Genomic DNA, 55,678 nt, shown 5'->3' with positions numbered 1-55,678 from the left:
CCCGCCGCGCTTCACCGAGCTGAACAACGAGTTCCACCAGGTCCTCTACCGCAACTGCCCCAACCCGCACATCCTGGACCTGGTGCACCGCGGCTGGAACCGGCTGGCGCTCATGCGCTCCTCGTCCTTCACCCACATCCCGGGGCGCGCCAGGGAATCGGTCAGGGAGCACGCGCAGCTGCTCGACCTGATCGAGGCCCAGGCCCCGGCCGGCGAGATCGAACAGGCGGCCCGGGCGCACCGCACCAACACGCTCAACGCCTACCTGGCGGCGGCCAACCTGCCGGCCTCCCCGCTCTAACCTCGGGCAACCGACGCCCAGCACCGAACACCCAGCACTTTGCACGACTCCCTTCCTGAAATTTGTCACACCAAAGGAGACACCACATGAGCAAGCACTTCGTTCCGGAGAACCTGCCCACGCACCTGCAGCACTACATCGGCGGCCAGTTCGTCGACTCCATCGGCGGGGAAACCTTCGAGGTCCTGGACCCGGTGACCAACCAGACCTACGCCACCGCCGCCGCCGGCCAGAAGGCGGACATCGACGCCGCCGTCGCCGCGGCCACCGAGGCCTTCAAGAACGGCCCGTGGCCCACCATGAGCCCGCGCGCCCGCGCCAAGGTCCTGTACAAGATCGCCGACGCCGTCGTCGCCCAGGAAGACCGCCTCGCGGAGATGGAAACCTTCGACACCGGCCTGCCGATCACCCAGGCCCGCGGCCAGGCGCAGCGCGCCGCGGAGAACTTCCGCTTCTTCGCCGACCTGATCGTCGCCCAGCACGACACCGCGCTGAAGGTCCCGGGTTCCCAGCTGAACTACGTGAACCGCAAGCCGATCGGCGTTGCCGGCCTGATCACCCCGTGGAACACCCCGTTCATGCTCGAGTCCTGGAAGCTGGCCCCGTCCATCGCCTCCGGCTGCACCGTGGTGCTGAAGCCGGCCGAGTTCACCCCGCTGTCCGCCTCGCTGTGGGCCACCATCTTCGAGGAAGCCGGCCTGCCGGCGGGCGTCTTCAACCTGGTCAACGGCATCGGCGAGGAGGCCGGCGACGCGCTGGTCAAGCACCCGAAGGTCCCGCTGATCTCCTTCACCGGCGAGTCCTCCACCGGCCAGCTGATCTACCGCAACTGCGCGGAGAACCTCAAGGGCATGAGCATGGAGCTGGGCGGCAAGTCCCCGGCCATCGTGTTCGCCGACGCCGACTTCGACGCGGCGATCGACTCCACCCTCTTCGGCGTGTTCTCGCTGAACGGCGAGCGCTGCACCGCCGGCTCCCGCATCCTGGTCGAGCGCCCGATCTACGAGAAGTTCGTCGAGGCCTACGCGGCCCGCGCCAAGAACATCAAGGTCGGCGACCCGCACGACCCGACCACCCAGGTCGGCGCGCTGGTCCACCCGGAGCACTACAACAAGGTCATGAGCTACGTGGAGATCGGCAAGACCGAGGGCCGCGTCGTCGCCGGCGGCGGCCGCCCGGAAAACCTGCCCGAGGGCCAGGAGAACGGCTCCTACGTCGCACCGACCGTCTTCGCCGACGTCGCACCGGATGCCCGCATCTTCCAGGAGGAGATCTTCGGACCCGTCGTCGCGATCACCCCGTTCGACACCGACGCCGAGGCGCTCGAGCTGGCCAACAACACCAAGTACGGCCTGGCCGCCTACGTGTGGACCAACGACCTGAAGCGCGCGCACAACTTCGCCCAGGACGTCGAGGCCGGCATGGTCTGGCTCAACAGCCACAACGTGCGCGACCTGCGCTCCCCGTTCGGCGGCGTGAAGGCCTCGGGCCTGGGCCACGAGGGCGGCTACCGCTCGATCGACTTCTACACCGACCAGCAGGCCGTGCACATCACCCTCGGTGAGGTCCACACCCCCAAGTTCGGCGCCTAGCCCTTCCCCCTCCCCCACTTCAAGAGTTTTTCCGCAAAGGAGCGAACCATGAGCACCAACGAATCCAACACCATCCCCAAGCCGTCCGTCCCGGCCCCGGACATCCTGCGCTGCGCCTACGCCGAGCTGGTCGTCACCGATCTGGCGGCATCGCGCAAGTTCTACGTCGACGTGCTGGGACTGCACGTGTCCTACGAGGACGACGAACAGATCTACCTGCGCTCCTTCGAGGAGTTCATCCACCACAATCTCGTTCTCACCAAGGGCCCGGTCGCCGCGTTGAAGGCCATGGCCTTCCGCGTGCGCACCCCGGAGGACGTCGACGCCGCCGAGGCCTACTACAAGGAACTGGGCTGCCGCACCGAGCGCCGCACCGAGGGCTTCGTCAAGGGCATCGGCGACGCGGTCCGCGTGGAGGATCCGCTGGGCTTCCCGTACGAGTTCTTCTTCGAGACCACCCACGTCGAACGCCTGCACATGCGCTACGACATCTACTCGGCCGGCGAACTGGTCCGCCTCGACCACTTCAACCAGGTCACCCCGGACGTGCCGCGCGGCCGCAAGTACCTCGAGGACCTGGGCTTCCGCGTCACCGAGGACATCCAGGACGACCAGGGCGTGACCTACGCGGCCTGGATGCACCGCAAGGGCACCGTGCACGACACCGCGCTGACCGGCGGCGACGGCCCGCGCCTGCACCACGTGGCCTTCTCCACCCACGAGAAGCACAACATCATCCAGATCTGCGACAAGATGGGCGCGCTGCGCATGTCTGACCGCATCGAGCGCGGCCCGGGACGCCACGGCGTCTCCAACGCGTTCTACCTCTACATCCTGGATCCGGATGACCACCGCATCGAGATCTACACCCAGGACTACTACACCGGCGACCCGGACAACCCGGTCATCACCTGGGACGTGCACGACAACCAGCGCCGCGACTGGTGGGGCAACCCGGTGGTCCCGTCCTGGTACACCGAGGCCTCCCTGGTCCTGGACCTCGACGGCAACCCGCGCGAGGTCATCGCCCGCACCGACTCCTCGGAGATGGAGGTGACCGTCGGCGCCGACGGCTTCTCCTACACCCGCGCCCCGGGCGATGCCCTGACCGGCGACCCGGGCGAGGAAGTCGGCTTCAAGATGGGCCACCAGCTCTAGGTCCCCACGCCGGATGATCGACCCCCGTGGCCGGTTTCCGTTCCCGATCGCTGCGAGCCATGCGCGGCGGGGACGGAAACCGGCCACGGGCCGTTAAGTCCCTCCGCGCTGCCGACCGGGCGGCCGGGCATGGCGGCGGCGGGGCATGGCAACGGCGGCACAAAGCGAGGAAACTGGGTGGCATGAACGCAGCCCGACCACAAAGATTTGCCGACCGTTCGGCGGCCGGGTCCATGCTCGGCGAGCTGGTGGCCGCCCAGGGGCTGGGCTCCGACGTCGTGGTGCTTGGCCTGCTGCGCGGCGGAGTTCCCGTCGCGGAACCGGTCGCCGCGCGGCTCGGCGCGTCGTTGGGGGCCCTGGCCGTGCGAAAGCTCGGCATCCCGGACGAGCCGGAGGTTGCCTTCGGTGCCGTCGCCAGCTACCGGCGGCAACGCGTGGTGCACCATGTCCCGCATATCCACGAATATGCGCTTCGCCGCTTTTCCCCCGCGGCGCTGGAGACCGTGGAGCACCAGGCAAGCGCCAAGCTCCGGCACCTGGCATCCAAGTTCGAGGCATTCGCGCCGGACTGCGCCGGGCGGACCGTGGTGCTGTGCGATGACGGGCTGGCCACCGGTGCCACCATGGCCGCCGCGCTCCGGGTGGTCTCCCTGTCGGGGCCGGCCAGCCTGGCGGTGGCGGTTCCAGTCTCCCCCGCCAAGGTCCTGCGGGAACTGTCCGCCTACGCCGATGCGGTGATCTGCTTCCGTTCCCCGCCGGACTTTTCGTCGGTGGGCACCTACTACGAGGATTTTTCACAGGTCTCCGAGCCGGCGATCCTCCGGTTGCTCGCGGATTTCGGCACCAAGAAATAGCCGTCAGAACACGTCCGGGTCCCTGCACTCGACGGCGGCTGCACGCGTGCCGATGTCTTGTATAGGGCCTATCGACCCTTTGTTTCGGTACGGGAACGGGCGTAGGTTGATGGCGCTGGTAAGTATCGGCAAATCGGCCCCTCCGTCACCGTGATGGCCGGGCCCCTGTTCGAAGGAGCGGAGCATGGGCTTCATTAGCTGGATAATTCTTGGACTCATCGTTGGCGTCCTGGTCAAGCAGTTCATGCCGGGCAGGGTCAACGGCGGGTGGATCACCTCGCTCGTCCTTGGCGTCGTCGGCGCCGTCGTGGGCGGCTGGCTTGGATCCTTGATGTTCCACACGGGACTCGGCGGGTTCTTCAACATTCGAACCTGGGTGCTGGCCATCCTCGGCGGTGTCGTGGTTGCCGGGATCTACGGTTTGGTGAAGGGCCGGGGCGAAGGCCACCGCGCCGCACACTAGCAAGGAATCAAGTGTCGGTGTGCCCCTCACGACGGGCACGCCGGCACTTCTTTGTGCCGCCGGTCTGGTGGAATGGCGCACGCGTCATGCCGTTCCCGGCCGCGCGGCGTTTTCCCGGTTAACGGCAAGGTCAGTTCTTGGTGCCTTCCTGCGCCAACACACCGATTTCCTTGTCTTGCGCATCGAACACCATGAGATTCATGCCGTGCACCTTGACCGTTGACGCGCGTGAAAGCCAGGTGTCGACTCCCTCGCAGGCCATCAATGTCGTGGCCATGTTTTCCAGCGTGATGACGTCGTTGGCCTGCTTCCACGAACCGGTCAAGGTGTTGCACCCGTCGTTTCCGGTGACGGTGCCCTCTCCCGAGAACACGAGGACGGGCGCGCCGTCGGGCACACCACCCCACTGGCCAACGACAGAGGCCCCCTCCTGCCCCGGAGCCGTTGCGCATCCGGCAAGGCCCAGGGCGGCGACCAGAACAAGCACTAGAGCTGCAATTCGTTTCATGGTCACATGCTACAGCCGCAATTCGCGGCCGCATCCGCTCCTCCGGGCTTGGCTTCGATGGGGGTCCCATTCGGAGCCGGGCGGACTCGGCACGGCGGGCCGATGGGGCCCCCGCCGCGCCGCGGCGTTGCCACGATCGTCGTGGCCCTGTCCAGGGTGCAGACTTGACCCATGAAACCGGACCACGTTGCGCCCACCCGTTTTTCCGACCGAGCCGAGGCCGGCGAGTACCTGGCGGCCGAGCTGGAGCACCATGCCGCCGATGAAAACGTTGTGGTCCTCGGCCTGTTGAGCGGGGGCGTCCCTGTCGCGGCGGCGATCGCGAGTCATCTGGGAGCCGAGGTGGACGCCCTTGCAGTCAGCGGCCTCGTCCTTCCCGAACGGAGCACAGTCGCCTATGCCGCGTTGGCGGCCTACGGGGACGACGTGTCCCTGAAGTACGTTGCCCGGGTCTGGGCCCCCGCCCGGCAGCGCTTCACCGCGGCGGTCCTGGACGAGGTGGAGGCCGAGGCCCGCAAGGAACTCATGGACCTGCAGCGCAGGCTGGTCGGGGAAACCGTGCTGCCCGTGAAGGACCGGACCGTGGTTCTTTGCGAGGACGGAATGGCGACCGGTGCCACCATGCTTGCGGCGATCGAGGTCATGCGCCGCGCCGGCGCGTCCCGCATCGTCGTCGCGGTCCCGGTGGCCGCGCTGGCGGCCCGCCAGGAAGTCGAGGCGGCAGCCGATGAATTCGTTTGCGCCATCACGCCGAAGGTATTCAACACCGTGAGCGCCTTCTACTCCCGATTCGATGCCGTGACCGACGACGAGGTCGTTGCGCTGATCCCGCACCTCTGAGAACCGGCCGGACGTTTTTCGGGTGCACCGGCACGCCAAAAGGGCCGACCGACCCGCCAATCCCCCGCAGGATGCGGGAGCAAGCGAATCGGCCGGCCCGATTGGTTGTTTGCCGGAACCCGGCCCTTAGGCGTTTTGGCCGTGCTGTTCCTTGTCGTGCGCTGCCTGCAGCGCCGGGTCAATGTCCTCGACGTGGAGGTTGTTGCCCTTGGTTTCGCCGACCCAGAGGACGGCGGCCACGGAGATGACGGTCATGACCATGATGTAGATGGCGATGGAGATGGACTTGCCGGTTTCCTCCAGCAGCACCTGGGCGATGGTGGCTGCGAAGGCGCCGCCGAGGATCGCGCCCAGGGCGTAGCCGATCGAGATGCCCGAGTAGCGGATGTGCGCCGGGAACATTTCGGCGTACATGGCCGACTGCGGTCCGTAGGACAGGCCCAGGCCGATCGTCAGGATGAACACCGAGAGTCCGTAGAGGAAGATGTTGCCGGTGTCGATCAGCATGAACATCGGGATCATCCAGACAAAGACGATCGCGTAGCCCAGCACGAAGGTGTTGCGGCGGCCGATGATGTCCGAGAGCCAGCCGCCGACAAGGGTGAAGATCAACCAGCCCACCGAACCAACGGTCGTGGCCAGAAGCACCGGCGCCGCGGGCATTTGCAGCACCTTGGTGGTGTAGGAAATGAAGAACGCGATGACCAGGTAGCCGGCGGCGTTGTTGGAGATGAAGATCAGCGCGGCCTGGATGACTTCCTTGGTGTTCGACTTGAACAGCTGCTTCAGCGGGGTGTGTTCCGAGGCCTTGCGCAGCGCCAGCTGCTTGAAGATCGGGGATTCCTCGACGGCCTTGCGGATCATGTAGCCCACGACGATCAGCAGGACGGAGAGCAGGAACGGGATGCGCCAGCCCCAGGCGGTGAACTGCTCGGGGGTCATCGACACGCGCAGGATGTAGAGCATGCCGGTGGCCAGGATCATGCCGATCGGGACACCGATCTGCGGGTAGGCGCCGAAGTAGCCGCGCTTGTTTTTCGGCGCGTGCTCGACGGCCATCAGTGCCGCGCCGCCCCATTCGCCGCCGGCGGAGAAGCCCTGGATGATGCGCAGCAACACCAGCAGCAGCGGTGCCCAGAAACCGATCTGCGCGTAGACCGGCAGCAGGCCGATCAGCGCGGTGGCCGCACCCATCATGATCAGGGTCGCGACCAGGACGCGCTTGCGCCCGTACTTGTCACCCAGGTGGCCGGCGACGATGGCGCCGAGCGGGCGGAAGAGGAAGGAGATGCCGATCATGGCGAAGGCCAGGATTTGAGCCAGGCCCGGGTTGGATTCACCCAACGGCTTCAGGAAGAGCGGGGTCAGCAGCGTCGCGGTGAGCTGCGCGAAGATGAAGAAGTCGTACCACTCGATGGTGGTGCCTACCAGGGTGCCCGCGAGGACGCGACGTTCCTCGGAACGTTTGGCGTTTGCGGCCAGGGAAGCTGAAGCCATGGGAACTCCAAGTGTGGGGCGCTGAGCGCTGCGAATGATGAGGGGAAACCACTTGTTACCGACCGTTCGGACGGTAATGTGATCAGAATCATGATAGCGCACTTTAGTGACATCACTCACCCCGGTGGTCGAAATTTGAGACGAACGGTTCGGGCGGGCGCGTCATCCGAGACCCAAAATAATTCGCGCTCCCACGTGCGGCTATTCAAAAAGGGTGGGTCGGGCGCCGTCCCGCGGCCGCGCCCGACGCACCAGGGGCGCGGCCCGCCGCACCGTTCCGCCCTAGTCTTCGCGGGCGAGGAACTCGCGGATGCGCGCCCGGACGGGTTCGCGGTCGTAGCTGTTGACCAGCGCCCCGGCCATGCGGACCGGGTCGCCGAAGAAGAAGTACTCGTAGAGCGCCTGGCGGCCGGAGAATCCCGTGATCGAGGCATCGTAGGCAAGCTTGAACAGGCGGATGCGTTCCGGCCCGGTCAGGCTCTTGCCCTGCAGGTACATCTCGATGTCCTCCCGCGCCACCTCGAGGTCCGCCTGGCCCGGAAGCGCCATGAGACCCGAGGCGCAGAACTTCCGGATGATCTCCGGAAACCGCTGCGATGCCTTCGGGTACCAGTTGCGCGCGGCGTTCAGGGTCTCCCAATGCGGCAGGAAAACCCCGTCCCCACTCGGTGCGGCAAGCGCCTCGGAGGCGGTGACCAGCGCCTTGCCGAGTTCGACGTAGCGGATCAGCTCGGCCAGGTCCTCCTGGATGTGCTGGAAGCCGTCGATGCCGATGGTCTCCGCGATCTCCGAGGCCAGCCCCAGGAAGAACTCCGACTTGGCGATGGTGCGGGTGACAACCTGGTGGGTCATCAACGCCCCGGCGCCCGTCTCCTGGTACCAGGCGTTGCACAGGTCGGGGCGGCCCTGCATGAAGACGCGTTCGGCGGGAACGAAGACGTCGTCGAAGACGACCACTGCGTCGATCTCGTCGAAACGGCTCGCCAGCGGCTCGTCGTGCTTGTTGCCGCCGTTGTGCAGGCCCGTGCGGCACAGGTAGCGCAGGCCCGGTGCGTCGTTCTGGATGGCGAACGCAAACGAGAACGGCTCGTCCTCGGGGGTGCCGCGCAGCACCGTGGAGGGGAAGACCAGAAGTTCGTCGGCGATCGGGGCGATCGTGGCAAGCATGCGGGCCCCGCAGATGACGATGCCGTCATCGCGTTCCTCCACGATTCGCGCAGTGAGCTGCCCGCCAAGCTGCTCCGAGCCGGACACCGACCTGTTGACCTGTGGAGGGATCAGCGTGTGGGTCGCCAGCAGGTCGTTTTCTCGGGCGTATTCGTAGTAGGCCTCGATGCGTTGGCCGAACTTCGGATCAGCCTTCTCGAAGAACTTCTTGGCGGTGGACAGCGCGGTGAGCGAGGCGTTCATGTAGTCGCCCGTGCGCCCCAGGAATCCGTTTGAGTACTCCGCCCAGGTGGCAGTCGCCGCCCGCCGCTTCTTCAAGTCATCCGCCGAACGCGGGACCAGGAACGAGGCGTTGACCAAGTCGCCGGAGGTTGGCGAGGTGTAAGTCAGCGCGTCTTGGTGCTTGGGGTCGTGCTGCATGTCAAAGAGCTTGGCGTAGGTTAGTGCCAACTCCTTGAACGCGGGGTGCTCGGTAAGATTTTCGGAGACGACTTCTCCGTCGATGACCAGGTGCGGAGCCATCGAGTTTAGCTTGTCCAGAAACTGCCGACCTGTACGAATGCCCATTTTCCAACCTCTTCTGCGATTTCGATTCATTGGTGTTCGGGACTGGCTTGGTGCCGGTTGGCACCCGCGGGCAGGCAATTGGCCTCACAGAAGCTCTTCGACGCCCAGCTGGCTTTCGGGGATGGTGGTGAAGGAACTGTTCGCGAACGCGAGGGCATCGCCCTTGCGGTAGTTGAATTCGTGGACCAGGCCCAGATAGAGGGTGTGGTCGCCGCCGTCGTAGGCGGCCCAGGGGGTGCATGAGAAAAAGGCCAGGACTCCGGAAAGTCGCGGGGCGGTTTCGCCTTCGACCCAGATCGGGTCCCGGCCGGGGCGTCCGGCAAAGTGCATGGCCAGTGCCTGCTGCTCGGCGCCGAGGATGTTCACCGTGAAGGGGCGGTCCTTGAGCTCGTCGTGCGCCTTGGTGCTGCGTGCGATGGACACCAGCACCAAGGGTGGGTCCATCGAGACCGAGGTGAAGGAGTTCACGGTAATGCCGTGACGCCGGCTCACGCCGTCGAAAGTCACGATGGCAACGCCCGTGGCGAATCGGCCCAGGCTCCCGCGGAAGTGATGCAACGTCGCTCCGTCCAGCTTCCTGGGGATGCCTCCCTCGGCGACCACTTTCCTGCGTGTGACCATCATGTACTTCCCCAGGATTTCCCGCTGACCCAACCGGCTCGCACTCAGACACGTAGTGTTCTAATATCGAACCTAAGGTTCTAATAGCGAAATTGTGATTAAAACCATAGTTGAGTCTCAGTGGACAAACAAGAAGCCCGTGGCCGGGGAAACGTAATTGCGAAAGGGTCCTAACCACCATGACACCCGCCGAAACATCCGCACCAGCTTCACAGACGCTTTCTCGGGGCATTCGCATGCTGGAGCTCCTGGCCGAGGCCCCGGGGCCCCGAACCATCGCCCAGTTGTCCGCCGACATGGGTGTGCACCGTTCGATTGCCTACCGGATCCTGCGCACCCTGGAATCGCACCGGCTGGTCACCCGCGACGAATCCGGCCGCGTCCACGCGGCACCGGGCCTCGCCGTGCTTGCCCGCGGGGTGCAGCGGGACCTGCAAAGTGCGGCGCTGCCGGAACTCACGGTCTTGGCTAACGAATTGAAGATGTGCGCGTTCATTGCCGTATGGGACCAGCCCGACTGCACCACGCTGGTCACGGTCGAACCGCGCCACGTGCATGCCACGGTTGTTCAGCACCCCGGCACCCGGCACCCGTTCGGCCATGGCGCCCCCGGCATCGCGATGCAGTCCACGCTCACCGAGGGCCAATGGAATGCCTTGAACCACGAGACCCCGTACCGGGAGAATGCCGCATTGGCCCGAAGAAGGGGCTACGCAACAAGCATCGATGAGGTGATCCCCGGCCTGTCCTCCGTGGCAGCCCCCATCGAGGTGCCTGGCCGGCTTCCGGCGGCCGTCGCGGTCGTCTACAGCACTGGTTCGAACACCAGCGAGGTCGAGGCAATCGGAGCCCGCCTGCGCGAGGCGGCCCTGGCCATCTCCGCAGAGCTCGGATAGCAGGTTTCCGCCCGCACCGGGCAGGGTCTCGGCTAGACGGCCAGCATGCGCCGCTGCGCACGTGAGCGCAAAACCGCCATGCCGCTCCCGGAAAGCAGCAGGAGTACCGCGGCGGCGGCGGCAACGCCGAACGCACCGGCGTAGCCGTGCGAATCGGCGAAGGCGCCGGCCAATCCGTTGCCAATGGCCGTCCCGACGACGATGCCCGAGGACAGCAGCGTCATGACGGTTGAGAGGCGTTCGGCCGGTGCTACCTCGCCGCCAAGGGTGAAGATGGTGACAAGGATCGGCCCGACGGGGATCCCGACCAACAACAGGGCCACGACCATCCAGCCGATCCCGGAAGGAACCTGCAACAGCAAAGCCGCGGGCACCATGAAGATCGCACAGGAAAGCCAGCGGGCGGCCTGCGGCCAGCCATGAGGCCAGAACGCAACGGACAGCGCCGCGGTGGCGCTGGTCGCACCGACGGCCGCGTAGAGCAGTCCGCCGATGTTTGCGTTGCCCTGGGCGCCGGCAAAGGCCAGCGTGCCGGCGGCAGCCGAACCGAAGAAGGTTCCCATGCCGATCATGCCGGTGACGGCCAGCGCGATCCCGGCGACCTGGTTTCCCGTCAACTTGATCTTGGTTGCGCTCTTGATCTGGGGAACAACGGCCTTTTCCGTGCGGTGCACTGCGAAGAGCGGCACCAGGATGAGTGTCATGACGGCGGCAATGGCCAGCGGCAACCAGGGGGCGATCAGCGCGGCGAAGAGCCCGACGGCCGCGGGGCCAAGCACGAATCCGAGTTCGTCGACCATGCTTTCATAGCTCAGTGCCGCGGAGAGTTCGCGGCCGCCCGACTCGCGTTTGCGGGTCAAGGCCATCCAGCGCACGCGCGCCAGCGGGCCGATTTGCGGGCCGGTGGCACCTGCCAGCAGGGCCAACAACACGATGATCCCCACGGGGGCCAGGGCAGCGGAACCGCCGAACCACATCAGTGCGGCGATCATCAGCGATTGCATGATCGCCACCGGGATCAGCACACGGCGCTGGCCCAGGCGATCGGAGAGGTAGCCGACGGTGGGTCCGCCAACGGCCGAGCCGAGGCCGACCATGGCCGCGGCCATGCCGCCCATCGCATAGGAACCCGTCGAATCGATGAGCAGTGTCATCGAGCCGATGGTGAGCATGGCCAGGGGCAGGCGGGCGAAAAAGCCCAGCGGGAAGAATGCCCAGCCGACCAGTGGCGGCAGCGCCGCATAGGGCGAACCCTGGATGTTTGGTGTTTTGGGGGCGGTTTTGGATTTCAAAATGGGTGCACTCCACTAACGTGCGTGCACCGTCCCTGCCTCCCGTTGCACAAAACCCTTTTCAGACATCTATCAGTCTAGCCGAGATGCGGCGCGGCGCTATCCTCCGACTTCCATGGACACCGTGGATCCGTTGCGCCCCTTGTGGACATTGAGCCGGGTGGTAATCCGTTGTTTCATGTCCGCCACATGGGAGACCACGCCGATGACCCGGCCGCCGCTGCGCAGGGCCTCGAGGGCGTCCATGACCTGCTCCAGGGTTTCGGCATCAAGCGAACCGAAGCCCTCGTCCACGAACAGCGTCTCGATGTCGATGCCTCCGCTTTGGTGCTGGATGACATCTGCCAATCCCAGCGCCAGGGACAGCGAGGCCATGAACGATTCCCCTCCGGAAAGCGTCTGGGTGTCGCGCCGGACGCCGGTCCAGGAGTCAAGGATCTGCAGGCCGAGCCCCGATTTGTTGTTTCCGCGCGGGGTGTCGTCGTGCACCAGCGAGTAGCGTTGGCCTGTCATCAGCAGCAGGCGGTGCGTTGCCGCGAGCGCGACGGCCTCCAGCCGCGCGGCGAGCACATAGGTGCTCAACGTCATCTTGAGCCGGTTCTCCCCCAACCCGCGGGCCAGATCGGACATCGACTTGAGCGTGTTGAACCGTTCGAGGACCGGTCCCTGTTCGCGGGCCAGGTCGGCAAGTTTCCTGCGGTTGGCCTGCAGCCTGGCGGTGTAGCTTTCGAGCACCGCATCGCCGGCGAGTACCGTGTCCCGGCGTTCCAGGGATTCCCGCACCGCGGCCGCAGCGGCGACAAGTTCTTCGGCCTCCGGGGCGCCCGTTCCGGAGTCGGCCTCGCTGCGCGCGAGTGTGGTTTCCGGGGCCTCGGCAAGCGTCTTGATGCGCACCGACTGCTCGTTGTGGGCATCGACCAGTTGCTGGCTCGAGACCCGTTCAGCCGATGGCAACAGTCGTCCCAGCCACGCGTCGGTGTCGGCGATGCCTGCCTGGGCAAGTTTGGCTTCCCACTGCGCGTCCGCGGCTGCTGCCGCGCCGTGGGCCGCTGCCAGCTCAGAGGCCGCAGCCGCGAGGGATTCGAGGCTCTCCGCTCGGGCCTTGAGCGCCGCGTGGCGTTCCCGCAGGCCCTGCCCGCCGCCGCTCAGTGCCGCGAGTGATTCGGTGAGCCTGCCGACGCGGGATTCGGCCGCCGCAATCTTGGTGCCGGTGACTTCGATGGCCGTGGCCGCCTTGGTCTCGTCGCTTTGCAGGGATTCGAGCTTTGCCGTTGCCTTGGCGAGTTCGGCGGCGGCCTCGGTGGCGGCCTCGGAGGATTCGACGGCTGCCCGGTGCTTGAGGGATGCGGCCTCGAAATCCGCCGCGGCGGTTTCCTTGTCGAGGTCGCCGATACGGTCCCGGATCAATGCCAGCGCTGTGTTGGCCTTCTCCAGCTGGGCGGCGGTCTTGGCTTCGGCTGCCTCGGCCTTGGCGGCCTGCGCCTGGGCGTGTTCGATGGCTTCGGAGTCGACGAGCCCACCCTCGGGCTGGGTTGCGGGCTTGGGATGTTCGTGGGAACCGCAGACCATGCAGGCATCGCCGTCGCGTAGCGCTGCGGCGAGGGTTGCGGCCGACTGGTCCAGGCGCAGGGAGACCAGGTCTGCCGCGGCCTCACGCAGGGTCAGCGTGTGGGTCTTGGCGTCGTTGAATTCGGAGTGTGCCTTGAGCTGGGCACGTTCGGCCCTGCCACGCGCCGCCACTTGGTCGCGGCGTTCACCGGCCGCATCGACCGTCTGCTGGAGCGCCGGGAGGGAAGCCAGCAGCGCGTCCGCGGTGGCGCATGCTGTCTGGAGGGCGGGAAGCCCCGCCTTGAGCTCCTGAATGTCCTTCACTCGCCGGGACTGCAGCGCCGATTCGGACTCCAGCGCGGTCTCGAGCTTGCCCAGTTCGGTCCGGGTGGCCTCGAGTTCCTGCTCGTCGGGCAGCGCCGCCTCGATGACGGCGGCCTTTTGCACGGCCGAAATTGCCATGGCCTTTGCCTGCTCGGCCAGCTGCACCACCGTTTCCAGCTCGGCCCCGGGTGCCTGTGCCGCGGCAAAGAGCCCGGCGGATGCGTCGTCCCCGTCGGAGTGCTCTTGGGCTTCCTCCATGGATCCCGCGCCGGAATCGAGGGCGCTGGCAAGCGCTTCGTGCAGCCTGGACTCCGCGTTTGCGGTGGCCTCCGCGGCGCCAAGTGCTTGCTGGTGGTAGGGCCTTAGTGCGACGGCGGCCGCGTCGCGCGTCAGCTTGGCGGCGAGTTCCGCAACCTCTGCGGCCTGCTCCTCATGGATCCGGCGCAGGGTGGCCAGCTCGGCAAGCTGTGCATGCCGGGCACCTCGTTCCTTGAGCTTGGTTTCCTCGGTGCGGGCGGCACTCGACCGTGCGTCCGCGTCCGTCAGCTCCTGCTGCAGCTTCTGCCGGGCATCGGACAGCGTGGTGTCGAAGTGCTTGCCCAGCGCGTCAAAGTCACCGGAGTCGCGCAGCCCCGCGGCGTCCTCCGGCAAGTCGGTCTCGTCCGGGTAAAGGGTCGTCAGTGCGTCGGCGACGAGTTGCTCGACGGTGGCCCGCTGGTTTCGCTCGGCGGCCTCGGCTTCCGCCTTGGCCTCGGCAAATCGTTCGCCCAGCACCTTTTCGGTGAGCGCGTATTCGCTGGTATCGAAGAGCGAGCGCAGGAGATCTTCGCGGTCCTTGTCTTTGGCCCGCAGGAAGGCTGCGAAGGCGCCCTGCGGCAGCATGGCGACCTTGGTGAATTGTTCCTTGTCCAGACCCAGGATTTCGCCGAGGGTGGCGCCGACCTCGTCGTTGCGGGTGGATTTTTCGATCCAGCTTCCGCCGACAAATTCACGCAGGCGGCTCTGGGCCTGGGCCGTCGTGGTGCCATTCTTGCCGCGTTTGGTCGGCCGGTCCCACGCGGGCGAGCGGGTGACTTCGAATCGCCGCCCCCCGGTGGAGAATTCGCAGATCACCTCGGGTGCCACCGAGGCTTCCGCGTGGTCGCTGCGCAGAGACTTGCTGCCCTGGCGGACCCCGGGAAGTGAACCGTAGAGCGCGTAGCAGATGCCGTCGAGCACGCTGGTCTTGCCGGCCCCGGTTTCACCGTTGAGCAGGAAGATGCCGCCCTCGGAGAGCGCATCGAAGTCGATGGTGGCGCGCTTGGCGAACGGCCCGAAGGCCTCGATTTCGAGACTGTGGACCCTCATTTTTCAACCTTTTCGCTGCGTATCTGGGCAAGGACGGAGACGAGCAGGTCGTCTTCGGCCTCGTTGAGCGGGCGTTTGCGCACGTGCTCAACAAATCCCGAGCAGACCTCCATCGGCGACTTGGCTTCCGCAAGCCGGTCGGCATAGCTGTGTGCCGTGTCGTCGGGCTTTTCATCCGGCTCGAAGTTCAGCACCAGGGTGTCCGGGAACCTGCTGCGCAGCCGTTCCATGGCACCTGCGGGGCGGTGCTTGTCGGTGAGGGTGATCTGGCACCATGCGTCCTTGGCTGAAGCGTACTGCTCGTCGGTGAGCAGCTCGTCGATCTTTCCGCGCAGGATGCGAAGCTGTTTCCGCGCCGGCCAGTCGACTTGCTTGACCTCGCCCAGACCCTCGGCCGTCACCTCAAGGACCCAAGCGCCCTTGCTGTGGCCCGCTTCCGAGAAGGAATACGGGATGGGGGAACCCGAGTAGCGGATGCTCGGAGCAAGCTTTTGGCGCCCGTGCAGGTGTCCGAGGGCGGCATAGGTGAAGTCGTTGAAGTGCGCGGTGGGGACGATGTCCAGCCCACCGATGCTCAACTCACGCTCGGATTCCGAGCCAGCTCCCCCGGCCGCAAAGACATGCGCCAGGACGATGCTGTGGACGGGTTGGTCCGTACCCGCTTGGCGGGCCTTCAGGTCTTCGCGCACCAGGTTCAGCGCGGCATTGACGACCGGCGAATGTCCCGGCTCCTCGACGCCGAGACGTTCGGCGACCATGCGCGGCTCCAGATAGGGCAAGCCGTAAACGGCGAGCGCGAAGCCTTCGCCCTCCATGAGCACCGGCCTGTCAATGTCCTCGAGGCGCGTGCGCAGCTGCAACCCGGCGTGTTCCAGCAATGCCGAACCGAATCCCAGACGCAGGGCAGAGTCATGGTTTCCGCTCGTGATGACAAGTTGGACGCCGGTTTGGCGCAGCCGAACCAGGGACCTGTCAAAGAGCGACACGGCGTCAACCGACGGCAAGGCCCTGTCGTAAACGTCCCCGGCAACCAGAACCACATCGATGCGCTCCTCCCGGATGGTCTCCAGCAGCCGGTCGATGAATTCTTCCTGTGCCGCCAGCAGGGAGGCCCCGTGGAAGGAGCGGCCCAGATGCCAATCGGAGGTGTGCAAGATACGCATGGCTCCAAGCCTAGCGAGGGCACCGGACGCTTTGTTAACCGACTCGGCACCTCGGGGAAAACCCATAGACTGGTGGGGTGACTGATTCAATCGATCCGTATGCGATTCCCGCTGATTTTTCCGACCGAGTTTTCGGCGTGCTGCTTGCCGCCGTCGACGGTGCCACCCACGCCCGTGACGGCCAGGAACCGGGCGAAAGCGAAACGCTGTCCCTGTTCCTCCTTGATGGTTTGCTCGAGGCCCTGGAATGGGCCAACGACGGCGTTGCCTCGGACGAGGCCGCCTGCATGTGGCTGGCCGGGCTGCGCTGGTACAAGCTTGTGATCAAGTCGTTCCCCGAGGGATCACCGGAACCGCAGCCGCGCTGGATCGACGAGGCCTTCGAGGGTGCCGAGGACTTTGCCCCCGGCGATCCCCAGCACCTGCTTGCCCTGGTGAACGCCGACATGGCTTCGGTTGGCCGCCCGGCCTTCCCGGCTGCCGACACCTCGGGTGTCCTGAGCCGTGCGGCGTTCATGGCGCTGCTACCTCGCGTGGATGAGGCGACGACGCACAAGCTTGCAACGGACGCCGCCGCGCTGACCCACGGTTCCCCGCTGGCGCACGCCGCCGCGGGCCAGGCTGCGCTTGTCGTGCGCGCTGCATTGGAAAACGGATCGGCGTCCGCGCCCCGATGGGCCGAGCTAGTTGCCGGCCTTGAGGGCGTGGCCGCCGAGGCCCTGCGCAACGCAGTGGCATTTGTCACCGAGTCGCTGGCAAACACCGACCCGAAGGCCGCATACGACACGCTCTTCGAACTGCTGGGGGAAGAGCCCGATGTCGAGACGGCTTCCTTCGCGTGCGCCTTGCTGGCAGCGGTGCTGGGAACGGACGCAGTGGCCGACCGCCCAGCGTCGGTCCTTGATCCCATCCTTGACCAAATGCACGAGCGCTGGATCAAGCTGACGGTGGGAAGCTAGCCGTGGCTGGTGCCGGCGCATGGAGCAACGAGCTCTACGCGCCGGCACCTTCATCGTCACGGTGGATCCTGAGGCACCGGCAAGCTGCAGCGGCCCTCCGGCCGGCATGAGGCGTTCATCCCCTGCCGGGAGACAATGCTCGTGGCGTGGAAACGCAGCACCGCATGCGGTATCAAGGGAATACCACCTGTCGGACGGCATCTCAGCGAAGCACGGGCAAAGGGGCAACACATGACCGCGAACGGCACGCCAGGCACGCCGCCCGCCGGAATTTTCAAGGGCAGTAGGCTGTCCGAGCTTGTTGCCAACACGAGGGCCACCGCCTACGGGGCGGTTTCCAAGGCGCCCTTCACCGTGGCGCTGATGGGAGCCATCCTGCTCAGCGGCCTGATCACCAGGTCAATTTTCAGGACCACCGAGAACAACAGGTGGTTCGAGGATCTTGCCTACGGGTTGCCGGCGTTCACCAACGGCGACTGGCTGACCGCAATCACCGGGACCTTTGTGCTGAGTGAACCGGCTTCCTACCTTTTGGTGATGTTCTTGCTCCCGCTCAGCGTGGGATGGCTGGAGGTGTCCCGCGGAACAAGATCCGCCATTGTGACCTTTTTCCTCAGCCAGTTCGCTTCGCTCGCCGTCGTCGCCGCCGTGTTGCTGCTCTTTAGGGATCTCGGTTCGTCCTGGATCGATGCGCTGTCCCGCGACGTGGACACTGGGCCGACCGGAGGCATCTTCGCGTGCCTCACCCTGGCGGTTTGCTACCTCCGGCAGCCGTGGAAGTTGCGCTGGCAGTTTCTCTTGATCAGCTTCGCAGTGGTGAGCGTGACGCTTGTCGGGGAAATCAGCGACCTGGAACATGCCGCGGCGATCACTCTGGTGCTGTTGTGGAAAATCCGGACCATTTCCAGACCCAACTTGCGCGAGCAGCGGTTCATCGCCTGGGTTGGCCTGCTATCGCTGGTCAGCATCCAAATCCTGACGATCATTGTTCCCACCAACGGCCCGTTTGGCCCCACCCAGGCCGGCGGGGGGCGCATTGCCGTTCTTGTCAACGCCGTGCTTGTCCTCGTCCTGACTCGCGGGCTGCGTTCCGGCCGACGCGTCGCCTGGGTCGCGGCCATTGTCCTGGCCATACTGAACGTACTGCGTGGGATCGTCGGCCTGACGCTCATCGTGACCCTCGGGCCGGAGCTCAGGCAGGGGTCCGGAATTGCGTCGTTTGCCGCGGCGCACGCGGCTTTGTGGGCCCTCATGCTTGTCTACCTTGTGCTGTGTTGGCGTGCCTTCGGAGTTCGCAGGCTCAGACGCCTGCCGGCGGCCTTGGGACACCGGGGCATGGATGCCCCTGCGGTGGTTGCCCAGCTGCGGAGATACGGCGGCGGGACCATCTCGTGGATGAGTACGTGGCGCGGAAACCAGCACTTCCGCTCCCCCGGCGGTTCAGTGATGACCTACCAGGTGCACATGGGCTGCGCCATCGGCTTGGCCGAGCCCATCGGCCCGGCCGAGGACAGGGATGCCGCGATGACGGCGTTCTCTTCTGCTGCCGAGAAGGCGGGCCTGTGCCCGTTCTTCTTCTCCACCAGCGCGCCCCTTGCCACGCCGCCGGACCAGTGGAGGGCCATGCAAATCGCCGAGGACACCCTGGTTGATTTGCCGGGTCTCGAGTTCGCGGGAAAGAAATGGTCCGACATCCGCACAGCGCTCAACCGGGCCGCGCGTGAGGAAGTTTCGTTCAGGGTCACCCGGCTGGCAGATGAGCCGACGCGTGTCAGGACCCAACTCGAAGAGATTTCGAAGGCATGGGTTGGCGACAAGTCCTTGCCCGAGATCCGGTTCACACTGGGCACGCTCGAGGAGGCCGCCGACCCCATGGTGAAACTTGCCCTGGCCGAGAATGCGCAGGGCGAGATCCAGGGATTCCTGAGCTGGTTGCCGGTCTATGCCCCGGGCGGCGAGATTTCCGGCTGGACGCTTGACCTCATGCGCAGGCGCGATTTCGGCTTCGCATCGGTCATGGAGTTCCTCATCGGTTCGTCCCTCAAGCACTTTTCGGACTCGGGAGCCGATTTCGCCTCGCTGTCGGGGGCGCCGCTGGCCCACATCCAGCACACGGCCGCACAGGAACCGGTGGACAGGGTGCTCGCCTCGGTGTCCAAGGCCCTTGAGCCGCTCTACGGTTTTGGTTCCCTGCATGCCTTCAAGGCCAAGTTCAATCCCCGGGTCGCGCCGATGTACTTGGTGTACCGGGATGAAAGCGACCTGCCGCGCATTGCTGGCGGGTTGACCCGCGCGTTCCTTCCCGAAGCCACGTTGAGCCAGCTCGCCCGCGAAGGCTTCGGCGCGCTTCGCGACATGCGTGCAAAGCGGCGTTAGGCCGCCCCGAACCCGTCGATAAGCTGAAGGAACTCGCCTTCGGCGAGGATTGCCACGCGTTGGCCTGCTTCCTGGAGACGCAGCACGCGCTTGGCCTTGCCGGTGAGCCGCCCGTTGGACAGGTCCTCGGGAACGAATCCGTCGCCGACCACCAGGACGGTGGTCGCCTTGGTGACCCGGCTGGCCGTCGTGGCGCCGCGCTCGGCGGCACTGTCCTTGGCCACCTGCCGGCTGATGCCGAGGTTGCCGGTGAAGACAACGGTTTCACCGTACAGCGGGTGCGCCGGATCGGCGTCGAGGTTCGGCTCCGGATCCTTGCCTTCCTGCGGCCAGGCCGCCCAGTCGGGCTGGACCGGCACGGAGTTGCCCCGGGCAGCCCACCCCTGGGCATCGCGGGTGGCCTTGGAAAGCTCGTCGCCCGGGGCGTATGCCTGCGCGAAGCCCATCTTGATTTTCAGTTTCTCGGCGGCCATCGCCACGGAATCCGCAGCTTGGCGGTGGGCGATGTCGACCATGATGGCGGCGCAAGCGTGGGCGTCGGCGAGCGCATCGTGGTGGTTCACCATCGGCGAGCCCGCTTCCTCCGCGACGAAGGGCAGCGAGTAGGAGGAAAGCTCGTAAGTTTTCCGGGCCATCTTCACGGTGCATGCGTAGTCGTAGGCCGGGCCGGAGAGTTCGGAGACCTCCAAGGCCGAGCGGATCACGCCGAGGTCGAAGGCCGCATTGTGCGCCACGAGGGTGTCATCGCCGATGAAGTTGGCCATGGGGATAAACAGTTCGCCAAAGCGCGGGGCATCGGCAACCATCTCTGCGGTGATGTGGTGGATCATCGTGTTGCGCGCATCGAAGTGGTCGAATCCCGCCGGCGGGCGCATCAGCCAGGAGACTTCCTCGATGATTTTTCCGTTGCGGACCTTGCTCAGGCCCACGCTGCAGGCAGAGCCGCGGAATCCGTTAGCCGTCTCAAAGTCGATCGATGTAAAGTCCAAAGCCACGTGTGAAACGATACAGCCGATGACCGACATTCTTGGAACTGCGGCAATCTTATGTGGCGGGAATGACAGTGGTCCCGCCTGCCACACACCCCCTGTGCACCCAACAAAAGGCCGGCTCCCCGCATGTCGCAACGGGGAGCCAACCACTGGTTTCAAGAGCGTCGGGTGGACATCCTAGGTGGTTGCCTTCCGCAGGGTCACGTACGAGCCCCCGGCGAGCAGCACGCAGATGGTGCCAAGCATCAGGGCTACCCCCAGGGTGGACAGCGAGCCGAGCCAGACACCGAGCGGGACCCACCAATCGTTGAGGGTCAGCATCGCGGTCAGGGCCAGCAGGATCGCCGCGAATCCGATGCCCACAATCAACATGCCGGTGGCTTTCCAGCGCAGGTAGACAGTTGCGCACCAGAACCCGATCATGAACAGCAGCACCATGGCAACGAAGTAGAACAGGATCTGGACCGCGGCGTTGTTCTCGGCAATCCATCCCAGCGCAAAGAGCTGTCCGTTCATGCCCCACCCGCCGGTTGCCTTTTCGATGAGCCCAAGCACGTAGTAGATCAACGAGTAGGCCAGTGCGATCACCGCGAACAGGCCCAGGGTTCCCATGTAGAAGGTCTTCCGCGAAACGCTCATGGCTTGGGAGAAGGGGAACGTCAGAGTCAGCGACTGGATACCGAGCGCCAGGAAGTACCACATGACGGCCTGCCCCGACCCGGAGACCAAGACCACGTCGCCGGAGTTCCTGGACACGATCGCCCAAATGGCAATCGTGAAGGTCGTGCTTGCCAACAAGATCACCATCGGAATGCCCAGGAAGGTCCATTTGTTGATCAGTTGCATTCGCGCAACATTGACGATGCGGCTCATTTGAGGGCCTCCAGACTTTCCTCGTTGTTTTCCTTGGACTGTTCCGCGAGCGTGGTGCGAACCACCAGTTGTTGCAGGGGAACCGGGGAAAGCTCAAGCCCGAGTTCCGCTGCCATCTCCCGCTGGGTGCCGGTGAGCCTTGCCTTGATGGTCACCGAGGCAAGGGAACCGAGCGAATCTCGGTGCAGCACCTCGTAGCCGTCGATGAACGCACTGACTTTCTCCGCGTTGCCGGTGACGGCCACCGCGGATCCCCGCAGCGTCTCGGCATCCTCGTCGAGCATGATACTGCCCTTGTCGATGACAACCACGTGTTCAAGCAGGTTCGCGATCTCGTCGATCAAGTGCGAGGACAGCACGATCGTGCGTGGATACTCCGAGAAATCCTCGACCAGGCGGTCGTAGAAGATCTGTCGGGCCACAGCGTCAAGGCCGAGGTAGGGCTCATCGAAGAAGGTGATCTCCGCCCGGGACGCCATGCCTATGATGATTCCGACGGCCGACAGCTGTCCGCGGGAGAGTTTCTTGATCCGACGCTTCAGCGGCAGGGAGAACTCTTCGACCAAGCGGTCGGCAAGTTCCTGGTTCCAGCTTCCGAAGAAAAGCGAGGCTGCCATGAACGCCTGCTTCGGCGTGAAGTCGTCAGGGTACTTCTGGGATTCGCGAATGAAACAGATCCGCGAGAGTGTCTCGTCGTGTTCGAACGGGTTACTTCCGTAGATCAGCGCCTCGCCGCTGGTGGGGTATCCCTGTCCGGCCAGGATGGACATCAGGGTCGTTTTGCCGGCGCCGTTGCGCCCCAGCAATCCGTGGATCCGCCCTTCCTGGAGCGTGAGCGAGATGCCGTCCAACGCGTTGAGTTCCCGGTAGGACTTGACGAGGTTGCGAACCTCGATGGCGGGTGTTGGTTGGTCGTTCATCGGAGGCCGCTCCCTTCAGCTACTTCTGCGATGAGTGATTGTTTGATCATGATGCTTAGCTCCTCGCCAGTGATGCCGAGCTTTCGCGCTTCCCGGGCCAGCGGTTGAATGTATTGTGCTTGGAAATCCTTGCGGCGGATGTCGAGCAATCGGGCTCGGGATCCGGTTGAGACAAACATGCCAATTCCACGTTTCTTGTACAGAATTCCGCTTTCTACCAAGAGGTTGACGCCCTTGGCGGCGGTGGCTGGATTGATGCGGTAGTAGGCCGCGAATTCGTTGGTGGAGGGAACCTGCGATTCCTCACCGAGTGTTCCCGAAACGATGTCGTTTTCGATCAATTCCGCAATTTGCAGGAAGATCGGCCGAGAATCATCGATCACACTCATGGGGTACTACCTCCGAGGATTCCCTGACGAAACCACTTGCTTGGTTCAGTGGTTCATTACTCATGTAACTAACCTAGAATCGCGACCGCCAACTGTCAAGGCTCGAACGCCAGCGAACTCCACAAAGCCACGTGGATTCCGGGCAGCAAAAAGCCCGGTCGCTACGCACCCCGTTGTAGGGGCGGCGACGACCGGGCTTCGAAAGAATCCGGTTACACGGCGTGCCCGCTAACCGACGTTTTCGCTCTCCTGCTCGGGCTGGATCGGCTGGGCCTTGCGCTTGCGCAGCTTGAGCACCAGCCACAAGGCAACCAGCAGGACGACGACCACGATCACGATCTTCTGGAAGACATCGGCGTAGGTTTCAACGACGTGCCAGTTTTCGCCCAGGTAGAAGCCGGCCAGCACGAAGATCGAGTTCCAGATCAGGGAGCCTGCGGCGGTCAGCCCCAGGAACTTGCCCTGGTTCATCTTGGTAATGCCCGCGGGAATGGAAATCAGCGAGCGGAAGATCGGGATCATGCGACCGAAGAACACTGCCTTGGACCCGTTGCGGTCAAACCAGCCCTCGACCTTGTCCACGTCGTTCAGGTCCACGAGCGGAAGCCAGCCGAAGATCTTGCGGGTACGTTCGCGGCCCAGCGCACGTCCCACCCAGTAGAGGGCGTAGGCGCCGAAGATCGAGCCAAGAGTGGTCCACAGGAGCGCCTCGAAGAGCGAGAACGATCCGCGGCTCGCGGTGAATCCGGCCAGGGGCAGGATCACCTCGGAGGGCAGCGGCGGGAACAGGTTCTCCATGGCGATGGCCAGAGCGGCGCCGGGGGCACCGATGATTTCCATCAGTCCCACGGCCCAGTCGGCAAATCGGGTGATCAGGCTGTCGCCGGAGGAATCGGCGGTGGCGGCCTGTAGCGCAATCAGAGTCGTCATCCCTTTCAGTCTCCCCTATCTGTCCGAAAATTCACCGTGACCATCGCCGCGATGTGGCGAACGCCTCACCGACAACGCACGTATTATCAGCACATGAAGCCAGCAAGCACCCGGAAACCGGAAATCATTCGGATGTTCCCCGACTACGCGGATACAGTGCTGTGGCTTGGGGACCCCCTCGATTATGCCGACACCGGGTTGAGCTTCGCACTGGTTGAAGCGCTTCAGGCTTGGGAGCAGCTCTACTACGATTCGCTGGATGGCGACTATGCATTTCGTTCCCGGGGCATCGAAGAAAAGTTCACCATCGAAGGAATTCGCCTGGCCAAGCTGGTTTCCACGGAAATCGGGGTCGGCCACATCGTCGAGTATGACGGTGCCGCCTTGATCAAACACCCCGCGCTCTTCCAATGCCCGGGGACCGCGTCCAACCCGGCGGCGGCCAAGTGCTTCGATGACCTGGTGGAAGCCAAGCTGCAGTCGGACCGGGAAATGAAGGAAATGTTGAAGAGCGGCCCGTACTACTTTTATTCACCACCGAGCGGTGCCGTGTTCGACCCGCAGGGGGTGCTCGAAGGACACGGTAAATCGCGCAAGCGCAGAAAGTAGTCTGCAACCCGGCCTTGGCTTCCCGCCGTGTGCCTCAGGAGGTGGACGGCGGCACGGCCCTGTCCGTCTTGGCGACGCTGAGCAAGAGCCCGGATTCCTCCAGTGCCGTGATCTGCGACGTTCCCGACGGCATGACCAACAGGTCGCCGGTGCGGCCTTCCCACTGCTGCTCACCCGAGGTCAGCCGGATGCGGCCGCTGAGCACCATCACCGTCGCTTCGCCCGGGTTGATGTGCTCCTTGAGCTCGGTTCCGGCGGCGAGGCCCATGACGGTTTGCCGCAGCGTGTGTTCGTGCCCGCCGAAGACGGTGCTGGCACTGCGTCCGCTGGAAGCCGTCGCGGCCGTGCGCATCTGCGTGCGAGCGATGGCCGTGAGAGAAAACTTTTTCATGCTGCCCCGATTCCCGCGATCTCCGATGCCCAATGTCTACCCGGTTCGCCGCGCCCCGGTCAAGGCTCCGGCCGCCGGTCAACGGGCGGGGATGCAAGAAATGCGTTGGTGCCCCGGCAAACCGGGACACCAACGCATTCGCGTTTCGTTGAAAACTACCGCGACTCGGCTTCGGTGAGCGCTTTCACGATCTGCGGCAACAGGCCGCGGAATGCACGTCCGCGGTGGCTGATCGCGTTCTTTTCCTCGCTGGTCAGCTCGGCCACCGAGATCGAGTAGCCCTCGGGCTGCAGGATCGGGTCGTAGCCGAACCCTCCGTTGCCCCGGCGCTCGCGCAGCAGCGTGCCGGGCATGTGCCCGAGCTCCACCGCGACGTACCCGTCGGGGGTCGCCAGTGCGGCCGCGCACACGAACGAGGCACCGCGGTGCTCGTCCTTGACGTCGCCGAGCTGGGCGAGCAGCAGGTCGATGTTCGCCTGGTCGTCGCCGTGGCGGCCGGCCCAGCGCGCCGAGAAGATGCCCGGCGCCCCGCCCAGCACGACGACGGACAACCCGGAATCGTCGGCAATGGCAATCAGGCCTGTGGCTGCGGTGACGGCGCGGGCCTTGAGCAGCGCGTTGCCCTGGAAGGTGACCTCGTCCTCGACAACGTCCGGGGCGCCGACCGCGGAGGCGTCAACCACCTGGGTGTCGACGTCGAGCCCGGGGACCTGGCCGCGCAGCAGCTCGCGCAATTCGCGCAGTTTGCCCTTGTTGTGGGTGGCCAGCACCAACCGGGGGCTTACGCTCATGCGTTGACGCCCAAGGTTTCGCGCTGGATGCGGGCCAGCTCGGTGGTGCCGACCAGTGCCAGGTCCAGCAGCGCGTCCAGTTCGGCGCGCTTGAACGGCGCGCCCTCGGCGGTGCCCTGGACCTCGACGAAGTCGCCGCCGCCGGTGACCACGACGTTCATGTCGGTCTCGGCGTCGACGTCCTCGACGTAGGGAAGGTCAAGCATCGGGGTGCCGGCGATGATGCCCACGGAGATCGCGGAGACCGAGTCGGTGAGGACCGTGGCGTTCTTCTTGACCAGGTTGTTGGCCTTGGCCCACTCGATGGCCTCGGCCAGTGCCACGTAGGCGCCGGTGATCGCCGCGGTGCGGGTGCCGCCGTCGGCCTGCAGCACGTCGCAGTCCAGCACGATGGTGTTCTCGCCCAGTGCCTTGGTGTCGATGACGGCGCGCAGCGAGCGGCCGATCAGGCGGGAGATCTCGTGGGTGCGGCCGCCGATCTTGCCCTTGACCGATTCGCGGCTGTTGCGGGTGTTGGTGGCGCGCGGCAGCATCGAGTACTCGGCGGTGACCCAGCCGGTACCCTCCCCCTTGAGCCAGCGCGGCACACCCGCGGTGAAGGAGGCGGTGCACAGCACCTTGGTGTTGCCGAATTCGATGAGGGCCGAGCCCTCGGCCTGCTTGGACCAGCCACGGGTGATGGTGATCTCGCGGAGTTGGTCTACCGCGCGCCCGTCGGCGCGCACTGCTGCGGAAGTCGATGCTGAAGTCATGGCTTCAAGTCTAGTGCGCGCATCCAACGGGACCGCACGCCGCGCACCTCGGGGCTGGACCGACGGGGGAAAGACATAAGGCGCATCAGGTTCCACCGGAAATCGGCGGGACCGGATGCACCCTCGCACGCCAAGCTGCTGCGCGACGCTACTTCTTCTTGGGTTTTGCGCCCCGCCACTCGCGGGTGGGCGCCGAACGCACGATCGAGACCGGCGCGGTGGGCAGCGACTTCGGCGTGCCCAGCTGGGAGCCGGACCAGACCCCGTAGGTGACGCCGGAGACCGCCACGGCGATGCCGCCGGAGTAGACCTCCTTGGCCTCGTTGACCACGGTGTTGATGTCGGTCCAGACCGGGATGTGGGTCAGCAGCAGGCGCTCGACGCCTGCCTCTGTCGCGGCCTGGCCGGCGCGCCGTCCGGTCAGGTGGACTCCCTTGATGGAATCGTCGCGGCCCTCCTGGAAGGCGGCCTCGCAGAGGAACATGTCAGCGCCTTGGGCGGCCTCGATGAGGCCCGGGCAGGAATCGGTGTCGCCGGAGTAGGTGAGCACCGAGGTGCGCATGGTGCCGTCGGCCATCGGCTCGGTGGCCTCGACGCGCAGCGCGTAGGACTCCTCGATGGGGTGCAGCACCGGGTACGGGGTGATGGAGAACGGGCCGATCTTCACCGGCTCGTGGGCCTTCCAGTTCTGGAAGTCGTAGTCCGGGTGCATGCCCTCCTCCAGCGGCAGGCCGTAGGCGGTGGCCATGCGGTCCGCGGTCGCCGCGGGGCCGTGCACCAGCATGCGCTCGCGCCCCCAGCCGGCCGGATCCCAGCGGATGGCCACGTGCATGCCGCACAGGTCCATGCAGTGGTCCGGGTGCAGGTGCGAGATGAAGATCGCATCCAGGTCCTTGATGTCCGTGTAGCGCTGCAGCACGCCAAGCGCGCCGGAGCCCAGATCCAGGAGGATCTTCCACTGGCGTTCACCGTCGAACGCGCTGACAAGATAACAGGAGGCGGGCGATCCCGGACCGGGGAATGACCCGGTACAGCCAATGATCGTCAGCTTCATGACACACTCGCTTTCGAAAGGGCGACCATTGCCGGAGTGATCATGGCAATGGAGCCGGTCGGATAGTGGGCGGCGACGTGGTCGACCTGTTCAACCGCCAAAACCTCGGGGCCCAGGAAACGCCGGGCCAAAACCTCAAAACTTGCGGCGTTCCCGGTGGCCAGGAACTGGTGCGTGGGGGCAGCGGCCTCGTCGCGGGCCAGGTCGTGGCGCATCAGCGCGCGGTAGACGTCCTTGGCCGTTTCCTCGGCGCTGGAGACCAGGGTGACGTCCTCGCCCATGACGTAGGAGATCACGCCGGTGAGCAACGGGTAGTGGGTGCAGCCAAGCACCAGGGTGTCCACGCCGGCGGCCTTCAGCGGGGCCAGGTACTCCTCGGCGGTTTCCATGAGCTCGGCGCCGGTGGTGATGCCGTTCTCGACGAACTCGACGAAGCGCGGGCAGGCCACGGAGGTGATCGAAAGCTGCGGGGCCGCGGCGAAGGCGTCCTCGTAGGCGCGCGATCCGACGGTGGCGAGGGTGCCGATGACGCCGATCTTGCCGTTGCGGGTGGCAGAGACGGCGCGGCGCACCGCGGGCTGGATGACCTCGACCACGGGGATGCCGTAGCGGGCGGTGTAGCGTTCGCGGGCGTCGCGCAGGACCGCGGCGGAGGCGGAGTTGCAGGCGATGACCAGGAGCTTGACGCCGGCGTCGACCAGTTCGTCCATGACGCCGAGCGCGTTGGCGCGGACCTCGGCGATGGGCAGCGGCCCGTAGGGCGAGTTCGCGGTGTCCCCCACGTACATGGTGGATTCGCCGGGAAGCTGGTCGATGATGGCACGCGAAACGGTCAGGCCGCCGACGCCGGAATCAAAGATGCCGAGCGGGGCATTGGCCCGGGGCCTGTCGAGCGGGAACATTTCGCTGGTGGACGCACTTGTCATGGTCTACGAAGACTACTAGGTGGGCGCGCCCAACAACTAGCAAGCGCGCCACACTGTAGCCCAGCTCACAAAGATTTCAGCATGGCCTGCATGAGGGATTCCTGCAGCCAGGTGACGAAATTGTAGACAAGGGCGAGGTACTCGTCGACGGTGTCGGCCTTGGACCAGTCGTCCTGTGCGTGGATGCGCTCGGCGTCTTCCTCGGTCTCCAGGCCCAGCCGCTCGGCCAGCACCAGGCGCACGTCGTTGATGGCCGCGGCAAAGCGCGGGGCCGTCTCGTCGCTGAGCAGGACCGTGGAAGATTCCATGAGCAGCGCGGCCTCGCGCAGCGCACCGATCTTGCGTTCCCTGATGCCGCGCTCGCTCAGGCGGCGGAATTCCAGGGCCGCGATCGGGTCGTTCGGGTCCGCGTCGGGAAGCAGGCGCTTGGTGGCCGGGTCGGTGGGGGCCGCGAAGTGGTCCTTGTGGGCGTTGGGGTCGAGGCCCACCATCGCCCACAACGGGTCCTCGTCCGCCTCGCGTTCGGGTTCCAGCAGCTGGATGACGTCTTCAAAGAGTCCGCGCAACAGCTTGCGCTCGGCGCTCTCCAAGGATGCGGAGTACCCGCGCATGGTGTTCTTGAAAGCTCGTGCCATGGTTATGCGGCGTCCGCCTTGGAGAGGGTCGCCCACAGGCCGAAGCCGTGCATGGCCGCGACGTCGGCCTCGATCTTCTCGCGGGTCCCGGTGGAAACGACGCTGCGGCCCTGCTGGTGCACCTGCATCATCAGCTCGTCGGCCTTGGCCTCCGAGTAGCCGAAGTAGGAGCGGAAGACGTAGCTGACGTAGCTCATCAGGTTGACCGGATCGTTCCAGACAATCAAGACGTAGGGTTGGTCGGCTTGCAGCGCTTGGGCCTGCTCTACGTGCTCAAGCACATCGGGCATCGCAGTCATGAATGGCATGCTCCCATTCTACGACCGCACGCGGCCCGCGCGAACCGCCGGGAGCGGCGCACGCCCGCCGCCGCGCAGGGGAACGAACGCCGCGGGCGCCCCGGCCGCCAAGGGGCGGAAAAGGCCCGGCGGGTCTAGAGTATCTACTAAGACCCCGGCGGCGCGGCACGCTCCTGACCAGCTCACATGCGGCCGACCGCCGGAAACACGAGCCCGTGGGGGCGCGCCCGACGCGGCCCCGCCACTTCCCCATTGCGAGGAGCCAACCGCATGTGGCAGCAGCCAACGTCCCTGTTCACCGACCACTATGAGCTGACCATGCTGCAGGCCTCCCTGCACTCCGGCGCGGCGCACCGGCCCAGCGTGTTCGAGGCCTTCGCCCGCCGCCTGCCGGAGGGGCGGCGCTACGGCGTGGTCGCGGGAACGGGGCGCATCCTGGAGGGACTCAGGGAGTTCCGCTTCGGCGAGGAGCAGCTGGCCTTCCTGCGCGACACCCACGTGGTCGACGAGACGACGCTCGACTACCTGCGCAACTTCTCCTTCAGCGGAAACATCTACGGCTACGCCGAGGGGGAAATCTACTTCCCCAACTCGCCCGTGCTGATCGTCGAATCGACCTTCGCCGAGGCCTGCGTGCTGGAGACCTTCATCCTGTCGGCGCTGAACCACGACTCGGCGATCGCCTCCGCGGCCTCGCGCATGATCGCCTCCGCCGGCACCCGCCCGTGCATCGAAATGGGATCGCGGCGCACCCACGAGGAGTCGGCCGTTGCCGCGGCACGGGCTGCGATCATCGCCGGGTTCGATTCGACCTCCAACCTCGAGGCCGGACACCGCTACGGGCTGAAGACCGTCGGCACCGCGGCCCACTCCTTCACACTGCTGCACGACTCGGAGCGCGCCGCCTTCAAGGCCCAGGTCGCCTCCATGGGTGCGGGCACCACGCTGCTGGTCGACACCTACGACGTGGAGAACGGCGTGCGGACAGCCGTCGAGGTGGCCGGCCCGGAACTCGGCGCCGTGCGCCTCGACTCGGGCGACCTCGTGGAACAGGCCCGCTGGGTCCGCGACCTGCTCGATGACCTCGGCAACGAGAACACCCGCATCCTGGTCACCTCCGACCTGGACGAGTACGCGATCGCCGCGTTGCAGTCCGCCCCCGTCGACGCCTACGGCGTGGGCACCGAGCTGGTCACCGGCTCCGGGCACCCGACCGCCTCGATGGTCTACAAGCTGGTGGCCCGGCACAACGACGCGGGCGAATTCGTCTCCGTCGCCAAGGCCGCGAAGAACAAGGCCTCGGTGGGCGGGCGCAAGTTCGCGCTGCGCCGGCTCAACGAGCGCGGACGCGCCACCGAGGAACTGGTCGGAGTCGGGGAACTGCCGGAGGCGGACACCAACGACCGCGTACTGCTGCAGCAGTTTGTCGTCAACGGCGAGATCCAGGACGGCTGGATGGGCGCCGAGGGCGTGCGCCGGGCAACGCAGCGCCACAAGGACTCCATCCTGGAGATGCCCGGCAGCTCGCGGCGCCTGCAGCGCGGCGAACCGGTCATCCCGACCGTTTACATCGACTGACCGAAGCGCCGGGGCACTCCGGCGTCGTCCTGCGCACACCGAAAGGAAAGCAACCATGAGCAGCGAACCAATGAACCAGGCGGACTCCCCCGCGGTGCAACACCACGCGGCGCGCGCGCTGGTCATCGTGGATGTGCAGAACGACTTCTGCGAGGGCGGTACGCTCGCCGTGGCCGGCGGTTCCCTGGTGGCAACCGCCATCGCCGAGGACCTGCTGGCCCGTCGCGCGAGCTACTCGGCGGTGGTGGCCACGCAGGACTGGCACATGGATCCGGGCGACCATTTCTCCGAGACGCCGGACTTCGTTGCGTCCTGGCCCGTGCACTGCGTCGCCGACACCGACGGCGCGGCCCTCCATCCGAACCTGGCGCCGGCCGTGCACCTCATCGATGCGGCGTTCCGCAAGGGGCGCTATGCCGCGGCCTACTCGGGCTTCGAGGGACGCCTTGCCATCGCGGGTGCCGGCGTTGGCGACGAGTCAGGCCCGTTGCTGGGCGACTGGCTGCGCGAACGGGGCATCAACGCCGTGGACGTGGTGGGCATCGCCACCGACTACTGTGTGCGCGCCACGGCCCTTGACGCCCGTGAACTGGGCTTTGCAACCACCGTGATTTCCCCGCTCACGGCAGCGGTGGATCCTGCAAACAACGCGTCCGTCTTCGCGGAGCTGCGCGCCGCCGGCGTTACGGTGCTGACACTGGGCTGACAACCGCGCCCGCGCCGCGGTCAGTTTCGGTTCAACCCGAACTGCCTCGTGAGAAACGCACGCTTGTAGTGCGCCTCGGCGGCATCGATCTCTACCGTCGAGGTGCCGGGGCTGAAGACCCGCAAAATGCTGAACTGGAAGTGCCTTCGGTGCGACAGATCCAGAGCATCCAGTTCACGCAGCGCAACGTTGCCGCCGTGGCCGGTCTTCGCATAGGTGCTCCAGCGCCCCAGGATGCGTTCATTCCCGTCGGCCTTTCCCACATACAGCTGCCCGGTGCTCGTGTCGGCAATCAGGTAGACGCCCTGCACGGATTTGAGCACTTCTCGCCAGGCCCCGTAGCGGGAGTCCTCAATGACTGTCTGCAGCTCGCTGAACGAGAGGAGGAGGTTGTCGAAACCGGGGAAAGCCTCGGCCTGGGCATCTGAGATTTCGGTGACCTGAAGTCCGGTCCCTGACTCACCCCGCTTCGCCCAGTTGATGGCTCCCGTGCCCCAGTCGATGACCATCCGGTCGCGGAATTCGGCGAGGCAATCCGACGGTGTCAGGTTGTAGAAGCGACCGGTCTCGGTTCGTTCGGCTTCCGATTCGCCGTGATTCTCGTAGGCGCCGATGAACCTGCAGCGAGTGCCGCCAGCCGCTATGAAATTCAGCCAGATGCGCGGCGGTTCCTTGGGAAACTTGTAGACAACTGAGCTTTGCGCACGAACGTACGCCATTATCTTCTCCGGCGTGAGGTCCTCCGGCCCGGTCAAGCCGTCCGTCTTGTAGGTGTGCCGGATCAGCAGCACTAGGGACGGGTCGATCCCGGAAGATTCCAGGATGCTGCCAAACGTGAGGCGCCCTTCAAAGGACGTCGTTGGTTTCGTCTGGCTAATCGTTGATTCCATACGTTGGATTCCTTCTGTAGTTCTCAATGTGTTCCCGCCACAAGTGAGCATGCCCATGTTCAAGACGCCCACGGATACGTTGTGCTGTTACTTGCCGACCTTGAACGCCCAACGTTCGACTTCGTCGAAACCAATCTGGCGATCCGGGGTAGAAAGCTGTCTGGCCCATTCGGACATCATGTTGTTGGCCGCCGAGTATGTGCGATAGCCATATCCTGACCCGTGTTTGGGAGTCAACGGTTCCTCCGTGGAGCGACTAAGCGTCGCCAAGACACGCTTGTCCACGATAAGGCAAGGGTGCTCTATATTGCCGGCGCCTGCGAAATAGAGGTACTTGGTGAAGAAGTTCGGTCCCAGCGAACCCACCAATGGCTTGTGCGGCTGCAAGGTTCTGAAAGCAGCTTGCGGATCGGTGCGTGACAGAATCGCGGCACGGCGCAAACCCTCCCCGATGCCGGCAACATTTCTTTCGATCGAGGCGACGCGCTTGGTAGTGTTTCGGTGGCTGGTTCCGGTGCCCCAGGCCAGAACGTGCCACAGTAAGGCGTAGGCCGCCTCGGCTGATTCATCAGTGCAGGCGCCGTCGGCCATCGCAAACAGGGAGCCTCGTGTAATGCGCCCCCGCTCGATGCTGCCATCGACTCCCCGAACCGGGCCCCCAGGGAGATGTCCGATGCGATTGTTCCAATACAGCAGATTCAAATCGAAGCCGTGATCATCGATAGCTTGGGATCGAGGAGTCGTTTCAAGGTGTTCTATCAGGTCAGCCGGGGCCTGAATGGGCGCGAGTGTCGTCATGTGATCCACAGTAGCGGCGCTGGCCACCCGTTTGCGGCCGATTCAGTGCGTGGACTAACCGCGCCGACTTCAACGGCCGACGTACCAACTTATCGAGGCACGTAACCGAGCATCTTGTTCATTTCAATGGCCGCCGTGTTCTTGGGGTGGTGCATCGTGTGGACAACGGATGCACCGAGCGCCCGCATGCGGCGGATATTGGCCAGATTAAGAGCCAGGGCAAGACCACGTCCGCGATGGGCCGCCACGACCCCTGTCATTTCATCGTGCATGAATCCATGGTCCAGGTGGTTCGATGCGGCCGTCATCCCGATCCACTCATCACCGTTGCGTGCGATGGTTACGCACCGCGGGTCGAAGGAATCGACTTCGATGCGCAGCCGGACATACTCCCCGAAGGAATGGAAATCCCCGCGATCAGGGATGTCCCTGGCGCATTCGCGGTTCAGCTCGAATAGCCTGCGATGTTGTGATGACTCGTTGCCGAGGTTCGACTGGGAAGCGAGGGAAACACCTCCGTGCTCGGTCTCCGCGACCCGATCGGCAATTCATTGCTCGTCAAAGTCCGCGATGACCAGCTTGAGTTCCACCCTTTCGATTGCCATGGGTCGATCGAAATTGCCGAGTCCGACACCCCGACGGGCAGCAGGCATCACGCGCAAACGACAAAGGGTGCGCACCAACCGGAATGATTTCCGTTCGGTGCGCACCCTTGGTGCATGCACTGCTACTTCTTGCCGATGAACCAGCCCTGCAGCTTGTTCAGGCGCGTTTGCAGCTGCTCTGCATTGGCCTGCGCCACGGCCGGGCCGCCGCAGACCTCGCGCAGCTTGGTGTGGATGACCCCGTGCGGGGTTCCGGTGCGTGCGCTCCACGCCGAAACGTTCTTGGACAGCTGCGAGCGCATGTCCATGAGCGCGCGGTGGTCGATGACCGGCGCCTCCGCGGCTTCCTCGTTGCTCTTGCGGACCTTGCGCCGGGTGACCTGCTCGGCCTGGCGCTGGCGCAGCAGCACACCCACCTGCTCGGCATCCAGGAGCCCGGGGATGCCCAGGAAGTCCTGTTCCTCCTCGGAGCCCACCGCGCCGCCGGTGCCGAACTCGCCGCCGTCAAAGAGCACGCGGTCGAAGGACGCGTTGGAATGCAGGGCCTCGAACTTCTGCTTGTTCAGCTCGTCGCTGGCCTTTTCCTCGCGGTTGGCCTCGGCGACAAGCGCATCCTCGGGGTTGTAGTCCGGGTCATCGACGTGCTTTTCGGGGCGGTCCAGCGCGTGGTCGCGCTCGGCTTCCATCTCGTTGGCCAGGGCCATGAGGATCGGCACCGAGGGCAGGAACACGCTGGCGACCTCGCCGCGCTTCCGGCTTCGCACGTAGCGGCCGATGGCCTGGGCGAAGAAGAGCGGGGTGGAGGTCGACGTCGCATAGACGCCGACGCACAGGCGCGGCACGTCGACGCCCTCGGACACCATGCGCACGGCGACCATCCAGCGGCTGTCGCCGGCGGAGAACTCGTCGATCTTCTTCGAGGCGCCGGCGTCGTCGGAAAGGATCGTGGTGACCTTTTCGCCGGTGATCTTCTCCAGCTGCGCCGAGTAGGCGCGGGCGTCCTCGTGGTCGGTGGCGATGACCAGGCCGCCGGCGTCCGGCACGGTGCGGCGGACCTGGGTCAGCCGCTTGTCCGCGGCGGCAAGCACCGAGGGGATCCAGTCGCCGGCCGGGTCCAGCGCGGTGCGCCAGGCGTGGGCCGTGATGTCCTTGGTGAAGCCCTCGCCGAGCTGGGCCTCCATTTCCTCGCCGGCGCTGGTCTTCCAGCGCATGGACCCGGAGTAGGCCATGAACAGCACCGGGCGGACCACGTGGTCCTTCAGGGCGTTGCCGTAGCCGTAGGTGTAGTCGGCCTTGGAGCGGCGGATGCCGTCGGCACCCTCGACGTAGTCGACGAAAGGGATCGCCGCGGTGTCGGAGCGGAAGGGCGTACCGGTCAGCGCCAGGCGGCGGGTGGCGGGCTCGAAGGCCTCGCGGATGCCGTCGCCCCAGGAAAGCGCGTCGCCGCCGTGGTGGATCTCGTCCAGGATCACCAGCGTGCGCGCGGCCTCGGTCTTGGCACGGTGCAGCAGCGGCTTGGAGGCCACCTGGGCGTAGGTGAGCACCACGCCGATGTAGCCGTCGCCGTGGCGGCCGTCCGCGTTCTTGAAGTTGGGGTCGATGGACAGGCCCACGCGGCCCGCGGCATCCGCCCACTGCTTCTTGAGGTGGTCGGTGGGTGCCACGACGATGATGCGGTTGACGGTCTTGGCGTCGACCAGCACCTTGGCCAGGCGCAGCGCGAAGGTGGTCTTGCCTGCACCGGGGGTTGCCACGGCCAGGAAGTCCTGCGGCTGGGTGGTGAAGTACTTATTGAGGGCCTCTGCCTGCCAGGCACGCAGCTTGGGGCCGGTGCCCCAGGCCGCTCGTTCGGGATAAGCCGGAGGAAGACGATCCTCCATGGGCAGTTTTTCTCCAATGGAGAACAACGTATCTGTCATGCACACACCCTCCGTGGCGCTCGGGAACCATCGCCCGCGCAAAAGCGCACGGGTTGGCCAGGGACTTGATTGGTGTGGGGTGTTACTTCTTGCCCTTGTCTCCGCCGCCGGAGAGGGACTCGTAGATTTCCTTGCATTCCGGGCAGACCGGGAACTTGTTCGGGTCGCGGCCCGGAACCCAGACCTTGCCGCACAGGGCGATCACCGGGTCGCCGGAGAAGGCGGACTCCATGATCTTTTCCTTGCGCACATAGTGGGCAAAGCGCTCGTGGTCGCCGGCCTCCACTTCCTGGGCAATTTCGGTGCGCTCGATGGTCGTGGCACCGCCGCCGGAAGTTGTACGCGGGTCGTCTTTGAACGGATCTAGGGGCATGCTCATGTCCACCAGTCTAACAACCCGGACACCGAAACAGGGTGAATCCGGTGGTGCGGTAAGTCGCACCACCGGATGCCTATTTGTTGATCATGACCGCCTGCATCAGTTCCGGCATGCGGCTTTCCAGCCAGCGGCCGCCCAGCCGGATGCCGACAATGAGCAGCACCACACCGAGGACGATCCCGACGGGCAGGGCCAGCCAGCCGTAGAGCATCTGCCCGGTGACGAGCTGCGCGACGGTGAGGCCCAGGGCCGGAACCAGCAGCAGGGACATGATGCCGAAGGTGCAAAGCTGCACCGCGGCCATGCGCGCCCCGGCGCCCGGAGGGGTCTTGAAGGGGCTCTCCCCCGGCAGCGGCACCGAGTAGGTGAAGCGGGCCGAGGCGACCGAGGCCACGCCGAAGCCGGAGAGCAGCGCCCCCACGGACAGCCCGATCATGGCGGGCAGCAGTTCCGTGCGCCCCAGGAAGACCGGGGGCAGGATCGTGGCCAGCAGCGTCACGGGCAGCGCGAAAATGCCGCAGGCGATCACCCGCCCGGCACGGTCGGCCACGCCGCTGACCCCGGTGAGCACGTGGAGGGAGAACGCCGTCGAGTCGTAGGAGACGTCGGCGGAGATCGAGAAGGCCAGCAGGATGGCCAGGAACGGGCCGAGCCCCAGCATGAGCGATCCGGTTCCCGAGTTGGAGGAAGCGAACCAGAGGATCACCGGCAACAGCGGGACGATCACGATGCTCGCGGCGTAGCGCGGGTCCTTGAGCCAGTAGGTCAGGGCGCGGGCCGCGACGGCGCCGGTCGGCGTGGCCGGGAAGACGTTGAACAGGCCCATCCCCACCGCCTTGGTGCTCGCGGACGGGGCGATCGGCGTCTCCATGGCCCGGTGCAGGGAACGCTCCCACGCCCACACCGTCAGGCCGAGGTAGGCCAGGCCCAACACGAAGCGCAGCAGGCCGGTCAGCGGCGCCCCCGAGGCAAGGTCGCCCGGGACCGCGGCGAAGGCACCCAGCGGCGTCCAGGCCAGCACGTCGGCGAGCTGCGGCAGCCAGCCGAGCGCCGATTCGAATCCGCCGGAAACGGTTCCGATGATCGGGCCCAGCAGGATCAGCGGGACGATCGCGACGATGCCGGCGACGTCGCGGAATCGCCGCGAGCCGGTCATCTGCGTCATGGAGGTGGTGGTCAGCCGGGCCAGCGCCAGGCACATGAGCGAAGCCAGCACGCCGCACACCACCGCGGCGACCAGCGCCGCCGTGTCGAAGCGCCAGGCCAGGAACTGCGATCCCAAAAGCAGCAGGGTCAGCAGGCCCGGGATGCCGATGAAGCCGGAGAGCAGCAGACCGGCGGCGAGCTTCGGCCGGGAGATCGTGAACGTCGTGAAGCGCGCCGGGTCCAGGGTCAGGTCCACCCCGAAGGCCACCAGCGGGATGACGGCCCAGCCCAGCGTGATCGCCGAAACGGCCAGCACGAGGTACATGAGGATGTCGGCCGTCTCCAGGGTGGCCGCGTAGGCCAGCGCGGCAATGAGCGCGATGATCAGGCCCAGGCCGTAGAGCCCGCCGATGATGACGCCGACCAGCTGCCAGGGGCTGCGCCTGAAGGAGTTGCGCAGCAGCAGGAGCTTGAGGCTTAGGAGGTGTGCAACCACGAGAGTCCCTCATTCGATCCGCGCCCGCCGACAAGGTCGACAAAGCGGTCTTCCAGGGACATTTCGCCGCGGACCTCGTCGACGGATCCCGCGGCCAGCAGGTTGCCGTTGGCGATCACCGCGACGTGCGAACACATGCGCTGGACCAGGTCCATCACGTGGGAGGAGACGATCACGGTGCCGCCGTGCGCCACGTAGTCGGACAGGATGTCGCGGATGTTCGCGGCGGAGACCGGGTCGACGGCCTCGAACGGCTCGTCGAGCACCAGCACGCGCGGGGAATGGATCAGCGCGGTGGCCAGCGCGATCTTCTTGGTCATGCCGGCGGAGTAGTCGACGACGAGCTTGCTTCCCGCATCGGCCAAATCCAGCACGCGCAGCAAGTCGTCGGTGCGCTCGTCCACGGTCGTCCGGTCCATGCCGCGCAACAGCCCCGAGTAGGTGACAAGCTGGCGGCCCGAGAGCCTGTCGAAAAGGCGCACGCCGTCGGCGAGCACGCCCAGGGAGGCCTTGGCCTTCGCCGGTTCCGCCCAGACGTCGATCCCGTGGATCCAAACCTGGCCGGCGTCGGGGCGCATGAGGCCGGTGGCCATGGACAGCGCGGTGGTCTTGCCCGCGCCGTTGGGGCCCACCAGGCCAAAGAATGAACCGGTGGGCACGTCCAGGGAAATGCCGTTCACGGCGACTTTTTCGCCAAATCGCTTGCCCAGCGAACGAATCGACAGGGCCGCCGTGCCGGGATCCAGGTAAGAGTTGCTCATGGCTAAAAAGTACCAGTGTGACATGTCCCAACGAGTCATCCCAACGGACTAATCCGGAGGTCAGCCCGAAGGTTGACAACTAAGCGCATGCTCGCGGGAGCTAATCCATTTGCATTAGGTTAGCCATGCCTAATAAATTGTGGGGCGATGACAACACAAACTGACGTAGCCGCCTCCACCTTGGCCGCAGTCTCCTTCGCCGCCGACCTGGCGCGCTTCGGGGACCGCACCGCGATCCACCATGACCGCGGGTCGCTGAGCTATGCCGAGCTTGCCGCCCAAGTGGAGTCGACCGCTCGTTCCCTGGGGCCGGTGCGTCGCCTCGTGGCGCTCGAGGCCGAGAACTCCCTGCCCTCGCTGGTGGCCTATCTTGCCGCATTCGCCGCCGGACACCCGCTGCTGATCCTTCCCTCGGGCGGGGGCGACGCCTCGGCCGCGCTGGTCGAGGCCTACGACCCGGACGTCGTCATCAGCTCGGCGGGGCGGGCCTCACTGATCCAGGAGCGGCGCGAGGGCACCGGCCACGTGCTGCATCCCGAGCTGGCGCTGCTGCTGAGCACCTCCGGCTCCACCGGCTCCCCCAAGCTGGTCCGCCTCTCCGCCGCAGGGATCCAGGCAAACGCGCGGGCCATCGCCGAATACCTGGACCTGCGCCCCGGCGACGTGGCCGCCACGACGCTGCCGTTGTCCTACTGCTACGGCATGTCGGTGGTCAACAGCCACCTCGCCGTGGGCGCCGCGATCGCGCTGACCAACGTTTCCGTGGTCGACCCGTGCTTCTGGGAGCTCATGCACTCCCGGAAGGTGACGTCCTTCGCCGCGGTGCCCTACACCTTCGACCTGCTGGAGCGGGTCGGGTTCGCCGAGATGGAACTGCCGGCACTGCGCCACGTCACCCAGGCGGGCGGCCGGCTGGCCCCCGAAAAGGTGCGCTCCTACGCGCAGCTGGGCCAGAGCCGCGGCTGGGACCTGTTTGTCATGTACGGGCAGACAGAGGCCACGGCGCGCATGGCCTACCTGCCGCCGGACCTCGCCGAGGCCCACCCCGAGTCCATCGGCGTGCCCATCCCCGGCGGCGAGTTCCACCTTGAACCGGTCCCCGGGCTGGACGCCTCCGAACTGGTCTACACCGGACCCAACGTCATGCTCGGCTACGCCGAATCCCCCGAGGACCTCGCCGCCGGGCGCACCGTGGAAAAGCTGCACACCGGGGACCTGGCCCGGCGCACCCCCGAGGGCCTGTATGAAATCACCGGCCGGCGCAGCCGCTTCGTGAAGATCGTCGGCCTGCGCGTGGACCTGGGACAGGTGGAGCGGAAGCTCACCGCCCTGGGCGTTGCCGCGGCCGTCGCCGGCACCGACGAGGGCATCGTTGCCGCCGTCGAAGGCGAACACGACCTGCCGATGCTCACCGGCATCCTGGCCCGGGAGCTCGGACTGCCGCGCGGCACCGTGACCCTGCACCAGGTGGAGGAACTCCCCCGCCTGGCCAACGGCAAACCCGACTACCCGGCGGTGCTGGCCATGGGCGGCACGCCCGCTTCCGCGGGCACCTCGTGCTCCAACGACACTCGATGCTCCGGCGGCACGCCCACGTCCACCGATGCTGCGCAGGCTGCCGCGCCACGGCAGGACACCGTCCGCCTGGCGATCTCCGACGCGCTGGACCGCGCGGACATCGACGGCGCCGACACGTTCGTGTCGCTGGGCGGCGATTCGCTGTCCTATGTCGCGGCCTCCGTCCGCCTTGAGAAGCTGATGGACGTCCTGCCGACCGGATGGCACCTGATGCAGGTGGCGGAGCTGGAGGCCCTGGCCGAGGCGCCACACCGGGGCGAAACGGGCAACAAGGCCCTTCGCGCGCTGCGTTCCCTGGTGCCGCCGCTGGACACCGGGATCGTGGTGCGCGCCGTGGCAATCATCTTCATCGTCTCCTCGCACATCGACCTGTTCGAATGGCAGGGCACCGCCCATGTGCTCATGGGTCTTGCCGGCTTCAACTTTGCGCGCTTCATGCTGGCGGGCACCCGGCGGGAGCGGCTGCGCCGGCAGCTGCGCGCCGTGGTGCGGATCGTGGTTCCCACCGTGGCGGTCGTCGCGCTCGGGTTGATGATTACGGAGAAGTACAACTGGACAAACATCCTCTTGCTGAACTCGCTGCTGGGAACACGGAAGTTCGGCACCAACGAGCATTTCTGGTTCATCGAGGCACTTGTCTACATCCTGCTGGGGCTTGCCGCGCTGCTGGCCATCCCCGCCGCAGACAAGGCCCTGCGCAGGTGGCCCTGGATGTTCCCGATGGTGCTTGTCGGGCTTGATCTGCTGTTGCGCTTCGACGTCATTGTCCTCCCGCGGTCCTGGCAAGGTCCGATGCTGTGGCTCTTCGCCCTGGGCTGGGCCGCCGCGGTCTCCCGCAACGTGTGGCAGCGCGCCGCAGTCTCGGCGGTGGTGCTGCTCTCCGTTCCCGGGCTGTTCCCCAACGAACATCGCAACGCCACCATCATGGTCGGCATGCTGATGGTCATCTGGATCGCCACCATCCCCGTCCCGCGCTTCCTGCACCGCGCAGTATCGGTGCTGGCCGGCGCCTCGCTGTACATCTACGTTTCCCACTGGTTGGTCTTCCCGCTTTTCAACAAGCAGTACCCGGCCCTGGCCGTTGCCGTCTCGCTCGTTGTCGGCATCGTCTACGGCGCCCTCGCCACCCGGGCCATGAACCTGGTCGAACGGCTTCTCGCAAACCGGCGGCCTTCCCGCGCCACCGACGCCATCCCGAAGGAACAGCCATGATCGATTCCCTGGCTCAGGCGCCCGCTGCCGAGGAGTCCGCGATTCCCGCCGGGGAGGCGACCAGCCGAGGGCCCGCGACTCCCCGCGGGCCAGTGCCTTCCCCCGAGGCCCTGGCACCCCGGACAGGTCGGGCACCAGGTCGGGCACTGGGCGCGCTGCCGGCCCTCCTTTGCGTGGCCGGCTGGTTGGCCTCCGTGCTCGTGGGCCACAACCTGGACACCGCCCAGGATGTGCACCGAATCGGGCTCGCCGTGCACATCCTGGCGCTGGTCGTCTCCTTCGGCACCATCCTGGTGATCGACTGGATCGGCCTGCTCTGGCTGCTGGGCAAGCGCGAGATCCACGAACCCGGCCGGCTCGAGTCGGCCGCCAAGCCGCTGATCTGGGGCGGCCTGGCCATGTTGCTGGCCTCCGGCGCGTTCATCAACCCGGACCTGTCCAGCATCCCCACGCGCGTGAAGCTGGTGTGCGTTCTGGTGATCATGCTCAACGGCCTTGCCATCGCGCCACTCATGCACCGGCTCCTGGCCATGCCCAGCAACACCCGGTTCGGCGAGGTCGCCCGCGGCCTGCGTGCCCGGCTGATGCTCGCCCTCAGCGTGTCCCAGGCCTGCTGGTGGACCGCGGTGCTCATCGGGCTGCTCAACAGCACGCTGCGGCGCTGGACCGGAGGCTGAGCAGTTCCGCAAGCCAGTAGCAAAGAGATGGGGAGGCCGGTCCAAGACCGGCCTCCCCATCTCTTTGCCTCGGCGGGTTCAACCGCCGGTTCGTGCTAGAAGAGCACGCGCGCCAGCTTCTGGCGCGAGGCCACGACGCGCTCGTCGTGGACGCCCACGATCGAGTACAGCTCGACCAGGCGTGCCCGTGCGGCCTCGCGCTCGTCGCCGAAGTTGCGTCCGATGAAGTTCACGAGCCGGCCAAAGGCGTCCTCGACGTGCCCGCCCACGACGTCCATGTCGGCGACGGCCAGCTGGGCCTCGAGGTCGTCGGGGTTGGCGGCGCCCGCGGCGCGGACCGCGGCCAGGTCCTGGTCCTGGGTGCGCATGAGCAGGCGGACCTGGTTCAGGCCGATCGCGGCGTCGGTGTCGTTGGGCTTGTCGTTCAGGGCGTGCTTGTAGGCGATCTCGGCTGCCTGGAAGTCCCCCGCCTCGATGGCTTCAAGGGCCGCCTGGTGCAGCGGTGGCAGCGGCGCCTCGGCGCCGGCCGTCCCGGTACTGAAGGGGGCCACGGTTCCGGCCACGCCGTGCTGGATGCCCAGCGACAGCAATTCGTCGAGCAGCGACTGGATCTGGGAGACCTCGGCACTGCCCTGGAACATCGGGACGGGCTGCCCGTTGATCAACGCGATGACCGAGGGAATCTGGGTGACCTGGAATGCCTGGGCGATCGTCGATTCGGTTTCGGCGTCGACGGTGGCCATGACGACCGCACCGTTCTTGGCGTTGACCACCGAGGCCAGCAGCCCGTCAAGCTGCACGGAAGCCGGAGAACGCGGGCTGCCGAGGGACACGATCACCGGGACCTGCTGGGAGAGCGCGACGATCTCCGGGAAGAGCGCCTGGTCGATCGTGCGCACCCAACTGGGGGCATTGTTCTCCGGGGCATCGATCTGCTCGGGGTGGACCTTTTTCAGGGCCGCCAGATCAATGGCGCCGCGTGAGGATGGTGCAGTGGGTTCAGGCATGCTGGTGGTCATGCCTCTACTTTAGGCCGCTGCACGCCCGCTGGGAAAACCTGCGTCAACAAGAAAGGCGAAGTGGACCGAAATTTTCTTTCGATCCACTTCGCCCCGGCCGGCCGGCCCGAAAGGGCCCGCCGTGGTTACTTCAGCAGGCTGGCACGCCTGGTGACGACCTCGGCAGCGACGACGCTGACCTTGTCCTTGGAATCCGCGGCCGGGATGTACAACAGCACCGGCTCGCCGTAGGTGATGGAAATGCCCTTCTTGGTTTCCTTGGCCCCGGTGATCTTTGCGGTTATCTCATCCAACCCGATGGTTCCGCCGGTTTCCTTGGGCTTGGCAGTGGTCTCGGACGTGATGTGACCGGAGACCAGGACCCCGCCGCCGGGAACCGCCAGGACTGTGGTCTGCTTGTCGTTGACGGTGCGCTTGAACGTGATGTTCGCGTTCTTGTTGGCCTTCACCAGCTCGTTCTGGCCCTTGGCGTTGAGCGTCAGGAACGCGCTCTTGGAGAACTCGTCGGCGTACTTGGACTTTTCGTCATCCATGACGCTCGCCAGCCGGGTCAACGCGTCCTTGGGGGTCATGGTCAGGCCCTCGGCATCGCCGGTTGCCATCTTCACCGCAGTGTCGCCCACGGCGATGCCCGGGAAGGTCGAGCCCGGCAGCATCGGCGTTGCGAATACGAGTTTGTAGTCCTCGCGCGGTCCGGACTGCGTCAGGGTCATCGCCATCGGGATCGTCGAGGCCTCGGAGTCCTTGGCCGTGACCACCATGATGGAACGCGGGAACGATGCCGTGCTCTGGGTCGGCACCGCCGCGGACCGGATGACCGAGGTGTTGACCGCCGGCACGGGATCAACCTTCACCCCGTCGTTGCGCAGTCCGTAGTTTTCGGTGCGCAGGATCTTCAGGGCACCCGCGGTGCGCTCGTCGAGATCCTTGGCATCCTTTGACTTGTCGGCGGTTGCGACGGACTTCGAGATGGCTTCAAGGATCCGCTCAAGCTGGCCCTGCATCACGACCGGGTAAACCTGTTCCTCCTTGTTCACGCCCTCTTTGGGGCTCGGAGTCGCACTGGCCAGCGCCGGGGTTGAGGGCAGGACAACCATGGCGAGGACGCCGAGGGTTGCCACGACCTTCTGCGCGGTCGAGGTACCCTTGGGGTCCTCGGGATCCTGGACCTGCGGAAGGGTTCCGGTTGCAGCTTCGGATTCACGGGCTGCCGCGCGGCGTCCGCCGCCGGATCCGCCACGCGGCTTGGGGCGGAACACCGCTCCGGCCAGGCCGCCGGCAATCAGGAGCGCGCCGATGATGATCAAGGGCATGGACAACGGGGTTGCCGTGTCGCCGGGCCAGGTAACGGTGATGTCGGTCGGTGCAGCGGCCTTGCCGTCTGCGGCCACGAGAAGCGTCCATGAACCGTCGTCGGGGTTCGTCCAGTGGTACGTCATGGTCTTGTCGGCCTTTTCGGTGGCTTCGAAGATGTCGCCACCGACGGGGTTCGGCACATTGTCCTCACCGGTGACGGCAGTCGCTTCAAGCACCTTGTTGGTGACGTCGACGCCCGTGACGTTGGTGTGGGCGGCCTTGCCCACCCATGCCTCGGCGTCGGAGCTACGCACCATCGATGCGCTGAATTTGCCTTCGCCCTTGATGGTGATCACTGACGGCTGACCGGAAACGGTTCCTACGCCTGACTGGATGAGTGTCACGGGGGCTGCGGCCGGCGGCTGGGAGAAGGAAGCGGTCAGCGTCTCGGGCGGAGCCCAGATGGTTCGCTGACCGATGCCCACTACCAGGGCTACCAGCCCAAGAATGATCGCGATCGCTGAAATGATCTTTCGCACAATTACACCTAACGGAACGGGGGTCGAGAATCGGCCTCTGTGCGCCAACCAAAAATCATTCGAAGTGGTGGCACACCCTAAGTCTAACGAGTGGGCACTACCAAGTGTTCCAAGATGTAACCAGAACCACCAGACTCATCGGCACCTGACTAATCCTTTTCCTTGCCGCCCGATGAAGCCACCCAATGCCTCCGGCAGAGTGCAAAAGGTATTAAGCTCGGGCTGTGACTACTCATGATGCGGACGAACCCACAGGACCGACAGTGCCCGCCGACGGCCCAACCGACCCTGGCGCCCCTTCACGGGAGATTCCCGGGAAACTCACGGGCAGGCAGCCGCAGACCGCCGCCCGAGAAGCTGGCGAGGCCGCCGCGACGGCGCCGCTGTGGCGCCGCGTGATCGGCAGGGCACAGCACACCCTGGATTCGCGCATCAAGCCTCCCGAGAATTTCGGGTTCCCGCCGGCCCCCTGCCACGACGGTCCGGAACCCGAGCAGGAAACCCTCAACGGGTCCCGCTCGCACCCCGTGGCCTTCGGCTTCCTCTTCACCGTCGGCGTCGGGCTCGCACTGCTCGGATTCTTCCTGCTCACCAACGTGGGTTCCCTGGTCATCTGGATAGCCATCGCGTTGTTCATCGCCCTTGGGCTTGATCCGGTGGTGCGTTTCTTTGTGGGCAAGGGCCTGTCACGCACCGCCGGCGTATTGATCACCATGGCCTTGCTGCTGGGTGTTGCCGGAGGTTTCATCGGCATCATCATCCCGACGATCGTCACCCAGACGGCGCAGTTCATCGAACGGGCCCCGGGCATCGTCGACGAATTCCTGAAGTCGGAATTCTTCCTCACCCTGGACAAGCAGTACCATGTCTCCGATCGCATCAGCCAGGAAATCGGCAAGTTCTTCTCCGATACCGGCGCCGTGGGCGGTATCTTCGGCGGCGTCCTCGGCGTCGGCACCGTCGTGGCCCAGGGGCTTTTCGGCGTCTTCATCGTGCTGGTGCTGGCGATCTACTTCCTCGCCTCGCTTCCGGCGTTCATGGCCTTCGGCTACAGGCTGGCGCCGCGTTCCAAGCGGGCGCGGGCCGAAAAGCTGGGCAGCACCATCACACGGTCTGTCGGCAACTACGTCATGGGGCAAGCCTTCGTTGCCGTACTGAACGCCACCGTCGCACTGATTCTCATGAGCATCCTCAAGGTCCCGTTCGCCGCACTGCTCACCCTGCTGGTCGCGATTCTGGCCTTTATCCCGCTGATCGGCGCCGCAATCGCCGGCATCCTGGTGTCGCTGATCTCGTTGACCTTGGGGTGGCAAAGCGCGATCATCTACGCGATTTGCTACTTCGGCTACCTGCAGCTCGAGGCCTATTTCATCTCCCCGCGGGTCATGCAGCGAGCCGTTTCGGTCCCCGGTGCCGTGGCTGTCATCTCGGTGATCGCCGGCGGCACCCTCATGGGTGTCGCCGGGGCGTTGATGGCGATTCCCACGGCCGCCGCCGCCATGCTCATCCTGCGCGAGGTTTTCATCGCCCGGCAGGACCAGCGCTAGCAGCGCCGTCGGCTAGTACTTGTAGGAACGGGAATCCCAGCACTTGGAATGCCAGTGCCTGCGGGCCGCGGCGGAGGCGTCGTCGCCGGACCAGTGGTCCGCGCGCCATGCCACGACATGCTCGATGCCCGGCTTGATGAACTGGTCGCAGCCCGGGCACTTGTAGGTCTTCGCGGCCCCGGTGGCCGAAATCTTGCGCACGTGCCACTGTCCGTCAGGGGCGTCCTGCAGTCGCTGCACGCCGTATCGGGCCTTCTCCAGCCACGGCTCGTCGCTTCCGAGCTCCGGACGGGTCCATTTATTGGACCGTCCCCCACGCGGTGCGGGAGCGGTTGAACGTCGGGGGCGATTCGAGCGGGCCATATCTCAATTCTGCCCCAAGTCCCGGTGGCGCCTGTGCCGCTGCACACTCTTGGCCACTGCCGATGCCCGAAACCCGGTAGAGTGCACGGTGTGCGTTTAGTGATTGCCAAGTGTTCAGTTGATTATGAGGGCCGTTTGCGTGCCCACCTCCCCCTGGCGACCCGCCTGTTGATGGTCAAGGCCGACGGCTCGGTCCTGGTCCATTCAGACGGCGGCAGCTACAAGCCGCTGAACTGGATGAGCCCGCCCGCCGTCATGCGGATCGTGGAACCGGACGAGGAGCAGGCCGCCGAGGGCGACGTCGAGCTCTGGCACGTCGCCCACCAGAAGTCGGATGACCGTTTGGTGGTCCACATCAAGGAAATCATCCATGACACCGAGCACAACCTCGGCACCGACCCGGGCCTGATCAAGGACGGCGTCGAATCCGACCTGCAGCGCCTGTTGGCCGACCAGATCGAGACCGTCGGCGCAGGCTTCAGCCTGATCCGCCGGGAATACATGACGGCCATCGGGCCCGTTGACATCCTGGCCCGCGATGCCGGCGGCTCCACCGTGGCCATCGAGCTCAAGCGCGTGGGTGACATCGACGGCGTCGAGCAGCTGACCCGTTACCTGGAACTGCTCAACCGCGACCCGCTGCTCAAGCCGGTGCGCGGCGTGTTTGCCGCGCAGAAGATCAAGCCCCAGGCACGCACGCTCGCCACCGACCGCGGCATCGACTGCCTCGTTCTGGACTACGACGCCATGCGTGGAGTCGACGACAGCGCCGCACGGCTTTTCTAGAAGCACTCGCGGACCAAGGGGCTGCAGCTCTCCATCGGAGGACTGCAGCCCTTCGTCGCTTCCGGGGCACCGGCCACGTGCCACCCGGACGGGATGGCCCCATTTGGGGACGTCAATCCGCGGCCAGCCCGGCACGCGCACCTAGAATGGGGTCATGACTCCATCAGCTTCCCCGGCCCGCTACGCGCTTACCGGACGAATCCTCTCGCACGGAACCGAAATCGCCGACGGCATCATTGCAGTCGACGGCAACCGCATCGCCTTTGCCGGAAACGCAACGGAGTTTGCCTTCCTCGACGACGCCGCAAGCTTTGAACTGCGCGAGACCCCGGACGGAACCATCATTACCCCGGGCCTGATCGACCTCCACTGCCACGGTGCCGTGGGCGGGGATTTCCCGTCCGGCGATGCGCGGGCCATCGGCAAGGCCATCGACTTCCTGCACCGAGCCGGGACCACCACCCTGCTGGCCTCCCTGGTCACCGCGGACCGCGACGACATGCTCGCCTCGGCCCGGGTGCTCGCCGAGTTCGCCGAGCGCGGCGACCTCGCCGGCATCCATGCCGAAGGCCCGTACCTCTCGGACATCCGCTGCGGCGCGCAGGACCCCGCCTACCTGTCCGATCCGGAACCCGATTTCGTTGACGCATTGATCGAGGCCTCCGCCGGCCAATTGCGCACCATGACCTACGCCCCGGAGCGCCAAGGGTCGGACGCGCTGCTCGAGCAGCTGGTCTCCCAGGGCGTCGTCCCCTCCCTGGGACACACCGATGCCGACGCCACCACGGTGACAAGTTCCCTGGAGCTGGCCCGCGAGGAACTCGGAAGCGCCGGCGTGGACGGCTTCACCGAACGCCCCACCGTGACCCACCTGTTCAACGGCATGCCGTCGCTTCACCACCGCTCCCCCGGCCCCGTGGCCGCCTGCCTGGAACTCGCGGCTGCCAACAAGATCATCGTCGAGCTCATCGCCGACGGCGTGCACCTGGACCCGGTGACTGTTCGCACCGTCTTCAACCTGGTCGGCGCCGACTCGATCGCGCTGGTCACCGATTCGATGGCTGCCGCGGGCCTGGCCGACGGAAACTACGCCCTGGGTCCGGCCCAGGTGACCGTCGCCAACGGCGAGGCGCGCCTGAGCTCCAACGGCTCCCTGGCCGGCGGCACGGCCACCATGCTCGATGTCCTTCGTTCGGCGGTTGCAGGCGGCGTCCCGCTTTCGGAGGCTCTGGTCTCCGCCACCAAGGTCCCGGCAGAGGTGCTTGGGCTGGTCGACGAGGCGGGGCAGCTCCACCAGGGATTCGTCGCCGACCTGCTCTTGCTCGACGAGAACCTCAACCTGGTGCAGGTCATCCGCAATGGTGAATCAATTTATGAAGTTTCTGTTTAGCACCAACACGAAAGGTGTTGACCCAGATCACATGGCTATGTGATGCTGGACTCAGTCTTTGTGTTGGTTAGTCATACCCGCCAAAGCTAGGTTGCGGGTGTGAAGCGGCTGATGCGGTTTAGGCCATGTCAGTGTTCTTCTCACTTCTGTACCAATCACGGCCGGCGCACGGTGTGCCGACCGGTTTTTCGCACTAAATGAGGAGAAATACATGGCTCAGGGAACCGTGAAGTGGTTTAACGCCGAAAAGGGATTTGGCTTTATCACTCCGGATGGCGCCGAGGCTGACGTTTTCGTTCACTACTCGGAGATCCAGACCAATGGCTTCCGTACGCTGGAAGAAAACCAGCGCGTGGAATTCGAAGTTGGCCAGGGCGCCAAGGGTCCTCAGGCAACCGGCGTTGTCGGTCTCTAGGACTTCACTAAATCTTTGAACCCCCAGGCGGTTGCAACACCCCGACGCTTCGTGCGCCGGCCAAGGATGCAAATGGGGCCCGGTCCGAAGAATTGTTAAAGCAGTGGGGCGGGATGATATTCATCATCCCGCCCCACTGCTTTTTTATTGCGTTTAGTCTTGCCGCCAGGTGCCGACGCCCGCAACGGGGCCGGCCTCCAGCCAGGCTGAGAGACCGTTGTAGGTCCCGTAGTCCATGGCAATCAATATTTCTCGGCCTTCATAGGTCACCATCACGATGACGCTACCAGGCTGTACCAGGTGCTTTTCTTCTTCCGCGGGCTTTCGCCATCCATTGAGTTCAATGGAACTACGCGAAAACTTGTGCACCGCAATCGGGGAGACGGAAAAGAGCTTGAGAAACTCAAGCTCTCCGGCTCCATAACGAGCAACAACCATCATCCACTTCCCGGGGGCCGTGGAGATCGATGCGTCGAATGTGCCAAGAGTGCGCCGTAACTGAATACGGCGCACTCCCATGGCGCCCAAGAACATCACCACCAGCAGCAAGGCTGCCAGAACGATGAGTACAGGAATGCCGAGTTCGTTCAAGGCAGGACTATCGAGTTCCCGCCGGGGCAGATTCGGCCATGACGGCGTTATCGGCAACGATCACAACGCGGTTGGCATCAACGGAGAAGAACCCGCCGTCAACCTGGACCGAGAAGCGGGGACCGGAAACCGGTACGATTTCCAGATCTCCGGCAGCCAGCACGGCCAACATCGGCGCGTGGTCGGGAAGGATCCCGATCTCGCCTTCGCTGGAACGTCCCTTGACCAGTTTTGCCGCGCCGGACCACACGAAGTGGTCGGCAGCAACAATTTCGACTTGGAGTTCGGCCATGATTACTTGGTCGATTCCTGGATCTTGGCCCACTGGCGCTCGACATCGTCCATGCCGCCAATGTTGAAGAATGCCTGCTCAGCGATGTGGTCGACGTCGCCGTTGCAGATCGCGTTGAAGCCTTCGATGGTGTCCTTGATGGAAACCGTCGAGCCCTCGACACCGGTGAACTGCTTTGCAGTGTAGGTGTTCTGGGACAGGAACTGCTGGATGCGACGTGCGCGCGAAACAACAATCTTGTCTTCTTCGGACAGTTCGTCGACACCGAGGATGGCGATGATGTCCTGCAGTTCCTTGTTCTTCTGGAGGATCTGCTTAACACGCACGGCGGTGTTGTAGTGGTCGTGACCAACGTACTGCGGGTCAAGGATTCGCGACGTGGAGGTCAGCGGATCGATGGCCGGGTACAGACCACGGGAAGCGATTTCACGGGAAAGTTCCGTGGTCGCGTCCAAGTGGGCGAAGGTCGCTGCCGGAGCCGGGTCGGTGTAGTCATCTGCAGGCACGTAAACGGCCTGCATCGACGTGATCGAGTGGCCCTTGGTCGAGGTGATGCGCTCCTGAAGGAGACCCATCTCGTCGGCCAGGTTCGGCTGGTAACCCACGGCCGAAGGCATGCGGCCCAGAAGGGTCGACACCTCGGAACCGGCCTGGGTGAAGCGGAAGATGTTGTCGATGAAGAGCAGAACGTCCTGGTTCTGAACATCGCGGAAGTACTCCGCCATGGTCAGTGCCGACAGTGCCACGCGCAGACGCGTTCCTGGCGGCTCATCCATCTGACCGAACACCAAGGCGGTGTCCTTCAGTACGTTTGCTTCTTCCATTTCGACCCAGAGGTCGTTACCTTCACGGGTGCGCTCGCCAACACCGGCGAATACCGAGGTACCACCGAAGTTACGTGCAACACGGGTGATCATTTCCTGGATCAGCACGGTCTTACCAACACCGGCGCCACCGAACAGGCCGATCTTGCCACCCTTGATGTAAGGGGTCAAAAGGTCAATCGACTTGATGCCGGTTTCCAGCATTTCGGTCGAGCCTTCGAGGCTCGCGAAGGACGGAGCCTTGCGGTGGATCGGCCAGCGCTCGGTAACGTGGATTTCCGAGGCAGGAACGTCGAGGGGTTCGCCCAGGACGTTGAAGATGTGACCCTTGACGCCGTCGCCTACTGGCACGGAGATCGGGGAACCCGAGTCGATCACCGAGGTGCCGCGGACGAGTCCGTCGGTGGCCTGGAGGGCGATCGCACGAACCAGCGAGTCACCGAGGTGCTGGCTGGTTTCGAAGGTGATGGTCTTGGTCTCGCCGTTGAGGGTGATCTCAGCGGAAAGAGCGTTGTAAATGGCAGGCAGGGAGTCGGCGGGGAATTCGACGTCGACAACCGGGCCGATAACGCGTGCGATACGGCCGGTTGCACCGGTCGAGGCAGCGGTACCCTGCTCGTTAAGTTGGGCAGTCATCTCTCTCTCACTTCATTTGTGTAGATGGCGTGGATGTAAGTGTTTGGGAAGATCTCGGTTAGCCGTTGAGCGCGTCAGCGCCGGCAACGATTTCGGAGAGTTCCTGGGTAACCTCGGCCTGGCGGGCGTTGTTACGAAGACGCGTGTACTTCTTGATCAGTTCCTTGGCGTTGTCACCGGCGGTCTTCATGGCACGCTGGCGGGCTGCGAGCTCGGAAGCTGCTGCCTGCAACATTGCATTGAAGATACGCGACTCGATGTAACGCGGAAGCAGTGCGTCAAGCACCTGCTCCGGTTCCGGCTCGTATTCGTAGAGCGGCAGCAGTTCATCGGCAGGAGTCTCGGACTCCTCCTCGACGACCTCAAGCGGCAGCAAACGAATGACCGTCGGTTCCTGAACGACCATGGACTTGAACTGGGTGAATACAACGTGGATTTCATCCACGCCGCCCACTTCAAATTCGTCGGCGAAGTCCTTGAGCAGGACCTCGCGCAGTTCGCGTGCGGTTTCAAACTCCGGGGCGTCGGTTCCACCGGTCCACACCTTCGCGTATTCGCGTCCGCGGAAGTCAAAGTACGCCTGCGCCTTGCGGCCGACCAAGTAGGTCTTGACGTCCTTGCCTTCTTCATGGAGCAATTCAACGAGGTGCTCTGCCTGCTTCAAGACGCTGGCGGAGTAGGACCCGGCGAGTCCGCGGTCCGCGGTCATCACCAAAACTGCCGCGCGACGGATTGACTCCGGCTCGGTGGTCAGCGGGTGATCGATCTCGGACTGTGACGCGACGGCAGTAACAGCACGGGTAATCGCATTGGCGTACGGCAGCGATGCCGAGACACGCGCACGTGCCTTGCCAATACGGGAAGTAGCGATCAGTTCCATCGCCTTGAAGATCTTGCCCATCGACGTCGTCGATGCAATCTTCTGGCGGTAGACCCGGATCTGGGCTCCCATGTTTGTCCTTTCCTTATCCCTTTGTAGGGGTTGCCGCGCCGCGCGAGGTGGCGCGGCAACCCTTACTCAAAGGTGATGTCAGCGCTTTTGCTTGACGATCTTTTCCTGGTCGACGGATCCCTCGGCCAAGGCGTCGAATTCTTCGTGTCCGGCGGCGACAAGCTTGTCGTCGCCTTCACCGAAGAAGCCAGCCTTGAAATCGGCAATGTTCGACTTGAGCGATTCCACGGTCTCGTCTTCGAGCTTGCCGGTCTCGGCAATCACGGTCAGCACGTTGGTGCGGTGACGCAGGTGAGCCAGGAAGTCGGTCTCGAAGCGGCGAACGTCTTCAACCGGGACATCGTCCAGGTAGCCGTTGGTACCGGCCCACACGGAGACAACCTGATCCTCAACCGCGAACGGTGCGTACTGGCCCTGCTTGAGCAGTTCCATCAGGCGTGCGCCGCGGGTCAGCTGCTGCTTGGAAGCGGCATCCAGGTCCGAGGCAAACATGGCGAAGGCCTGCATGTCGCGGTACTGAGCCAATTCAAGCTTCAACGTACCGGCAACCTTCTTCATGGCCTTGATCTGCGCCGAGCCACCAACGCGGGACACCGAAACGCCCACGTCGACTGCCGGACGCTGGTTGGCGTTGAAGAGGTCCGACTGCAAGAAGATCTGGCCATCGGTGATGGAAATGACGTTGGTCGGGATGAACGCCGATACGTCGTTTGCCTTGGTTTCGATGATCGGAAGACCGGTCATCGAGCCCGCACCGAGTGCGTCGGAGAGCTTTGCACAACGCTCGAGCAAGCGGGAGTGCAAGTAGAACACGTCGCCCGGGTAAGCTTCGCGTCCTGGCGGACGGCGCAGCAACAGGGAAACGGCGCGGTAGGCTTCGGCCTGCTTGGACAGATCATCGAAGACGATCAGAACGTGCTTGCCGTCGTACATCCACTGCTGGCCAATGGCCGAGCCGGCGTACGGTGCCAGGTACTTGAAGCCAGCCGGATCGGATGCCGGGGAGGCAACGATCGTGGTGTATTCCAGTGCACCGTGGTCTTCAAGGGTCTGGCGCACTGCGGCAATGGTCGAAGCCTTCTGACCAATTGCCACGTAGATGCAGCGGACCTGCTTGTTGGTGTCGCCCGAAGCCCAGTTGGCCTTCTGGTTGATGATGGCATCCACGGCCAGAGCGGTCTTGCCGGTCTGACGGTCGCCAATGATCAGCTGACGCTGGCCACGGCCGATCGGGATCATCGCGTCGATGGCCTTCATGCCGGTCTGCAGCGGTTCGTGAACCGACTTACGCTCGGTGACGCCGGGAGCCTGGGCTTCCAGCGCACGGCGACCGGTGGACGCGATCGGTCCGAGGTCATCAATAGGCTCGCCCAGCGGGTCGACCACGCGGCCCAGGAAGGCGTCGCCCACTGGTACCGAGAGGATCTCGCCGGTGCGCTCTACGCGCTGGCCTTCTTCGATGCCGGTGAAGTCGCCCAAGACGACGACACCGATTTCGCGGGTGTCAAGGTTCTGGGCCAGGCCCAGGGTGCCGTCTTCGAAGCGAAGCAGCTCATTTGCCATGACGGAGGGAAGACCCTCCACCTTGGCGATACCGTCACTTGCCGTGGTTACGCGGCCGACCTCGGTGCGCTCAGCTTTGCCCGGTTCGTAGGACGCTGCGAACTCATTCAAGGCATTGCGGACGTCGTCGGCGTTGATGGTCAAATCGGCCATCTGCAGTCCCTGCTCTCCTAAGTTGTGATTACCGCGGTTCTATCGTGTGCGGTAACCGAAAATTGATTCAGTCTATGGTGACTGGCCGGCAGGCAGACCCCGAAGGGGGTCTACCTAGCCTGCCAACCGGCGGCGAAGATCCGACACGCGGGTTGCGATGGAAGCGTCTACCACTTCATCGCCCACCTTCACGCGGATGCCGCCGACTAGTTCCGGGTCGATGTTGACATTGATCTTCAAGTCTCGACCGTAAAGGTTATTCAGGCCTGCCTGCAGGCGCGCGAACTGCTCAGCGGTGAGGTCACGAGTGACGCTTACCTGGGCAATCCAGCGATCCTGACGCTTAGCCACCAATTCCACGAAGCGCTCCAGCAGTGCGACGGGCTTGAGCCCACGCGGCGAAGCGACGGCCTGGCGGATCAGCAGTGCAGATGCTTCACTGGCATTCGGGACAAGCTTCAGCGCCAGGGCGCATTTAGCTTCCGTCGTTGCCTGAGCATCATCAAGTGCACGCTGCAGATCATGACTGGACCCAACAACACGGATGAACGCGAAGAGGTCTTCTTCGAGCCTCTCCAAGCCAGCGGAACCGCCCTGACGTTCGGCGACCATGATTGCAGCGTTAGCTGCCACGATCTCCAATGCATCGCCAATGTCTCGTGCCGAGCTCCAGCGCGAAGTGGCAAGACCAGCGACGGTGGCCTCGGCGTCGGCCGAAACCTTTCCGCGCAACAGCTGGGCTACAAGCCCTGCCTTGTCCGAAGCCCCACGGGCGGGATCAGTCAGTGCGCGACGCAGGCCTGCATTGCTGTCGATGACCTGAAGGGCACCGAACAGCTCTGTCGACAATTCCAAGGACGCGTGTGCAAGCTTGGTTTCCAACGACGCCAGCGCCGCGGCGAGTGACTCGCTCGATACACCTGCCATTAGTTCGATGCACCTGCGTTCTGCTGGTTTTCCAGATCTGCCAGGAACTTATCGACCACGCGAGCTGCGCGCTCGTCGTTCTCAAGAGCGTCGTCGACGATCTTGCTGGCCAGCGAAGTTGCCAGGGTTCCGACCTCGGCGCGCAGCGAGGTAACTGCTGCAACGCGCTCGGCTTCGATCTGACGGTGGGCCTGCTCAGTGATGCGAGCGGACTCCTCGGAGGCCTTGGTCTTCAGCTCAGCCAGGATCTGGGCACCTTCTTCGCGCGCGTCCTCACGGATGCGGTTGGCTTCGGTGCGTGCTTCCAGCAGCTGGGCCTTGTACTGCTCAAGGGTGGCGTTGGCTTCGGCCTGTGCGGCTTCAGCCTTTTCAAGTCCACCTTCGATGGCCGTAACGCGGTCCTGGTAGGACTTCTCGAATGCCGGGGCAATGTACTTGACCACGATGAACAACAGGACAGCGAAGCCTGCAGCAGTGACAAGAATTTCCCACGGGTTCGGAAGCAGCGGGTTGGCACCCGCACCTGATGCGAGGATCAATTCGTTGCTGATCATTCTCACTCTTCCTTATCTCTTAAGTTCCAATTGCAATAGCCCTGCGATAGTG

At 65.0% G+C, this 55,678-nt stretch carries 54 protein-coding genes (1 of these 54 running past the window's edge); 18 read left to right on the top strand and 36 right to left on the bottom strand.

Features of this window, described 5'->3' with window-relative positions:
• The 5 genes from ACFY5D_RS17410 to ACFY5D_RS17390 form a co-directional block, all read left to right on the top strand.
• Nucleotides 1–301, top strand: partial view of a GntR family transcriptional regulator gene (locus ACFY5D_RS17410; protein WP_387532698.1) — the end only. Its footprint begins 359 nt before the window's first position; 301 of the gene's 660 nt are visible here — the last part of the coding sequence; its start codon lies off the left edge, out of view; its stop codon occupies nt 299–301.
• A gap of 86 nt (nt 302–387) precedes the next feature.
• Nucleotides 388–1,893: a 5-carboxymethyl-2-hydroxymuconate semialdehyde dehydrogenase gene (hpaE, locus tag ACFY5D_RS17405; protein ID WP_387532696.1), complete on the top strand. Its 1,506-nt coding sequence runs from the start codon at nt 388–390 to the stop codon at nt 1,891–1,893.
• 48 nt (nt 1,894–1,941) lie between these two features.
• Nucleotides 1,942–3,051 (top strand): 3,4-dihydroxyphenylacetate 2,3-dioxygenase, encoded by a 1,110-nt coding sequence (hpaD, locus tag ACFY5D_RS17400; RefSeq protein ID WP_387532693.1) that lies wholly within the window; start codon nt 1,942–1,944, stop codon nt 3,049–3,051.
• 182 nt (nt 3,052–3,233) lie between these two features.
• Nucleotides 3,234–3,905: a phosphoribosyltransferase gene (locus ACFY5D_RS17395; RefSeq protein ID WP_387532691.1), complete on the top strand. Its 672-nt coding sequence runs from the start codon at nt 3,234–3,236 to the stop codon at nt 3,903–3,905.
• 184 nt (nt 3,906–4,089) lie between these two features.
• Nucleotides 4,090–4,368 (top strand): GlsB/YeaQ/YmgE family stress response membrane protein, encoded by a 279-nt coding sequence (locus tag ACFY5D_RS17390; RefSeq protein WP_387532688.1) that lies wholly within the window; start codon nt 4,090–4,092, stop codon nt 4,366–4,368.
• Between the two features lie 130 nt (nt 4,369–4,498).
• Here ACFY5D_RS17390 and ACFY5D_RS17385 read toward each other — a convergent pair whose 3' ends face one another.
• The gene (locus tag ACFY5D_RS17385; RefSeq protein WP_387532685.1) at nt 4,499–4,876 is read right to left on the bottom strand and encodes an META domain-containing protein; all 378 of its coding nucleotides are present in this window, start codon (nt 4,874–4,876) and stop codon (nt 4,499–4,501) included.
• Between the two features lie 171 nt (nt 4,877–5,047).
• On the opposite strand from ACFY5D_RS17385, the gene ACFY5D_RS17380 reads away from it, so the two are divergent.
• The gene (locus tag ACFY5D_RS17380; RefSeq protein WP_387532682.1) at nt 5,048–5,716 is read left to right on the top strand and encodes a phosphoribosyltransferase; all 669 of its coding nucleotides are present in this window, start codon (nt 5,048–5,050) and stop codon (nt 5,714–5,716) included.
• A gap of 126 nt (nt 5,717–5,842) precedes the next feature.
• On the opposite strand, the gene ACFY5D_RS17375 is transcribed toward ACFY5D_RS17380, so the two are convergent.
• The 3 genes from ACFY5D_RS17375 to ACFY5D_RS17365 form a co-directional block, all read right to left on the bottom strand.
• Nucleotides 5,843–7,213 carry an MFS transporter gene (locus tag ACFY5D_RS17375; protein WP_387532680.1) on the bottom strand — a complete coding sequence of 457 codons (1,371 nt, stop codon included), beginning with the start codon at nt 7,211–7,213 and terminating at the stop codon, nt 5,843–5,845.
• Between the two features lie 282 nt (nt 7,214–7,495).
• Nucleotides 7,496–8,947: a 4-hydroxyphenylacetate 3-monooxygenase, oxygenase component gene (gene hpaB, locus ACFY5D_RS17370; protein WP_387532677.1), complete on the bottom strand. Its 1,452-nt coding sequence runs from the start codon at nt 8,945–8,947 to the stop codon at nt 7,496–7,498.
• A gap of 84 nt (nt 8,948–9,031) precedes the next feature.
• Complete coding sequence (locus ACFY5D_RS17365; protein WP_387532674.1) at nt 9,032–9,571, bottom strand: flavin reductase family protein; 540 nt, start codon at nt 9,569–9,571, stop codon at nt 9,032–9,034.
• A gap of 176 nt (nt 9,572–9,747) precedes the next feature.
• On the opposite strand from ACFY5D_RS17365, the gene ACFY5D_RS17360 reads away from it, so the two are divergent.
• The gene (locus tag ACFY5D_RS17360; protein WP_387532671.1) at nt 9,748–10,464 is read left to right on the top strand and encodes an IclR family transcriptional regulator; all 717 of its coding nucleotides are present in this window, start codon (nt 9,748–9,750) and stop codon (nt 10,462–10,464) included.
• A 32-nt stretch (nt 10,465–10,496) separates the two neighbouring features.
• On the opposite strand, the gene ACFY5D_RS17355 is transcribed toward ACFY5D_RS17360, so the two are convergent.
• The 3 genes from ACFY5D_RS17355 to ACFY5D_RS17345 form a co-directional block, all read right to left on the bottom strand.
• Complete coding sequence (locus ACFY5D_RS17355; RefSeq protein WP_387532669.1) at nt 10,497–11,756, bottom strand: MFS transporter; 1,260 nt, start codon at nt 11,754–11,756, stop codon at nt 10,497–10,499.
• Nucleotides 11,757–11,855: 99 nt separating this feature from the next.
• A complete protein-coding gene (locus ACFY5D_RS17350) occupies nt 11,856–14,975 on the bottom strand; it encodes an AAA family ATPase (RefSeq protein WP_387532666.1) in 3,120 nt (1,039 codons plus the stop codon).
• Nucleotides 14,972–16,138 (bottom strand): exonuclease SbcCD subunit D, encoded by a 1,167-nt coding sequence (locus ACFY5D_RS17345; RefSeq protein WP_387532663.1) that lies wholly within the window; start codon nt 16,136–16,138, stop codon nt 14,972–14,974. Before ACFY5D_RS17345 ends, ACFY5D_RS17350 begins: the two co-directional genes overlap by 4 nt.
• 77 nt (nt 16,139–16,215) lie before the next feature.
• On the opposite strand from ACFY5D_RS17345, the gene ACFY5D_RS17340 reads away from it, so the two are divergent.
• Nucleotides 16,216–17,097, top strand: a complete 882-nt coding sequence (locus ACFY5D_RS17340; protein WP_387532660.1) for an ADP-ribosylglycohydrolase family protein — start codon at nt 16,216–16,218, stop codon at nt 17,095–17,097.
• A gap of 231 nt (nt 17,098–17,328) precedes the next feature.
• Entirely contained in the window at nt 17,329–19,473 is a 2,145-nt protein-coding gene (locus tag ACFY5D_RS17335; RefSeq protein WP_387532657.1) for a bifunctional lysylphosphatidylglycerol flippase/synthetase MprF, read from the top strand.
• Here the strand turns inward: ACFY5D_RS17335 and ACFY5D_RS17330 are convergent.
• The 5 genes from ACFY5D_RS17330 to ACFY5D_RS17310 all read right to left on the bottom strand — a co-directional run bounded on the left by ACFY5D_RS17330 (nt 19,470) and on the right by ACFY5D_RS17310 (nt 23,577).
• Nucleotides 19,470–20,468: an exonuclease domain-containing protein gene (locus ACFY5D_RS17330; RefSeq protein WP_387532654.1), complete on the bottom strand. Its 999-nt coding sequence runs from the start codon at nt 20,466–20,468 to the stop codon at nt 19,470–19,472. The genes ACFY5D_RS17335 and ACFY5D_RS17330 overlap by 4 nt on opposite strands.
• A gap of 174 nt (nt 20,469–20,642) precedes the next feature.
• Nucleotides 20,643–21,311 (bottom strand): hypothetical protein, encoded by a 669-nt coding sequence (locus ACFY5D_RS17325; protein WP_387532651.1) that lies wholly within the window; start codon nt 21,309–21,311, stop codon nt 20,643–20,645.
• A gap of 23 nt (nt 21,312–21,334) precedes the next feature.
• Nucleotides 21,335–22,258 (bottom strand): ABC transporter ATP-binding protein, encoded by a 924-nt coding sequence (locus ACFY5D_RS17320; protein ID WP_387532648.1) that lies wholly within the window; start codon nt 22,256–22,258, stop codon nt 21,335–21,337.
• Nucleotides 22,255–22,647, bottom strand: a complete 393-nt coding sequence (locus ACFY5D_RS17315; protein ID WP_387532645.1) for a GntR family transcriptional regulator — start codon at nt 22,645–22,647, stop codon at nt 22,255–22,257. Before ACFY5D_RS17315 ends, ACFY5D_RS17320 begins: the two co-directional genes overlap by 4 nt.
• A 228-nt stretch (nt 22,648–22,875) precedes the next feature.
• A complete protein-coding gene (locus tag ACFY5D_RS17310; RefSeq protein ID WP_387532642.1) occupies nt 22,876–23,577 on the bottom strand; it encodes a DedA family protein in 702 nt (233 codons plus the stop codon).
• Between the two features lie 36 nt (nt 23,578–23,613).
• Between ACFY5D_RS17310 and ACFY5D_RS17305 the strand changes: the two genes are divergently transcribed.
• Nucleotides 23,614–24,186 (top strand): hypothetical protein, encoded by a 573-nt coding sequence (locus tag ACFY5D_RS17305; protein WP_387532639.1) that lies wholly within the window; start codon nt 23,614–23,616, stop codon nt 24,184–24,186.
• A gap of 34 nt (nt 24,187–24,220) precedes the next feature.
• Here ACFY5D_RS17305 and ACFY5D_RS17300 read toward each other — a convergent pair whose 3' ends face one another.
• From ACFY5D_RS17300 to clpS, 7 genes are all read right to left on the bottom strand, one after another.
• The gene (locus ACFY5D_RS17300) at nt 24,221–24,577 is read right to left on the bottom strand and encodes a cupin domain-containing protein (RefSeq protein WP_387532636.1); all 357 of its coding nucleotides are present in this window, start codon (nt 24,575–24,577) and stop codon (nt 24,221–24,223) included.
• Nucleotides 24,578–24,732: 155 nt separating this feature from the next.
• A complete protein-coding gene (gene rdgB, locus ACFY5D_RS17295) occupies nt 24,733–25,368 on the bottom strand; it encodes an RdgB/HAM1 family non-canonical purine NTP pyrophosphatase (RefSeq protein WP_387532633.1) in 636 nt (211 codons plus the stop codon).
• On the bottom strand, nt 25,365–26,120 hold the full coding sequence (gene rph, locus ACFY5D_RS17290) for a ribonuclease PH (protein ID WP_387532630.1): 756 nt from the start codon (nt 26,118–26,120) through the stop codon (nt 25,365–25,367). Before rph ends, rdgB begins: the two co-directional genes overlap by 4 nt.
• A gap of 148 nt (nt 26,121–26,268) precedes the next feature.
• Nucleotides 26,269–27,174 (bottom strand): MBL fold metallo-hydrolase, encoded by a 906-nt coding sequence (locus tag ACFY5D_RS17285; protein ID WP_387532627.1) that lies wholly within the window; start codon nt 27,172–27,174, stop codon nt 26,269–26,271.
• Entirely contained in the window at nt 27,171–28,100 is a 930-nt protein-coding gene (gene murI, locus ACFY5D_RS17280; protein ID WP_387532624.1) for a glutamate racemase, read from the bottom strand. Before murI ends, ACFY5D_RS17285 begins: the two co-directional genes overlap by 4 nt.
• A 65-nt stretch (nt 28,101–28,165) precedes the next feature.
• Nucleotides 28,166–28,735, bottom strand: coding sequence for a DUF2017 domain-containing protein (locus tag ACFY5D_RS17275; protein ID WP_387532622.1), 570 nt, complete (start codon nt 28,733–28,735; stop codon nt 28,166–28,168).
• A 2-nt stretch (nt 28,736–28,737) separates the two neighbouring features.
• Complete coding sequence (clpS, locus tag ACFY5D_RS17270) at nt 28,738–29,034, bottom strand: ATP-dependent Clp protease adapter ClpS (protein ID WP_387532907.1); 297 nt, start codon at nt 29,032–29,034, stop codon at nt 28,738–28,740.
• 270 nt (nt 29,035–29,304) lie between these two features.
• Between clpS and ACFY5D_RS17265 the strand changes: the two genes are divergently transcribed.
• Both ACFY5D_RS17265 and ACFY5D_RS17260 read left to right on the top strand, forming a co-directional pair.
• Entirely contained in the window at nt 29,305–30,612 is a 1,308-nt protein-coding gene (locus ACFY5D_RS17265) for a nicotinate phosphoribosyltransferase (RefSeq protein ID WP_387532619.1), read from the top strand.
• Nucleotides 30,613–30,667: 55 nt separating this feature from the next.
• Nucleotides 30,668–31,318, top strand: coding sequence for an isochorismatase family protein (locus ACFY5D_RS17260; protein WP_387532616.1), 651 nt, complete (start codon nt 30,668–30,670; stop codon nt 31,316–31,318).
• 20 nt (nt 31,319–31,338) lie between these two features.
• Here the strand turns inward: ACFY5D_RS17260 and ACFY5D_RS17255 are convergent, their stop codons facing one another.
• The 7 genes from ACFY5D_RS17255 to ACFY5D_RS17225 form a co-directional block, all read right to left on the bottom strand.
• Nucleotides 31,339–32,208: a GIY-YIG nuclease family protein gene (locus ACFY5D_RS17255; protein ID WP_387532613.1), complete on the bottom strand. Its 870-nt coding sequence runs from the start codon at nt 32,206–32,208 to the stop codon at nt 31,339–31,341.
• 87 nt (nt 32,209–32,295) lie between these two features.
• The gene (locus tag ACFY5D_RS17250; protein ID WP_387532610.1) at nt 32,296–33,006 is read right to left on the bottom strand and encodes a hypothetical protein; all 711 of its coding nucleotides are present in this window, start codon (nt 33,004–33,006) and stop codon (nt 32,296–32,298) included.
• An 89-nt stretch (nt 33,007–33,095) separates the two neighbouring features.
• The gene (locus ACFY5D_RS17245; RefSeq protein ID WP_387532904.1) at nt 33,096–33,455 is read right to left on the bottom strand and encodes a GNAT family N-acetyltransferase; all 360 of its coding nucleotides are present in this window, start codon (nt 33,453–33,455) and stop codon (nt 33,096–33,098) included.
• Between the two features lie 278 nt (nt 33,456–33,733).
• A complete protein-coding gene (locus tag ACFY5D_RS17240; RefSeq protein WP_387532607.1) occupies nt 33,734–35,530 on the bottom strand; it encodes a DEAD/DEAH box helicase in 1,797 nt (598 codons plus the stop codon).
• A gap of 82 nt (nt 35,531–35,612) precedes the next feature.
• Entirely contained in the window at nt 35,613–35,909 is a 297-nt protein-coding gene (locus tag ACFY5D_RS17235; protein ID WP_387532604.1) for a DUF3039 domain-containing protein, read from the bottom strand.
• Nucleotides 35,910–35,982: 73 nt separating this feature from the next.
• Complete coding sequence (locus ACFY5D_RS17230; protein ID WP_387532601.1) at nt 35,983–37,551, bottom strand: transporter; 1,569 nt, start codon at nt 37,549–37,551, stop codon at nt 35,983–35,985.
• Complete coding sequence (locus tag ACFY5D_RS17225; RefSeq protein ID WP_387532598.1) at nt 37,533–38,312, bottom strand: ABC transporter ATP-binding protein; 780 nt, start codon at nt 38,310–38,312, stop codon at nt 37,533–37,535. The genes ACFY5D_RS17230 and ACFY5D_RS17225 overlap by 19 nt, the downstream gene beginning before the upstream one ends.
• A gap of 147 nt (nt 38,313–38,459) precedes the next feature.
• On the opposite strand from ACFY5D_RS17225, the gene ACFY5D_RS17220 reads away from it, so the two are divergent.
• Together ACFY5D_RS17220 and ACFY5D_RS17215 are read left to right on the top strand one after the other, a co-directional pair.
• A complete protein-coding gene (locus tag ACFY5D_RS17220; protein WP_387532595.1) occupies nt 38,460–41,102 on the top strand; it encodes an AMP-binding protein in 2,643 nt (880 codons plus the stop codon).
• Entirely contained in the window at nt 41,099–41,779 is a 681-nt protein-coding gene (locus ACFY5D_RS17215) for a hypothetical protein (RefSeq protein WP_387532593.1), read from the top strand. Before ACFY5D_RS17220 ends, ACFY5D_RS17215 begins: the two co-directional genes overlap by 4 nt.
• A gap of 95 nt (nt 41,780–41,874) precedes the next feature.
• Here the strand turns inward: ACFY5D_RS17215 and ACFY5D_RS17210 are convergent, their stop codons facing one another.
• A complete protein-coding gene (locus ACFY5D_RS17210) occupies nt 41,875–42,798 on the bottom strand; it encodes a co-chaperone YbbN (RefSeq protein WP_387532591.1) in 924 nt (307 codons plus the stop codon).
• A 125-nt stretch (nt 42,799–42,923) separates the two neighbouring features.
• On the bottom strand, nt 42,924–44,633 hold the full coding sequence (locus ACFY5D_RS17205) for a hypothetical protein (RefSeq protein WP_387532588.1): 1,710 nt from the start codon (nt 44,631–44,633) through the stop codon (nt 42,924–42,926).
• 224 nt (nt 44,634–44,857) lie between these two features.
• On the opposite strand from ACFY5D_RS17205, the gene ACFY5D_RS17200 reads away from it, so the two are divergent.
• Nucleotides 44,858–46,180: an AI-2E family transporter gene (locus ACFY5D_RS17200; RefSeq protein ID WP_387532585.1), complete on the top strand. Its 1,323-nt coding sequence runs from the start codon at nt 44,858–44,860 to the stop codon at nt 46,178–46,180.
• Between the two features lie 12 nt (nt 46,181–46,192).
• Here the strand turns inward: ACFY5D_RS17200 and ACFY5D_RS17195 are convergent, their stop codons facing one another.
• Nucleotides 46,193–46,543: a hypothetical protein gene (locus ACFY5D_RS17195; RefSeq protein ID WP_209996280.1), complete on the bottom strand. Its 351-nt coding sequence runs from the start codon at nt 46,541–46,543 to the stop codon at nt 46,193–46,195.
• Nucleotides 46,544–46,633: 90 nt separating this feature from the next.
• On the opposite strand from ACFY5D_RS17195, the gene nucS reads away from it, so the two are divergent.
• The 3 genes from nucS to ACFY5D_RS17180 all read left to right on the top strand — a co-directional run bounded on the left by nucS (nt 46,634) and on the right by ACFY5D_RS17180 (nt 49,134).
• Nucleotides 46,634–47,329 carry an endonuclease NucS gene (gene nucS, locus ACFY5D_RS17190; protein WP_387532582.1) on the top strand — a complete coding sequence of 232 codons (696 nt, stop codon included), beginning with the start codon at nt 46,634–46,636 and terminating at the stop codon, nt 47,327–47,329.
• Nucleotides 47,330–47,483: 154 nt separating this feature from the next.
• Nucleotides 47,484–48,719, top strand: a complete 1,236-nt coding sequence (locus tag ACFY5D_RS17185) for an N-acetylglucosamine-6-phosphate deacetylase (RefSeq protein ID WP_387532579.1) — start codon at nt 47,484–47,486, stop codon at nt 48,717–48,719.
• Between the two features lie 211 nt (nt 48,720–48,930).
• Nucleotides 48,931–49,134, top strand: a complete 204-nt coding sequence (locus ACFY5D_RS17180; RefSeq protein WP_068735141.1) for a cold-shock protein — start codon at nt 48,931–48,933, stop codon at nt 49,132–49,134.
• A gap of 153 nt (nt 49,135–49,287) precedes the next feature.
• Here ACFY5D_RS17180 and ACFY5D_RS17175 read toward each other — a convergent pair whose 3' ends face one another.
• From ACFY5D_RS17175 to ACFY5D_RS17145, 7 genes are all read right to left on the bottom strand, one after another.
• Nucleotides 49,288–49,725, bottom strand: a complete 438-nt coding sequence (locus ACFY5D_RS17175; protein WP_387532574.1) for a DUF2550 domain-containing protein — start codon at nt 49,723–49,725, stop codon at nt 49,288–49,290.
• 7 nt (nt 49,726–49,732) lie between these two features.
• Nucleotides 49,733–50,017: a F0F1 ATP synthase subunit epsilon gene (locus ACFY5D_RS17170; protein WP_387532572.1), complete on the bottom strand. Its 285-nt coding sequence runs from the start codon at nt 50,015–50,017 to the stop codon at nt 49,733–49,735.
• A gap of 2 nt (nt 50,018–50,019) precedes the next feature.
• Entirely contained in the window at nt 50,020–51,477 is a 1,458-nt protein-coding gene (gene atpD, locus ACFY5D_RS17165) for a F0F1 ATP synthase subunit beta (protein WP_387532570.1), read from the bottom strand.
• Nucleotides 51,478–51,535: 58 nt separating this feature from the next.
• Nucleotides 51,536–52,429 (bottom strand): F0F1 ATP synthase subunit gamma, encoded by an 894-nt coding sequence (locus tag ACFY5D_RS17160; RefSeq protein WP_387532567.1) that lies wholly within the window; start codon nt 52,427–52,429, stop codon nt 51,536–51,538.
• A gap of 78 nt (nt 52,430–52,507) precedes the next feature.
• On the bottom strand, nt 52,508–54,145 hold the full coding sequence (atpA, locus tag ACFY5D_RS17155; RefSeq protein WP_387532564.1) for a F0F1 ATP synthase subunit alpha: 1,638 nt from the start codon (nt 54,143–54,145) through the stop codon (nt 52,508–52,510).
• A 114-nt stretch (nt 54,146–54,259) separates the two neighbouring features.
• Entirely contained in the window at nt 54,260–55,072 is an 813-nt protein-coding gene (locus tag ACFY5D_RS17150; RefSeq protein ID WP_387532561.1) for a F0F1 ATP synthase subunit delta, read from the bottom strand.
• Nucleotides 55,072–55,626 (bottom strand): F0F1 ATP synthase subunit B, encoded by a 555-nt coding sequence (locus ACFY5D_RS17145; RefSeq protein WP_387532558.1) that lies wholly within the window; start codon nt 55,624–55,626, stop codon nt 55,072–55,074. Before ACFY5D_RS17145 ends, ACFY5D_RS17150 begins: the two co-directional genes overlap by 1 nt.
• Nucleotides 55,627–55,678: the final 52 nt, after the last annotated feature.

It is taken from the genome of Paeniglutamicibacter sp. NPDC012692, assembly GCF_042901625.1.
Classification (GTDB): domain Bacteria; phylum Actinomycetota; class Actinomycetes; order Actinomycetales; family Micrococcaceae; genus Paeniglutamicibacter.
This window is presented reverse-complemented; position numbering and strand designations above follow the sequence as displayed.

What these genes read in the sequence shown, in the direction of transcription:
- hpaE (WP_387532696.1), top strand. Translation starts at nt 388, where the DNA reads ATGAGCAAGCACTTCGTTCCGGAGAACCTGCCCACGCACCTGCAGCAC.
- hpaD (WP_387532693.1), top strand. Translation starts at nt 1,942, where the DNA reads ATGAGCACCAACGAATCCAACACCATCCCCAAGCCGTCCGTCCCGGCC.
- ACFY5D_RS17395 (WP_387532691.1), top strand. Translation starts at nt 3,234, where the DNA reads ATGAACGCAGCCCGACCACAAAGATTTGCCGACCGTTCGGCGGCCGGG.
- ACFY5D_RS17390 (WP_387532688.1), top strand. Translation starts at nt 4,090, where the DNA reads ATGGGCTTCATTAGCTGGATAATTCTTGGACTCATCGTTGGCGTCCTG.
- ACFY5D_RS17385 (WP_387532685.1), bottom strand. Translation starts at nt 4,876, where the DNA reads ATGAAACGAATTGCAGCTCTAGTGCTTGTTCTGGTCGCCGCCCTGGGC.
- ACFY5D_RS17380 (WP_387532682.1), top strand. Translation starts at nt 5,048, where the DNA reads ATGAAACCGGACCACGTTGCGCCCACCCGTTTTTCCGACCGAGCCGAG.
- ACFY5D_RS17375 (WP_387532680.1), bottom strand. Translation starts at nt 7,213, where the DNA reads ATGGCTTCAGCTTCCCTGGCCGCAAACGCCAAACGTTCCGAGGAACGT.
- hpaB (WP_387532677.1), bottom strand. Translation starts at nt 8,947, where the DNA reads ATGGGCATTCGTACAGGTCGGCAGTTTCTGGACAAGCTAAACTCGATG.
- ACFY5D_RS17365 (WP_387532674.1), bottom strand. Translation starts at nt 9,571, where the DNA reads ATGATGGTCACACGCAGGAAAGTGGTCGCCGAGGGAGGCATCCCCAGG.
- ACFY5D_RS17360 (WP_387532671.1), top strand. Translation starts at nt 9,748, where the DNA reads ATGACACCCGCCGAAACATCCGCACCAGCTTCACAGACGCTTTCTCGG.
- ACFY5D_RS17350 (WP_387532666.1), bottom strand. Translation starts at nt 14,975, where the DNA reads ATGAGGGTCCACAGTCTCGAAATCGAGGCCTTCGGGCCGTTCGCCAAG.
- ACFY5D_RS17345 (WP_387532663.1), bottom strand. Translation starts at nt 16,138, where the DNA reads ATGCGTATCTTGCACACCTCCGATTGGCATCTGGGCCGCTCCTTCCAC.
- ACFY5D_RS17335 (WP_387532657.1), top strand. Translation starts at nt 17,329, where the DNA reads ATGACCGCGAACGGCACGCCAGGCACGCCGCCCGCCGGAATTTTCAAG.
- ACFY5D_RS17325 (WP_387532651.1), bottom strand. Translation starts at nt 21,311, where the DNA reads ATGCAACTGATCAACAAATGGACCTTCCTGGGCATTCCGATGGTGATC.
- ACFY5D_RS17320 (WP_387532648.1), bottom strand. Translation starts at nt 22,258, where the DNA reads ATGAACGACCAACCAACACCCGCCATCGAGGTTCGCAACCTCGTCAAG.
- ACFY5D_RS17315 (WP_387532645.1), bottom strand. Translation starts at nt 22,647, where the DNA reads ATGAGTGTGATCGATGATTCTCGGCCGATCTTCCTGCAAATTGCGGAA.
- ACFY5D_RS17310 (WP_387532642.1), bottom strand. Translation starts at nt 23,577, where the DNA reads ATGACGACTCTGATTGCGCTACAGGCCGCCACCGCCGATTCCTCCGGC.
- ACFY5D_RS17300 (WP_387532636.1), bottom strand. Translation starts at nt 24,577, where the DNA reads ATGAAAAAGTTTTCTCTCACGGCCATCGCTCGCACGCAGATGCGCACG.
- rdgB (WP_387532633.1), bottom strand. Translation starts at nt 25,368, where the DNA reads ATGAGCGTAAGCCCCCGGTTGGTGCTGGCCACCCACAACAAGGGCAAA.
- rph (WP_387532630.1), bottom strand. Translation starts at nt 26,120, where the DNA reads ATGACTTCAGCATCGACTTCCGCAGCAGTGCGCGCCGACGGGCGCGCG.
- ACFY5D_RS17285 (WP_387532627.1), bottom strand. Translation starts at nt 27,174, where the DNA reads ATGAAGCTGACGATCATTGGCTGTACCGGGTCATTCCCCGGTCCGGGA.
- murI (WP_387532624.1), bottom strand. Translation starts at nt 28,100, where the DNA reads ATGACAAGTGCGTCCACCAGCGAAATGTTCCCGCTCGACAGGCCCCGG.
- ACFY5D_RS17275 (WP_387532622.1), bottom strand. Translation starts at nt 28,735, where the DNA reads ATGGCACGAGCTTTCAAGAACACCATGCGCGGGTACTCCGCATCCTTG.
- clpS (WP_387532907.1), bottom strand. Translation starts at nt 29,034, where the DNA reads ATGACTGCGATGCCCGATGTGCTTGAGCACGTAGAGCAGGCCCAAGCG.
- ACFY5D_RS17265 (WP_387532619.1), top strand. Translation starts at nt 29,305, where the DNA reads ATGTGGCAGCAGCCAACGTCCCTGTTCACCGACCACTATGAGCTGACC.
- ACFY5D_RS17260 (WP_387532616.1), top strand. Translation starts at nt 30,668, where the DNA reads ATGAGCAGCGAACCAATGAACCAGGCGGACTCCCCCGCGGTGCAACAC.
- ACFY5D_RS17255 (WP_387532613.1), bottom strand. Translation starts at nt 32,208, where the DNA reads ATGGAATCAACGATTAGCCAGACGAAACCAACGACGTCCTTTGAAGGG.
- ACFY5D_RS17250 (WP_387532610.1), bottom strand. Translation starts at nt 33,006, where the DNA reads ATGACGACACTCGCGCCCATTCAGGCCCCGGCTGACCTGATAGAACAC.
- ACFY5D_RS17240 (WP_387532607.1), bottom strand. Translation starts at nt 35,530, where the DNA reads ATGACAGATACGTTGTTCTCCATTGGAGAAAAACTGCCCATGGAGGAT.
- ACFY5D_RS17235 (WP_387532604.1), bottom strand. Translation starts at nt 35,909, where the DNA reads ATGAGCATGCCCCTAGATCCGTTCAAAGACGACCCGCGTACAACTTCC.
- ACFY5D_RS17225 (WP_387532598.1), bottom strand. Translation starts at nt 38,312, where the DNA reads ATGAGCAACTCTTACCTGGATCCCGGCACGGCGGCCCTGTCGATTCGT.
- ACFY5D_RS17220 (WP_387532595.1), top strand. Translation starts at nt 38,460, where the DNA reads ATGACAACACAAACTGACGTAGCCGCCTCCACCTTGGCCGCAGTCTCC.
- ACFY5D_RS17215 (WP_387532593.1), top strand. Translation starts at nt 41,099, where the DNA reads ATGATCGATTCCCTGGCTCAGGCGCCCGCTGCCGAGGAGTCCGCGATT.
- ACFY5D_RS17210 (WP_387532591.1), bottom strand. Translation starts at nt 42,798, where the DNA reads ATGACCACCAGCATGCCTGAACCCACTGCACCATCCTCACGCGGCGCC.
- ACFY5D_RS17195 (WP_209996280.1), bottom strand. Translation starts at nt 46,543, where the DNA reads ATGGCCCGCTCGAATCGCCCCCGACGTTCAACCGCTCCCGCACCGCGT.
- ACFY5D_RS17185 (WP_387532579.1), top strand. Translation starts at nt 47,484, where the DNA reads ATGACTCCATCAGCTTCCCCGGCCCGCTACGCGCTTACCGGACGAATC.
- ACFY5D_RS17180 (WP_068735141.1), top strand. Translation starts at nt 48,931, where the DNA reads ATGGCTCAGGGAACCGTGAAGTGGTTTAACGCCGAAAAGGGATTTGGC.
- ACFY5D_RS17170 (WP_387532572.1), bottom strand. Translation starts at nt 50,017, where the DNA reads ATGGCCGAACTCCAAGTCGAAATTGTTGCTGCCGACCACTTCGTGTGG.
- atpD (WP_387532570.1), bottom strand. Translation starts at nt 51,477, where the DNA reads ATGACTGCCCAACTTAACGAGCAGGGTACCGCTGCCTCGACCGGTGCA.
- ACFY5D_RS17160 (WP_387532567.1), bottom strand. Translation starts at nt 52,429, where the DNA reads ATGGGAGCCCAGATCCGGGTCTACCGCCAGAAGATTGCATCGACGACG.
- atpA (WP_387532564.1), bottom strand. Translation starts at nt 54,145, where the DNA reads ATGGCCGATTTGACCATCAACGCCGACGACGTCCGCAATGCCTTGAAT.
- ACFY5D_RS17150 (WP_387532561.1), bottom strand. Translation starts at nt 55,072, where the DNA reads ATGGCAGGTGTATCGAGCGAGTCACTCGCCGCGGCGCTGGCGTCGTTG.
- ACFY5D_RS17145 (WP_387532558.1), bottom strand. Translation starts at nt 55,626, where the DNA reads ATGATCAGCAACGAATTGATCCTCGCATCAGGTGCGGGTGCCAACCCG.